Origin of the sequence: Sanguibacter sp. 25GB23B1 (genome assembly GCF_040012415.1) — a bacterium.
Taxonomy (GTDB): domain Bacteria; phylum Actinomycetota; class Actinomycetes; order Actinomycetales; family Cellulomonadaceae; genus Sanguibacter.
In genome coordinates, this window is record NZ_JBDYKL010000038.1 from 1 (window position 1) to 48,753 (window position 48,753).

The 48,753-nt window shown below is 70.9% G+C and carries 39 protein-coding genes and 1 pseudogene; 27 read left to right on the forward strand and 13 right to left on the reverse strand.

Annotated elements, in window-relative coordinates:
* Positions 1-197 (forward strand): universal stress protein (locus ABKW26_RS17165; protein WP_348595232.1); only part of this gene is annotated, 197 nt, incomplete at its 5' end.
* 241 nt (positions 198-438) lie between these two features.
* Positions 439-1,959 (forward strand): RNA polymerase sigma factor, encoded by a 1,521-nt coding sequence (locus ABKW26_RS17170; protein WP_348595234.1) that lies wholly within the window; start codon positions 439-441, stop codon positions 1,957-1,959.
* 122 nt (positions 1,960-2,081) lie between these two features.
* Here ABKW26_RS17170 and ABKW26_RS17175 read toward each other — a convergent pair whose 3' ends face one another.
* The gene (locus ABKW26_RS17175; RefSeq protein WP_348595236.1) at positions 2,082-2,297 is read right to left on the reverse strand and encodes a hypothetical protein; all 216 of its coding nucleotides are present in this window, start codon (positions 2,295-2,297) and stop codon (positions 2,082-2,084) included.
* Positions 2,298-2,436: 139 nt separating this feature from the next.
* On the opposite strand from ABKW26_RS17175, the gene ABKW26_RS17180 reads away from it, so the two are divergent.
* From ABKW26_RS17180 to ABKW26_RS17210, 7 genes are all read left to right on the forward strand, one after another.
* Entirely contained in the window at positions 2,437-4,566 is a 2,130-nt protein-coding gene (locus ABKW26_RS17180) for a DNA topoisomerase IV subunit B (protein ID WP_348595237.1), read from the forward strand.
* A 156-nt stretch (positions 4,567-4,722) separates the two neighbouring features.
* On the forward strand, positions 4,723-5,772 hold the full coding sequence (locus ABKW26_RS17185; protein WP_348595238.1) for a GNAT family N-acetyltransferase: 1,050 nt from the start codon (positions 4,723-4,725) through the stop codon (positions 5,770-5,772).
* 125 nt (positions 5,773-5,897) lie between these two features.
* Entirely contained in the window at positions 5,898-6,893 is a 996-nt protein-coding gene (locus tag ABKW26_RS17190) for a hypothetical protein (RefSeq protein ID WP_348595240.1), read from the forward strand.
* An 8-nt stretch (positions 6,894-6,901) separates the two neighbouring features.
* A complete protein-coding gene (locus ABKW26_RS17195; protein ID WP_348595241.1) occupies positions 6,902-7,633 on the forward strand; it encodes a hypothetical protein in 732 nt (243 codons plus the stop codon).
* On the forward strand, positions 7,630-8,682 hold the full coding sequence (locus tag ABKW26_RS17200) for an energy-coupling factor transporter transmembrane component T (protein WP_348595242.1): 1,053 nt from the start codon (positions 7,630-7,632) through the stop codon (positions 8,680-8,682). Before ABKW26_RS17195 ends, ABKW26_RS17200 begins: the two co-directional genes overlap by 4 nt.
* On the forward strand, positions 8,679-10,316 hold the full coding sequence (locus ABKW26_RS17205; RefSeq protein ID WP_348595243.1) for an ATP-binding cassette domain-containing protein: 1,638 nt from the start codon (positions 8,679-8,681) through the stop codon (positions 10,314-10,316). Before ABKW26_RS17200 ends, ABKW26_RS17205 begins: the two co-directional genes overlap by 4 nt.
* Positions 10,313-11,131, forward strand: coding sequence for an ECF transporter S component (locus ABKW26_RS17210; RefSeq protein WP_348595245.1), 819 nt, complete (start codon positions 10,313-10,315; stop codon positions 11,129-11,131). Before ABKW26_RS17205 ends, ABKW26_RS17210 begins: the two co-directional genes overlap by 4 nt.
* Here the strand turns inward: ABKW26_RS17210 and metH are convergent.
* Both metH and ABKW26_RS17220 read right to left on the reverse strand, forming a co-directional pair.
* A complete protein-coding gene (gene metH, locus ABKW26_RS17215; RefSeq protein ID WP_348595246.1) occupies positions 11,128-14,658 on the reverse strand; it encodes a methionine synthase in 3,531 nt (1,176 codons plus the stop codon). The two genes, ABKW26_RS17210 and metH, sit on opposite strands and share 4 nt — an antisense overlap.
* Positions 14,659-14,760: 102 nt before the next feature.
* Positions 14,761-17,232: a DNA topoisomerase (ATP-hydrolyzing) gene (locus tag ABKW26_RS17220; protein ID WP_348595247.1), complete on the reverse strand. Its 2,472-nt coding sequence runs from the start codon at positions 17,230-17,232 to the stop codon at positions 14,761-14,763.
* Between the two features lie 189 nt (positions 17,233-17,421).
* Between ABKW26_RS17220 and ABKW26_RS17225 the strand changes: the two genes are divergently transcribed.
* Genes ABKW26_RS17225 through ABKW26_RS17235 form a run of 3 tightly spaced genes read left to right on the forward strand, consistent with a single transcriptional unit; the run spans position 17,422 to position 22,070 of the window.
* Positions 17,422-20,190, forward strand: coding sequence for a GNAT family N-acetyltransferase (locus ABKW26_RS17225; RefSeq protein ID WP_348595248.1), 2,769 nt, complete (start codon positions 17,422-17,424; stop codon positions 20,188-20,190).
* Positions 20,191-20,247: 57 nt separating this feature from the next.
* Positions 20,248-20,886 carry a DUF5998 family protein gene (locus ABKW26_RS17230; protein ID WP_348595250.1) on the forward strand — a complete coding sequence of 213 codons (639 nt, stop codon included), beginning with the start codon at positions 20,248-20,250 and terminating at the stop codon, positions 20,884-20,886.
* A complete protein-coding gene (locus tag ABKW26_RS17235; protein ID WP_348595252.1) occupies positions 20,883-22,070 on the forward strand; it encodes a nucleotide pyrophosphatase/phosphodiesterase family protein in 1,188 nt (395 codons plus the stop codon). Before ABKW26_RS17230 ends, ABKW26_RS17235 begins: the two co-directional genes overlap by 4 nt.
* An 18-nt stretch (positions 22,071-22,088) precedes the next feature.
* On the opposite strand, the gene sepH is transcribed toward ABKW26_RS17235, so the two are convergent.
* Positions 22,089-23,384 (reverse strand): septation protein SepH, encoded by a 1,296-nt coding sequence (gene sepH, locus ABKW26_RS17240; RefSeq protein WP_348595253.1) that lies wholly within the window; start codon positions 23,382-23,384, stop codon positions 22,089-22,091.
* A gap of 144 nt (positions 23,385-23,528) precedes the next feature.
* On the opposite strand from sepH, the gene ABKW26_RS17245 reads away from it, so the two are divergent.
* The gene (locus tag ABKW26_RS17245) at positions 23,529-24,383 is read left to right on the forward strand and encodes an inositol monophosphatase family protein (RefSeq protein WP_348595255.1); all 855 of its coding nucleotides are present in this window, start codon (positions 23,529-23,531) and stop codon (positions 24,381-24,383) included.
* Between the two features lie 235 nt (positions 24,384-24,618).
* On the forward strand, positions 24,619-24,918 hold the full coding sequence (locus ABKW26_RS17250; RefSeq protein WP_348595256.1) for a DUF4193 domain-containing protein: 300 nt from the start codon (positions 24,619-24,621) through the stop codon (positions 24,916-24,918).
* Between the two features lie 42 nt (positions 24,919-24,960).
* On the opposite strand, the gene ABKW26_RS17255 is transcribed toward ABKW26_RS17250, so the two are convergent.
* Positions 24,961-25,458 (reverse strand): DUF3093 domain-containing protein, encoded by a 498-nt coding sequence (locus ABKW26_RS17255; RefSeq protein WP_348595257.1) that lies wholly within the window; start codon positions 25,456-25,458, stop codon positions 24,961-24,963.
* 9 nt (positions 25,459-25,467) lie between these two features.
* Here ABKW26_RS17255 and dut point away from each other — a divergent pair, with 9 nt between their 5' ends.
* From dut to ABKW26_RS17275, 4 genes and pseudogenes are all read left to right on the forward strand, one after another.
* On the forward strand, positions 25,468-25,977 hold the full coding sequence (dut, locus tag ABKW26_RS17260) for a dUTP diphosphatase (RefSeq protein WP_348595282.1): 510 nt from the start codon (positions 25,468-25,470) through the stop codon (positions 25,975-25,977).
* 107 nt (positions 25,978-26,084) lie between these two features.
* The gene (locus tag ABKW26_RS17265) at positions 26,085-26,777 is read left to right on the forward strand and encodes a DUF3710 domain-containing protein (RefSeq protein ID WP_348595259.1); all 693 of its coding nucleotides are present in this window, start codon (positions 26,085-26,087) and stop codon (positions 26,775-26,777) included.
* On the forward strand, positions 26,777-27,145 hold the full coding sequence (locus ABKW26_RS17270; protein ID WP_348595261.1) for an OB-fold nucleic acid binding domain-containing protein: 369 nt from the start codon (positions 26,777-26,779) through the stop codon (positions 27,143-27,145). The genes ABKW26_RS17265 and ABKW26_RS17270 overlap by 1 nt, the downstream gene beginning before the upstream one ends.
* 158 nt (positions 27,146-27,303) lie before the next feature.
* Positions 27,304-27,849: pseudogene (locus ABKW26_RS17275) on the forward strand (DUF3159 domain-containing protein); the annotation flags it as partial.
* Here the strand turns inward: ABKW26_RS17275 and ABKW26_RS17280 are convergent.
* A complete protein-coding gene (locus tag ABKW26_RS17280; RefSeq protein ID WP_348595262.1) occupies positions 27,806-28,555 on the reverse strand; it encodes a TrkA family potassium uptake protein in 750 nt (249 codons plus the stop codon). The pseudogene ABKW26_RS17275 and the gene ABKW26_RS17280 overlap by 44 nt on opposite strands.
* On the reverse strand, positions 28,555-29,205 hold the full coding sequence (locus tag ABKW26_RS17285) for a TrkA family potassium uptake protein (protein ID WP_348595284.1): 651 nt from the start codon (positions 29,203-29,205) through the stop codon (positions 28,555-28,557). The genes ABKW26_RS17280 and ABKW26_RS17285 overlap by 1 nt, the downstream gene beginning before the upstream one ends.
* Before the next feature lie 139 nt (positions 29,206-29,344).
* Between ABKW26_RS17285 and ABKW26_RS17290 the strand changes: the two genes are divergently transcribed.
* The 3 genes from ABKW26_RS17290 to ABKW26_RS17300 all read left to right on the forward strand — a co-directional run bounded on the left by ABKW26_RS17290 (position 29,345) and on the right by ABKW26_RS17300 (position 34,243).
* Positions 29,345-31,354: an APC family permease gene (locus tag ABKW26_RS17290; RefSeq protein WP_348595263.1), complete on the forward strand. Its 2,010-nt coding sequence runs from the start codon at positions 29,345-29,347 to the stop codon at positions 31,352-31,354.
* 70 nt (positions 31,355-31,424) lie between these two features.
* Positions 31,425-32,717 (forward strand): TRAM domain-containing protein, encoded by a 1,293-nt coding sequence (locus ABKW26_RS17295; protein WP_348595285.1) that lies wholly within the window; start codon positions 31,425-31,427, stop codon positions 32,715-32,717.
* Positions 32,718-32,926: 209 nt separating this feature from the next.
* Positions 32,927-34,243 (forward strand): pectate lyase, encoded by a 1,317-nt coding sequence (locus tag ABKW26_RS17300; RefSeq protein ID WP_348595264.1) that lies wholly within the window; start codon positions 32,927-32,929, stop codon positions 34,241-34,243.
* Here ABKW26_RS17300 and ABKW26_RS17305 read toward each other — a convergent pair.
* Positions 34,234-34,374 carry a hypothetical protein gene (locus ABKW26_RS17305; protein WP_348595265.1) on the reverse strand — a complete coding sequence of 47 codons (141 nt, stop codon included), beginning with the start codon at positions 34,372-34,374 and terminating at the stop codon, positions 34,234-34,236. The genes ABKW26_RS17300 and ABKW26_RS17305 overlap by 10 nt on opposite strands.
* A gap of 203 nt (positions 34,375-34,577) precedes the next feature.
* Here ABKW26_RS17305 and acnA point away from each other — a divergent pair, with 203 nt between their 5' ends.
* Both acnA and ABKW26_RS17315 read left to right on the forward strand, forming a co-directional pair.
* Positions 34,578-37,400, forward strand: a complete 2,823-nt coding sequence (gene acnA, locus ABKW26_RS17310) for an aconitate hydratase AcnA (protein ID WP_348595266.1) — start codon at positions 34,578-34,580, stop codon at positions 37,398-37,400.
* A 155-nt stretch (positions 37,401-37,555) separates the two neighbouring features.
* Positions 37,556-37,981 carry a DUF1801 domain-containing protein gene (locus ABKW26_RS17315; protein ID WP_348595267.1) on the forward strand — a complete coding sequence of 142 codons (426 nt, stop codon included), beginning with the start codon at positions 37,556-37,558 and terminating at the stop codon, positions 37,979-37,981.
* A 31-nt stretch (positions 37,982-38,012) separates the two neighbouring features.
* Here ABKW26_RS17315 and ABKW26_RS17320 read toward each other — a convergent pair whose 3' ends face one another.
* From ABKW26_RS17320 to ABKW26_RS17335, 4 genes are read right to left on the reverse strand one after another with little or no spacing between them, the layout of a single operon-like run.
* A complete protein-coding gene (locus tag ABKW26_RS17320; protein WP_348595268.1) occupies positions 38,013-38,954 on the reverse strand; it encodes an aminoglycoside phosphotransferase family protein in 942 nt (313 codons plus the stop codon).
* Positions 38,947-39,717 carry a gamma-glutamyl-gamma-aminobutyrate hydrolase family protein gene (locus tag ABKW26_RS17325; RefSeq protein WP_348595269.1) on the reverse strand — a complete coding sequence of 257 codons (771 nt, stop codon included), beginning with the start codon at positions 39,715-39,717 and terminating at the stop codon, positions 38,947-38,949. Before ABKW26_RS17325 ends, ABKW26_RS17320 begins: the two co-directional genes overlap by 8 nt.
* Positions 39,718-39,776: 59 nt before the next feature.
* Entirely contained in the window at positions 39,777-40,487 is a 711-nt protein-coding gene (locus ABKW26_RS17330) for a CoA pyrophosphatase (protein WP_348595270.1), read from the reverse strand.
* Positions 40,484-41,938: a GuaB1 family IMP dehydrogenase-related protein gene (locus ABKW26_RS17335; RefSeq protein WP_348595272.1), complete on the reverse strand. Its 1,455-nt coding sequence runs from the start codon at positions 41,936-41,938 to the stop codon at positions 40,484-40,486. Before ABKW26_RS17335 ends, ABKW26_RS17330 begins: the two co-directional genes overlap by 4 nt.
* A 154-nt stretch (positions 41,939-42,092) precedes the next feature.
* On the opposite strand from ABKW26_RS17335, the gene ABKW26_RS17340 reads away from it, so the two are divergent.
* The 3 genes from ABKW26_RS17340 to ABKW26_RS17350 all read left to right on the forward strand — a co-directional run bounded on the left by ABKW26_RS17340 (position 42,093) and on the right by ABKW26_RS17350 (position 45,592).
* The gene (locus ABKW26_RS17340; RefSeq protein ID WP_348595274.1) at positions 42,093-42,887 is read left to right on the forward strand and encodes an NAD(P)H-binding protein; all 795 of its coding nucleotides are present in this window, start codon (positions 42,093-42,095) and stop codon (positions 42,885-42,887) included.
* A gap of 195 nt (positions 42,888-43,082) precedes the next feature.
* The gene (gene dxs, locus ABKW26_RS17345; protein ID WP_348595276.1) at positions 43,083-45,023 is read left to right on the forward strand and encodes a 1-deoxy-D-xylulose-5-phosphate synthase; all 1,941 of its coding nucleotides are present in this window, start codon (positions 43,083-43,085) and stop codon (positions 45,021-45,023) included.
* The gene (locus tag ABKW26_RS17350) at positions 45,020-45,592 is read left to right on the forward strand and encodes an adenylyl-sulfate kinase (RefSeq protein WP_348595277.1); all 573 of its coding nucleotides are present in this window, start codon (positions 45,020-45,022) and stop codon (positions 45,590-45,592) included. The genes dxs and ABKW26_RS17350 overlap by 4 nt, the downstream gene beginning before the upstream one ends.
* A gap of 4 nt (positions 45,593-45,596) precedes the next feature.
* Here the strand turns inward: ABKW26_RS17350 and ABKW26_RS17355 are convergent, their stop codons facing one another.
* A complete protein-coding gene (locus ABKW26_RS17355) occupies positions 45,597-46,202 on the reverse strand; it encodes a pyridoxamine 5'-phosphate oxidase family protein (protein WP_348595279.1) in 606 nt (201 codons plus the stop codon).
* Positions 46,203-46,408: 206 nt separating this feature from the next.
* Here ABKW26_RS17355 and pflB point away from each other — a divergent pair, with 206 nt between their 5' ends.
* A complete protein-coding gene (gene pflB / locus ABKW26_RS17360) occupies positions 46,409-48,691 on the forward strand; it encodes a formate C-acetyltransferase (protein WP_348595281.1) in 2,283 nt (760 codons plus the stop codon).
* Positions 48,692-48,753 lie beyond the last annotated feature (62 nt).

Sequence of the window (48,753 nt, forward strand, 5' to 3'; positions counted from 1 at the left end):
TGCTCGACGAGCGTCACGACGTCTCCGAGGACCTCATCGCCGTCGCCGAGGAGGTCTCTGCGGACGTCATCGTCATCGGGCTGCGACGTCGCAGCCCGGTGGGGAAGCTCATCCTCGGGTCGAACGCCCAGCGGATCCTCCTCGAGAGCCCGTGCCCCGTGCTCGCGGTCAAGCCCGAGCGCCAGCTCCAGGGCTGACCCGGAATCTTTTCGGTCCGTCGGACGTTCTCTCTCCAGAGCCCCGGCAGCCGCCGGAGTCCTCGGTGCCGGACGTGACCACGACCGGAGATCACCCGAGAAGTCGGTAGGGAACCCGGCCAGATCGCCCCTCGAGGGCGTGACTCGCCGTGTCGGCAAGTACAATATGGGTTTACGGCAGCTCTGGAACACCATCGGAGCCAGCCGGACACCGCCTACCTGAGATGCCGAAAGGTCGTTTGTGGCGCCCATCTCTGCGAATCCCGCTCTTCCGCGCGAATTCGAGCACCCAGCATTGCAAGATCTCATCCGACGTGGGGCGACCCACGGCCGTGTGGATGCCGAGAGCTTCCGCGCTGCCTGCGAGCACGCGGAGGTTGCCGACGCCAAGCGTCTCAAGGTCGTCTTCCGCGCCCTCGTGTCCGCCGGCGTCGACGTCGACCTCCCGACCATGAAGGTCGCTGCGGCCGCGACGACTCGCAGCACCACCGCGACCGCTCGCGCCGTCAAGCCGAGGACGACCGCGGCAGCGAAGAAGGCTGCAGCGGCCGAGGCTGCTGCAGCCGCACCGGCCGACGTCGTCACCTCGGGGGAGGGCGTCGAGTCCGAGACCCCCAAGCGGGCTCCGCGCAAGGCGGCCGCGGCGAAGGCCGCACCCGTCAAGCGCCCCCGGCGCAAGGCGTCCGACGACGAGGGCCACGTGTCCGACGGTGTCGAGGTCGCCGAGCTCGAGGAGGTCGACCCCGCGGCCGTCGCCAAGAAGGCGGCCGAGGAGGGCGACGAGTCTCGCGGCTACGTGTACTCCGACGCGGACGACGACGACGCTCCCGCGCAGCAGGTCATCACGGCCGGCGCGACGGCGGACCCCGTCAAGGACTACCTCAAGCAGATCGGCAAGGTCGCGCTCCTCAACGCGGAGCAGGAAGTCGACCTCGCCAAGCGCATCGAGGCCGGTCTCTTCGCGGACGAGCGGCTCGCGTCGGACACGAAGTTCGAGCCGAAGGCGCGCCGGGAGCTCGAGTGGATCGCGGGCGACGGTCGTCGTGCCAAGAACCACCTGCTCGAGGCCAACCTGCGACTCGTCGTCTCGCTCGCCAAGCGCTACACCGGCCGCGGGATGCTCTTCCTCGACCTCATCCAGGAGGGGAACCTGGGCCTCATCCGTGCCGTCGAGAAGTTCGACTACACGAAGGGCTACAAGTTCTCGACCTACGCCACGTGGTGGATCCGTCAGGCGATCACCCGTGCCATGGCCGACCAGGCACGCACGATCCGAATCCCCGTCCACATGGTCGAGGTCATCAACAAGCTCGCTCGTGTGCAGCGTCAGATGCTCCAGGACCTCGGGCGCGAGCCCACCCCGGAAGAGCTCGCCAAAGAGCTCGACATGACGCCCGAGAAGGTCGTCGAGGTCCAGAAGTACGGACGCGAGCCGATCTCCCTCCACACGCCCCTGGGCGAGGACGGCGACAGCGAGTTCGGTGACCTCATCGAGGACTCCGAGGCGGTCGTCCCCGCAGACGCGGTGAGCTTCACGCTCCTCCAGGAGCAGCTCCACCAGGTGCTCGACACGCTCTCTGAGCGCGAGGCGGGTGTCGTGTCCATGCGCTTCGGCCTCACGGACGGGCAGCCCAAGACGCTCGACGAGATCGGCAAGGTCTACGGCGTGACGCGTGAGCGCATCCGGCAGATCGAGAGCAAGACGATGTCGAAGCTGCGCCACCCCAGCCGGTCACAGGTCCTGCGCGACTACCTGGACTGACCAGGACCGCCTGGGCTCGACAGAGCCGGAACGACGAAGGAGCCCGCCCCCTCGAGGGGGCGGGCTCCTTCGTGCGTGCTGTCGGGACCGCGTCGAGGTGGAAGCGGTCGATCCAGGAAGCGTCAGCTGCGTGCGCCGGCGCCGTGCTCCTCGAGAAGGCGGTCCGTCTCGTCCTGGATGTGGGTGGCGATGCTCGCGAAGGCGTCGGAGTGAGCGCGCGCGTGGTGCGCGCAGAACAGCAGCTCGCCCGCCGGGAGGAGGACGCGAACATAGGCCTGAGCGCCGCAGCGGTCGCAGCGGTCGGCCACGGTCAGAGCTTCAGTCGTCGTTGTAGTCACTCTGCAATGAAACCACCTGGGTCCACGTTTGCGCGTACCGAGAGCGGGTGGTTCGCTCCGCGCGTATTCGGTCCGTCCTCCGCTGCGGCACGGCACGGCAGCAGAGCAGCGTCGGTGGGAGGCACTAGGCTCGGTCACCGTGACGACTGCATCCGCTGAATCCAGCTACACCGCGCGGCACCTCTCTGTCCTCGAGGGGCTCGAGGCCGTGCGCAAGCGCCCCGGCATGTACATCGGGTCGACCGACTCCCGCGGCCTCATGCACTGCATGTGGGAGATCATCGACAACTCGGTCGACGAGGCTCTCGGTGGGCACTGCACCCAGATCGGCATCGTCCTGCACGCGGACACCTCCGTGTCCGTGAGCGACGACGGCCGCGGGATCCCTGTGGACGTCGAGCCGAAGACGGGACTGAGCGGTGTCGAGGTCGTCTACACGAAGCTGCACGCCGGCGGGAAGTTCGGGGGCGGCTCCTACACGGCGTCCGGAGGGCTCCACGGCGTGGGTGCATCCGTGGTCAACGCTCTGTCCTCGCGACTCGACGTCGAGGTCGATCGCGGGAGCAAGATCCACCGGATGACGTTCCGGCGCGGAGAACCGGGTCTCTTCGACGACTCTGCGTCCGGACCTGGCCCGGACTCGCCCTTCACGCCGTTCACCGACACCTCGGAGCTCGTCGTGGTCGGGAAGGCCAAGCGAGGTCAGACGGGGACACGCGTGCGGTACTGGGCGGACCGTCAGGTCTTCCCGAAGAGCGCCGTGTTCTCCTACGACGAGCTCGTCACCCGCGTGCGCCAGACGACCTTCCTCGTCCCGGGCCTGAAGATCACCGTGCGTGACGAGCGGGGCCTGCCCGGCACCCCGGGGGAGTCCGGGCCGCACGAGGAGACGTTCGTGCACCACGGTGGGACCGTCGACTTCGTCGAGTTCCTCGCGCCCGACGCGCCCGTCACGGCGACCTGGCACCTCACGGGCGCCGGGACGTTCAAGGAGACTGTGCCCGTCCTGGACGACCGCGGTCACCTCACCCCGCAGGAGGTCACGCGCGACTGCGAGGTCGACGTCGCGATGCGTTGGGGGACCGGCTACGACACCGAGGTCCGGACCTTCGTCAACATCATCTCGACCCCCAAGGGTGGGGCGCACCTCGCCGGATTCGAGGCAGGGCTGCTCAAGGTCATGCGCAAGGCTGTCGAGACGAACGCACGCAAGCTCAAGGTCTCGACGAAGGACGGCGCGGAACGGATCGAGAAGGACGACGTCCTCGCGGGCCTCACGGCCGTCCTCACCGTGCGCCTCGCTGAGCCGCAGTTCGAGGGGCAGACGAAAGAGGTCCTCGGCACGGCCCCGGTGCGGGCCATCGTCTCTCGTGTGGTGGAGCAGCAGATCACCGCGATGTTCTCGTCGCCCAAGCGCGACGACAAGACGCAGGCCTCGCTCCTGCTCGACAAGATCGTCGCCGAGATGCGTGCGCGGCTCTCCGCGCGCAAGCAGAAGGAGATCTCGCGACGCAAGAACGCGCTCGAGACCTCGTCGCTCCCGACGAAGCTCGCCGACTGCCGGAGCGACGACGTGGGCCGCAGCGAGCTCTTCATCGTCGAGGGTGACAGTGCGCTCGGCACCGCCAAGCTCGCGCGTTCGTCCGACTTCCAGGCGCTGCTCCCGATCCGGGGGAAGATCCTCAACGTCCAGAAGGCCTCGGTGAGCGACATGCTGCGCAACGCCGAGTGCGCCGCGATCATCCAGGTGCTCGGCGCGGGCTCTGGCCGGTCGTTCGACCTGGAGGCCGCGCGCTACGGCAAGGTCGTCCTCATGACGGATGCCGACGTCGACGGTGCGCACATCCGCACGCTGCTGCTCACGCTGTTCTTCCGCTATATGCGTCCGCTCGTCGACGCCGGCCGCGTGTACGCAGCGGTCCCGCCGCTGCACAGGGTCGAGGTGATCGGTGCGGGGTCCCGCAAGAACGAGTACATCTACACCTACTCCGAGGCCGAGCTTGCTGCGACCCTCAAGAAGCTCGACAAGTCGGGAAAGCGCTACAAGGACGACATCCAGCGGTACAAGGGCCTGGGGGAGATGGACGCCGACCAGCTCGCGGAGACGACCATGGACCCGCGCCACCGGACGCTCCGACGGGTGACGGCCGACCACGCCGAGGCCGCCGAGAACGTCTTCGAGCTCCTCATGGGCTCGGACGTCGCACCGCGCAAGGACTTCATCATCGCGGGCGCGAACGCCCTCGACCGGTCGCGCATCGACGCCTGAGGAGGCCCGGGTGACGGGCGCCGTCGCGGGTGGGGGCCCCGGAGGTGCCCGTCGGTGGCCTGGCTCTCGGGTGTCCGATGCGTAACATCAGTGTTAAAAGCGGTGGTTGACCCCAGTGGTGTCCCTAGTCTGGGTCCATGAGCGAGAGCTGGATCCATGAGTGAGACGACGAGACGTGCGAGCATCGCCGAGCGGGCAGGTGCGCCGACGGTCGTGTCCCTGCCCTCTGCGGACCTCGGTCTTCGGTGGCGCCCGATGGGCCCCGCCGACGGTGCGCGGCTCGCAGCCCTCATGGCGACGATCGAGGACGCGGACGGGACACCGTACCGGACGGCCCCCAGCGAGGTCGACGACATCTTCGTCGGCGAGTGGAAGGACAACGCCCGGGACACGGTCGTCGGCATCGACGAGCACGGAGTCTTCCGGGCTTACGGCACGGTCGAGGCGCCGCCCGGGGACGAGTCCGTGGTCCGCGTGTTCATCGCGGGTGGCGTGCACCCGGAGGTGCGTGGTGCCGGCGTGGGCCGCGAGGTGCTCGCCTGGATGACCGCACGAGCCCGTCAGAAGCTCGCCGAGTCGGGCAAGGACGTGCCCGGTCGGATCGCTGCGTTCCTCGACGACACCGCGCCGGACCAGTGGCACCTGTTCGAGGCCGCCGGCTACACGGCCGTCCGGTTCTACTCCAACCTGCGCCGCGACCTGGCTGCGCCCACGCACGACGTCGCGCTCGAGCCGGAGCTGCGGGTCGTGCCGTGGGACGAGAGCCTCGACGACGCCGCGCGCCGGGCGCACAACGACGCGTTCCGTGATCACTGGGGGAGCGAGCCCGCGACGCGGGAGTCGTGGGTCCAGGGCCGGAGCATGTTCGCGCCCGGGTGGAGCTTCGTCGTGGTCGACACGACGAAGGCGTCCACCGATACGCCCTACGTCGCTGGATATCTCCTCTCCAGCCGTTACGAGCAGGACTGGCCCGTCACGGGGCACACGAGCGGGTACATCGAGACCCTGGGCGTCCGGCGCGGGTACCGAGGTCGCAAGATCGCCGTCGCGCTCATCGCCGCCGCCATGGACGCCTACAGGGAGAGCGGCATGGAGCTCGCCGAGCTCGACGTCGACGCCGACAACCCGTCGGGGGCCTCCAGCCTCTACTCCAGCCTCGGCTTCGTGAAGTCGAGCGGGTCGCGGATGTACTCCCTCGAGCTCTGACGGAGCCGCACCTGCGGGGTGCGGGGCGTGAGACGGCGAAGGCCCGGGGACGCCCCCGGACCTAGACTCTCAGGGTCTCCAGCGCTGTGCTGAGGCTCTCCCCACCACACCGAGGATGTCGTCGATTGCGTGCTCTCCCTCTCACCAGCCTCGTGGCGTTCGCTGCGTTCGCCCTGAGCGCCTGCTCCCCTGCGGACTCACCCGAGCCGTCGCCGACCGCGACCGCCGCCCCCGGGGCGACCGTCGTCGCGAGCGCCTGGCTCATGGAGCAGGCCGGGGTCGACGGCCTCTTCGTCACGGAGTTCGACGGCCAGAGCTACCCGGATCCCGGCCTGACCGCCGACGTGACGCTCGCGCTCACGGCTGCGGGGGACCCCGCCGCCGCAGCCACGGTCGCGGAGGCCCTCGCCGACCCTGAGGTCGTCACGTCCTACGTGGGGGACGGAGCGACCAGCCTGTACGTGGGATCGGTCGCGAAGCTCGCCGCGACGCTCACCGTCGCGGGGCTGGACCCGGCTGAGGCGACCGGCCGCGACCTCCTCGCTGAGCTGACCTCTCGCGAGGCACCCACAGGCCGTTTCACCGACCTCGGCGAGGCCGACTACTCCCAGACGGTCTCCCAGTCCTGGGCGGTGCTCGCGCTGAGCCAGGCCGGCGAGGCGCCGTCGACGGCCGTCGACTTCCTCGCAGCCCAGCAGTGCGCCGGCGAAGGCTACCCGGCAGCGCTCGCGGACGAACCCACGGGCACGTGCGACGCCGACGCCGACGCGACGGGCTTCGCCGTCTCTGCGCTCGTCGCGGCCGGCGTGCCGGTCGAGGACCCACGCGTCGCCGGCGCGGTCGACTGGTTGACCGAGACGGCACAGAGCGACGCCGACGGACAGTACTGGCTCTCGGCCGAACCGGCAGAGCCGAGCGTCAACAGCACCGCGGTCGCCGCGATCGGTCTGCACGACGCAGCGCAGGACGACGCGCAGGCGCTCGCGTGGCTCGAGGCGCAGATGGTGGACTCGGGCGACGATGCTGGGGCCCTGACGATCGCCGGGGTCCCGGACGCGCGGGCGACGTCGCAGGCTCTCGTCGCACTCGCGGGGACGGGCTTGGCCGGGCTGCTCGGCTAGGAGTCGCCGTGCTCGCTCCTCTCGTCGCCACCGTCCTCGCTGCAGGGCTCGTCGCCGGTGCCCCGGCGGTGCGGGCCGAGGGCGCTCGCCCGTCGTCGCCGTGCGAGGGGGTCCTCGTCGTCGTCGACACGGCAGCCCTGCCCCCCGCCGCGGACGGGTCCGCTGGCGTCGGGTCGATCGGGTGTGCACCGAGCGACCCGACGACGCCGGGGAGCGCAGACGGGCTCGAGGCGCTGCGTGACGCCGGCGTCCGCGTCGACGGGACGGCACAGTGGGGGGCCGCGTTCGTCTGCAGGGTCGACGGGCGCCCCGGGCCGTCCGAGGAGATCGTCCTGCCCGACGGCGGGGTCGTCCGAGAGACATGCGACCGGACACCGTCCGCACAGGCGTACTGGACGCTCTGGACGGCCGCACCCGGCGGTGCATGGACCTACGCGCAGACTGGCGCGGCGAACCTGGAGCTCGAACCGGGTGCCGCGCTGGGCCTCGTCTTCTCGCTGGGCACGGACAGCCCAGAACCACCGTCGGTCTCCGCCGAGGACGCACGAGACGGGATCGTGGGCGACGGCTGGACCTGGCGCACCGGGTCGCCCGAGGACGCGTCCGAGGCGACCGCCGGCACGAGCGCCGACGACCGGCGCACGGGGGCCTCGGACGACACGGTCCTGGCTGTCGTCGCCGTGACGCTCGTCGTGGTCATGGGCCTCGCGAGCGTCGCACTCGCGCGGAGACGCCGATGACTCCCGCCGGGTCCACCCTCCCGGTCCACCCCGGGGCGTGGTGGGTGTGGGCGCTCGCGACGGCGACGGCCGCAACCCTGACGTCGAACATCCTCGTGCTCGCTCTCCTCGTCGCCACGACGTGCCTCGTCGTGGCGACCTGCGCATCGCCCGGGGACCTGCGCAGGTTCAGCCTCTACCTCTGGGTGTCCGCCGCCGTGGTCGTGGTGCGTGTCGTGTTCCGCTGCGTCTTTCCCGACAGCGGTGGCACACCGCTCCTCACCCTCCCGACGGTGACCATCGGCCCGCTCGAGCTCTTCGGCACGCTCACGACCCACGCGCTCTCGAGCGCCGTGAGCGGTGGACTCCAGCTCGCCGCCGTCATCCTCGCGGTCGGCGCCGCTCACACGCTCGCCGACGTGCTCCAGCTCCTCAAGCACGCCCCACCCTCGCTCGCCGGGCTCTCGACGTCCCTCGTCATCGCCGTCTCGGTCTTTCCCGAGCTGGCCCGCAGCGCCCAGGACGTCCGCAGCGCCGCACGGCTGCGCGGAGGACGGTCGGGGCTCCGGGGCGTCGTCGTGCCCGTGCTCGAGTCCACGATGGAGCGTTCCGTCGCGCTCGCGGCCGCGATGGAGGCGCGCGGCCTGGGTGCGAGCCTGCCAGCGCCGAGGGGCCTGAGCCCCACCGGTCGGATGATGTCGGCAGGCCAGCCGGTCTGCGTGCTCGGTGCGGTCCTGTGCGTGGCGCTCGCGGCCTACGGGCTGCTCGACGACGCGTGGCCGGTGTGGCTCGCGCCGTCGCTCGCGGGCTGCGCCGTCGGAGCAGGCGTGGGTGCGGCACTCCTCGACCGGACCGCTCGGCGCACCGTCTACCGGCCGGACCGCTGGGGGGCGGGCTCGACGGTCACGGCCGCGAGCGGGCTCGCCGCTGCGCTCGTCGTGACCGTGCTCGTCGCACCGTCGGTCAGGACGCCTGCGCTCGGCGGCGGACCGGCCTTGAGCGTTCCTGCGCTCCTCGGCCCGCTCCTTCTCGCGGTCCCCGTGCTCGTGGCGTCGAGGAGGGCTCGATGATCGAGCTGCGATCGTTCGGCTTCGCCTACGACGGCGCCCCGGTGCTCTTCGCGGACGTCGACCTCGTCGTCGGCGCCGGCGAGCTGGCCCTCGTCGTCGGTCCGACCGGTACGGGGAAGTCGACGCTCTTGCGGTCGATGAACGGGCTCGTGCCACGCTTCACCGGTGGTCGGGTCACGGGGGAGGTGCTCGTCGACGGTCGGTCCACGCGCGACGTCGAACCGCGAGACCTCGCCGGGACCGTCGGCTACGTCGGCCAGAACCCCGCGCTCGGTTTCGTCACGGCGCACGTGGAGTCCGAGCTCGCGTTCGGCATGGAGCAGCACGGTGTGGACCCGAGGACGATGCGGCGGCGGATCGAGGAGACTCTCGACCTCGTCGGGATCGCCGATCTGCGCCACCGGCGGCTCGAGACGCTCTCGCTCGGCCAGCAGCAGCGCGTCGCCATCGGCGCGGTGCTCACCGGTGCACCACGTGCGCTCCTCCTCGACGAACCCACCTCGGCGCTCGACCCGGTCGGCGCAGAGGAGGTGCTCGCGACGGTCGGACGCCTCGTGCACGACCTCGGGCTGACGGTCGTCCTGGCTGAGCACCGGCTCGAGCGTGTCGTCCCGCTCGCGGACACGGTCGTGCTCCTCGACGGGGCAGGGGGAGTGTCGACGGGCTCTCCGCAGGAGATCTTGCCCGGCACGTCGGTCGCCCCACCGATCGTCCGGCTGGCCGTGGCTGCCGGTTGGTCACCGGTGCCGCTCACCGTCCGCGACGCCCGCAGGTTCGCCCGCGACCTCGTCCCGACGCTCGTCCGGCCCCCGGAACCTGCTCCACGTACGGCTCGCCGTGGCAGCCCCGTGCTCGTCGCCCACCAGGTGAGCGTGCGCTATGGCACGGACCCGGCGGTGGACCGCGTCGACCTCGCACTGGAGGCGGGCGAGATCACCGCGCTGATGGGCCGCAACGGCTCCGGCAAGTCGTCGCTGCTGTGGAGCCTGCAGGGCAGCGGCCGGCGCGACGGGGGAACGGTCGAGGTGCACGGTGTCGACCCGTACGCGGTGTCCCCGTCTCGCGCGCGGTCGCTCGTCGGGCTCGTCCCGCAGGACGTCACGGCGATGCTCTACCTCGAGACGGTCGCCGAGGAGTGCGCCGCGTCCGACTCCGACGCGCACCGCGCGCCAGGGACGACCAGGGCGATTCTCGACTCGATCGTGGGCGGCGGCACCGGAGCGACCGGAGCGACCGGAGCGACCGGGGTGGACCCGGGAGTGCACCCGCGGGACCTCTCCGAGGGGCAGCGTCTCGCGCTCGTCCTCGCGATCGTGCTGGCCACCGAGCCGCCCGTCCTCCTCCTCGACGAGCCGACGCGGGGTCTCGACCACGACGCCAAGGTCCGGCTGGTGGCGGCGCTGCGCTCGATGGCCGAGCGCGGGGTGGCGGTCGTCGTCGCGACCCATGACGTGGAGCTCGCGGCCGACGTCGCCGACCGCGTCGTCCTCATGACCCAGGGCGAGGTCGTCGCCGACGGCGACGCGCGCCCGATGCTCACGGGGTCGCCCGGCTTCGCCCCGCAGATCGCGAAGATCCTCTCCCCGGGTCCCTGGATGCGCATGGACGACGTCGTCGTCACGGATCGCTCATGACGGACCAGCCGGTGGCCTCGCTCCTCGGACGGGAGGTCGCCCCCGGTCGGCGGGCAGCGTCGGTCGTCCTGCTCGCCGTCGCGAGCGTCCTTGGCCTGGCGATGTTCTGCTGGCCCCTCCTCGCGAGCGTCCTGCCCCGCGCGGGCGGGCAGAGCGCGCCGTGGCTCGTGCTCGTGCTGCTGCCGGTGCTCCTCGTGCTCGTGCTCGCGCAGCTGGGCTCCGACGGGCTCGACGCCAGGAGCCTCGCGATGCTCGGCGTGCTCTGTGCGGTCAATGCCGCGCTGAGGCTCGTGAGCGCGGGGACCGGTGGCGTCGAGCTCGTGTTCTTCCTGCTCGTGCTCGCCGGGTACGTGTTCGGCCCGACCTTCGGCTTCCTGCTCGGGGCGATGTCGCTCTTCGCGTCGGCGCTGCTCACGGCCGGCGTCGGCCCGTGGCTGCCCTTCCAGATGTTCGCCGCCGCGTGGATCGGCCTCGGCGCCGGCCTCCTCGGGCGGTTCCTCGCCGGCCGTGTGCGGCCCCGAGGGCGCGGTGAGATCGCCGCGCTCGCCGGCTACGCGGTCGTCGTCGCCTACGTCTTCGGCGCGCTCATGAACCTGTGGTTCTGGCCGTTCGCGCTCGGCGGGGACACGAGGATCTCCTACGTGCCCGGGGGAGGTCTCGCCGAGAACGTCCGCCGGTTCGTCGCGTTCACGGTCGTCACGTCGCTCCCCTGGGACACCGTGCGTGCGGTGACGAACGCCGTCGCCGTCGTCGTCCTCGGGCGGCCGGTCCTCGGGACCTTCCGCCGTGCTCGGCGACGCGGGACCTTCGGCTAGACCGAGAAGTACTTCGCCTGCGGGTGGTGGAACACGAAGGCGTCGGTGGACTGCTCGGGGTGGAGCTGGAGCTCGTCGGACAGCTCGACGCCCACGCGCTCCGGGCGCAGGAGCTCGACGACCTTGCGGCGGTCCTCCATGTCGGGGCACGCCGGGTAGCCGAGGGAGTAGCGGGCGCCGCGGTAGGCGACCTTGAACATCCCTTCGAGGTCTGCCGGGTCCTCGGCGGCGAAGCCGAGCTCCTCGCGCATGCGGGAGTGCCACATCTCGGCGAGCGACTCGGTGAGCTGCACGGAGAGGCCGTGGAGCTCCATGTACTCCCGATACTTGTCGGCCGCGAAGAGCTTCGCGGTGTGGTCGTTGACCGTGGCGCCCACGGTGACGAGCTGGAAGCCGACGACGTCGACCTCGCCCGAGTCCTTCGGCCGGACGAAGTCCGCGAGGCACAGGTGGCGGTCGCGGCGCTGACGAGGGAAGGTGAAGCGCAGCCGCTCCGTGCCGGGCGTGCCGCCCGAGCCGCCGTCCGGCCCCTCGTGGTGGAGGACGATCACGTCGTTGCCCTCGGAGACCGCGGGGAAGTAGCCGTAGACGACCGCCGGCTCGAACATCTCGTCGGTCTTGATGCGGTCGAGCCACTCCCGCAGGCGGGGGCGGCCCTCGGTCTCGACGAGCTGCTCGTAGGACGCGCCGTCGTCGGCGCGGGACGGCTTGAGACCCCACTGCCCCATGAAGGTCGCGCGCTCGTCGAGGAACGCGGCGTAGTCGGCGAGAGCGATCCCCTTGACGATGCGGGTCCCCCAGAAGGGTGGTGTCGGCACGGGGTTGTCGGCAACGACGTCCGAGCGGGAGGGGAGATCCTCGTCCGGGGTCTGCGTCACGGAGACGAGGGCGTGGCGACGCTTCTTCAGCGGGGGCAGGCCGACCGCGTCGCGGGCCTCGCCGCGAGCGATCCGGACGAGCGGTTCCATGAGGCGCAGGCCCTCGAAGGCGTCCTTGGCGTAGCGGACCTCGCCGTCGTAGAGCCCGGCGAGGTCGTCCTCGACGTACGTGCGCGTGAGCGCGGCGCCTCCCAGGAGCACGGGGTACTTCCCCGCGAGGCCGCGGGCGGAGAGCTCGAGGAGGTTCTCCTTCATGACGACGGTCGACTTCACGAGGAGGCCGCTCATGCCGATGACGTCAGCACCGTGCTCCTCGGCCGCGTCGATCATCGCTGCGATCGTCTGCTTGATGCCGATGTTCACCACGGTGAACCCGTTGTTCGTGAGGATGATGTCGACGAGGTTCTTCCCGATGTCGTGGACGTCTCCTCGGACGGTCGCGAGGACGATGGTGCCCTTGCCGGCCTCGTCGGACTTCTCCATGTGCGGCTCGAGGTGCGCGACGGCGGTCTTCATCGCCTCAGCTGACTGGAGCACGAAAGGCAGCTGCATCTCGCCCTTGCCGAAGAGCTCACCGACGACCTTCATGCCCGCGAGGAGGTGGTCGTTGATGATGTCGAGGGCCCGCATGCCCTCGGTGAGCGCGAGATCGAGGTCGTCGTGGAGCCCCTTGAGCTCGCCGTCGACGATCCGGCGCTCGAGCCGTTCGCCGAGGGGGAGCGCCGCGAGCTCGGCGGCGCGCACGTCCTTGAGCGCGGCACTGTCGACTCCGGCGAAGAGGTCGAGCAGGCGCGCGAGCGGGTCGTGGGTCATGGCACCGTCGGCGTCGAACTCGCGCTTGTCCCACACGAGGTCGAGCGCCGCCTGACGCTGCTCGTCGGGGATCTTCGCGAGCGGCAGGATCTTCGCGGCGTGCACGATCGCGGAGTCGAGCCCGGCTTGGACGGCCTCGTGGAGGAAGACCGAGTTGAGGACCACGCGGGCCGCCGGGTTGAGCCCGAACGAGACGTTGGAGACTCCGAGGGTCGTGTGCACACCGGGGTAACGAGCCTTGAGCTCGCGGATCGCGGTGATCGTCTCGATCGCGTCGCGGCGCGTCTCCTCCTGGCCGGTCGCGATGGGGAACGTCAACGTGTCGACGATGATGTCCTCGACGGACATCCCCCACGTGCCGACGAGGTCGTCGATGAGGCGTGACGCGATGGCGACCTTGCCCTCGGCCGTGCGCGCCTGGCCGTCCTCGTCGATGGTCAGTGCGATGACGGCGGCACCGTGCTCCTTGACGAGCGGCATGATGCGGCCGTAGCGCGACGTCGGGCCGTCCCCGTCCTCGAAGTTCACCGAGTTCACGACGGCGCGGCCGCCGATGAGCTCGAGGCCGGCCTGGATGACGGGTGGCTCGGTCGAGTCGATGACGAGCGGCAAGGTCGACGCGCTCGCGAGCCGGGAGACGACCGACCGGATGTCGGCAACCCCGTCGCGGCCGACGTAGTCGATGCAGACGTCGAGCAGGTGCGCACCGTCACGCGTCTGGGCCCGGGCGATCTGGACGCACTCCTCCCAGTTCTCCGCGAGCATCGCCTCCCGGAAGGCCTTCGACCCGTTGGCGTTGGTGCGCTCGCCGATCGCGAGGAACGACGCGTCCTGGTCGAAGTCGACGTGCGTGTAGAGGCTCGCGACTCCGTGCTCGGGCACCGGCGCCCGCTCGACGACCGGGCGCGCGCCGACGCGCTCCACGACCGCGCGCAGGTGCTCAGGGGTGGTGCCGCAGCACCCGCCGACGAGCCCGAGCCCGAACTCGCGGGCGAACTGCTCGTGCGCGACCCCGAGCTCGACCGGGGTGAGGGGGTAGTGGGCGCCGTTCGCGCCGAGGACGGGGAGACCAGCGTTGGGCATGCACGTCACCGGCACGCTCGAGTGCTTGGCAAGGTGGCGCAGGTGCTCGCTCATCTCCGCCGGACCGGTCGCACAGTTGAGACCGATGGCGTCGATCCCCAGCGCTGCGAGGGTGGTGAGAGCGGCGCCGATCTCCGACCCCATGAGCATCGTCCCGGTCGTCTCGACGGTCACCTGGACGAAGATCGGGACCTCGACGCCGGCCTCGACCATCGCCTCCTTGGCCCCGTTGATCGCAGCCTTGGCCTGGAGCAGGTCCTGGCACGTCTCGATGAGCAGCGCGTCTGCACCACCGCGGACGAGACCGGTCGCCTGCAGCGCGAACGTCCCCTTGAGGTGCGCGTACGTCGTGTGCCCGAGGCTCGGCAGCTTGGTGCCCGGGCCCATGGACCCGAGGACCCAGCGCGGCCGGTCCGGCGTCGAGTGCTTGTCGGCGCTGCGGCGCGCGATGCGGGCACCGGCCTCGGCGAGCTCCACGATCCGGTCGTCGATCCCGTAGTCGCCGAGGTTCGACCAGTTCGCACCGAAAGTGTTCGTCTCGACGCAGTCGACCCCGACGGCGAAGTAGGCGTCGTGCACGGCCTCGACGACGTCAGGGCGCGTGACGTTGAGGATCTCGTTGCAGCCCTCGAGGTCGGCGAAGTCCGCGAGCGTGAGGTCGTGCGCCTGCAGCATCGTGCCCATCGCACCGTCGGCGACGACGACCCGGGTGGCGATGGCGGACTTCAGCGCGGCGGCGCGGGGGGTGAGCATGCCGCCAGTCTAGGTTCCGGCCGTCTAGGGGCGGCCGGGTGACCGCCCCTCGGGCACCGGGGTGCGAGCGGCCCGAGGGGTGGCGCCGGAGCGGTGGGAGGCTCAGCCGACAGCGTGCACCGGAGCGGGGAGCGCCACGCCGGACGCATCACGTCGCGGGTCGGCCTCCGGCAGGTCGATCGGCTGACCGGCGGAGCCGGTGGCGTGCGGGGGAGCGACCCCGACCCAGGCGAGGACGAGGGTGTCCTCTCCACGCAGGAACCGCTGCGAACGTACGCCACCCGTCGCGCGCCCCTTGGCCGGGTACATGTCGAAGGGCGTGATCTTCACGCTGCCCGTCTCCGTGCCCGGGAGCGCGTCCGAGGCACCCGCGACCGTCACGACCGCGCTCGCGGGACCGTCGGCGGCGATGCCGCCGAAGTGGACCACCCGCTGACCGGGAGCGAGCCGGATCCCCGCCATGCCGGCCGCGGTCCGACCCTGCGGGCGCACCGCGCTCGCGGCGAAGCGCAGCAGGGAGGAGTCCGAGCTGACGAACACGAGCTCGTCGGCGTCCGTGACCGGGGTCGCGCCGACCACCTCGTCACCGTCCTTGAGGGAGATGACCTCCCAGGCGTCGCGGTTGGGCACGTCGCCCTGAGCGAGACGCTTGACGGTCCCGTTCGCCGTGCCGAGCGCGAGCGTCGGTGCGTCGTCGTCGAGGGAGACGAGCGTGATCATGCGCTCGCCCGGGTCGAGGGTGCACACCTCGGCGACCGGCACGCCTCCCGACAGGCTCGGTGCGCCTTGCGTCGGGGGCAGCGACGGGAGGTCGAGGACGGACACCTTGACGATGCGACCGCGGGAGGTGAGGGCACCGATCTCGGCGCGGGCCGTGGTTGCCACGGCTGCGGCGAGCACGTCGTGCGCATGGCGGTGGTCGTCCCGCAACGGTGCCTCGGCGCCGCTCGAGCGGGCGAGGAGACCGGTCGCGGAGAGCATCGCCCAGCAGGGCGAGTCCTCGACCTCGAGCGGCACGGCGGAGCCGCGCACGCTCACCGTCCCGATCGCCCCGCTGACGCCCGCACCGGCGGAGTCGAGCAGGATGGTGCGACGCGGGGTGCCGTAGACCTTCGCGACGTCGGCCATCTCCTGGCTCGCGACGCCGCGCAGCCGTGACTCGTCGGCGAGGATCGCCTGGAGCTCGGCGATCTCCTCCGCGAGGGAGGACTGCTCCTTCTCGAGCTCGAGCCGCGAGAACTTCGTCAGACGGCGCAGCTGGAGCTCGAGGATGTAGTCGGCCTGGAGCTCGGAGAGGTCGAAGACCTCGCGCAGTCGCGCGCGGGCGGTCGCCGTGTCGTCCGAGGAGCGGATGACCTGGATGACCTCGTCGATGTCGACGATCGCGAGGAGCAGTCCCTCGACGAGGTGCAGTCGAGCGAGCTTCTTGTCGAGCCGGAACCGGCAGCGCCTCCGGACGACGTCGATGCGGTGGGCTACCCAGACGGTGAGCATCTCCCGCAGGCCCAGCGTTCGCGGCTGGCCGTCGACGAGGGCGACGTTGTTCATGCCGAAGGAGTCCTCCATCGGCGTGTAGCGGTAGAGCTGCTCGAGGACGGCCTCGGGGTTGAAGCCGGTCTTGATCTCGATGACGAGGCGCAGGCCGTGGGAACGGTCGGTGAGGTCGGTGACCGCCGTGATGCCGGAGAGCTTCTTCGCCTGGACGCCCTCCTTGATCTTCTCGATGACCTTCTCCGGGCCGACGAGGTACGGCAGCTCGGTGACGACGATGCCCTTGCGCTTCGGCGTGACGTACTCGATGCGTGTCGTCGCGCGCGTCTTGAAGGAGCCCCGGCCGGTCCGGTAGGCGTCGCGGATGCCCTCGAGGCCGATGATCTTCCCGCCCGTGGGCAGGTCCGGTCCCGGGACGAAGCGCATGAGGTCCTCGAGCGTCGCGTCCGGGCGCGCGACGAGGTGGCGTGCGGCGGCGATGACCTCGATGAGGTTGTGCGGGGCGAGGTTGGTCGCCATGCCGACCGCGATGCCGGACGCTCCGTTGACGAGGAGGTTGGGGATCGCCGAGGGGAGCACCTCGGGCTGGGTGAGCTTGTTGTCGTAGTTCGGTACGAAGTCGACGACGTCCTCGTCGAGGCCGGTCGTCATGAGCATCGCCGGCGCGGCAAGACGCGCCTCCGTGTAGCGGGGGGCAGCCGGCCCGTCGTCGAGCGAGCCGAAGTTCCCGTGGCCGTCGATCATCGGCAGGCGCAGCGAGAAGGACTGCGCGAGGCGCACGAGGGCGTCGTAGATCGCCGTGTCGCCGTGCGGGTGGAGCTTCCCCATGACCTCACCGACGACGCGGGAGGACTTCACGTGCGCCCGGTCGGGCCGCAGGCCCATGTCCGCCATCTGGTAGAGGATGCGGCGCTGGACCGGCTTGAGGCCGTCGCGGGCGTCGGGAAGGGCACGGGCGTAGATGACCGAGTAGGCGTACTCGAGGAACGAGCCCTCCATCTCCGTCGCGACGTCGATGTCGATGATGTTCTCGACGACGTCCGCCGGGTCGATCACCTGATCGCCGGTCGGCTTGCGTGCCATGGGTACGACTCCTGAGGATTGCGGGGGAGCGGTCAACGGTCCATTGTTGCCTCTCCACCGGGCGTGGGGTGGTGGGCGCGCCACAGTGTGACACGAGCCTGCTGACACGGGCCCACCAGGGAGCACCCGGAGGCGGACGCCCACACGTCGTCCACCACGTCCGGCGCCCGAGGCCATAGCCTGGGGGGTGTGAGCACGGAAGAGGACGTCAACGTGGACCCTGGTCCGGACGGGGAGGACCCCGCGGCCCCGCCGTACCCGGTGGAGTGGGAGGCGGACGTCGTCCTGCGCGACGGCAGCACGGCCCACGTGCGCCCCATCCGTCCTGAGGACCGCGACGCGTTGCAGCGCTTCCACAGGGGACAGTCCGAACGCTCGACCTACATGCGGTTCTTCGCGGCGATGGAGCAGCTCTCGCCGCGGGACCTCACCCGCTTCACCGTCCTCGACCACCGCGACCGGGTCGCGCTCGTCGGGGTGACGTCCACACCGGCCGGGCAGGAGGAGATCATCGGCGTCGCGCGCTTCGACCGGATCGGACCGGGCGAGGCGGAGGTCGCGTTCAACGTCAGCGACGCGTACCAGGGCCGAGGTGTCGGCTCGGTGCTGCTCGAGCACGTCGCCGCCGCGGCTCGCGAGGTCGGTGTCCAGCGGTTCACGGCCGAGGTCCTCCCGCAGAACGGGAAGATGCTCGCCGTGTTCCGCGAGGCGGGCTACGACATGACCCAGCACGTCGACGACGGCATCGTCACCGTGAGCGTGCACCTCGACCCCACGGACAGGTCGCGCCAGGTGATGGCCGACCGCGAGCACCGCGCCGAGGCGCGGAGCATGCACGGCCTGTTCTCCCCACGCTCGGTCGTCCTCGTCGCGTCCGTGCGCGGCTCTGCCGACGCGCACGAGACCCGCCTCGCGGTCCGCGCGCTCACCGGCGGTCTCGGAGTCACCGGGGGAGTCCCGCTCCACGTCGTCGGGCTCTCGGCCGTCGCGGTGCGTGACGCGCTCGACACCCACGGCACCCTCGACACCTTCGACCGCTTCGACACCCTCGACGAGGTCTCCGGGCCGATCGACCTCGCGGTGCTCACCGTGCGGGCGGAGGACTCGGTCGCGGCCGTCCGTGAGCTCTCCCGGCTCGGGGTGCGCGGCGTCGTCGTCCTCGGCTCCGGCTACGCCGAGACCGGCGACGACGGCCTGGCGCTGCAGCGCGAGCTCGTGCGGACCGCGCACGCCGCAGGGATGCGGATCGTCGGACCCGCGTCGTACGGGCTCTTCGCCGCCCGCACGGGCGCCACCTTCAACGCCTCGCTCGCTGACCGGCGTCCTCTCGCCGGTGTCGTCGGGCTCTTCTGCCAGTCCGCACCCATCGCCGTGACGATCCTCGCCACCGTCCGACGCCGCGGCCTCGGCCTCTCGTCCTTCCTCTCGGCAGGCAACCGCGCGGACGTGTCCGGCAACGACCTCATGCAGTTCTGGCACGACGACGAGTCCACGTCGGTCGTCGGTCTCTACCTCGAGTCGATCGGCAACCCCCGCAAGTTCTCGCGCATCGCTCGCCGGCTCGGCCTCGTCAAGCCCGTCGTCGTCGTGACCGCAGGACGCTCGGGCCACATCGTGCCGCCTGGGCACGCCGTGCGCACCACCCGGGCGCCGCGCCGCACCCTCGAGGAGATGTTCCGTCAGTCCGGGGTGATCCGCGCCGAGAACACCCACCAGATGATCGACATCGTCCAGCTCCTCGCCCACCAGCCGCTGCCCGCCGGTCGCCGGGTCGGGATCATCGCGAGCTCCGCGCCGCTCGCAGCGATCGTGGCCGAGGCGGCCGGTGCAGCGGGCATGATCGTCACGGGCGCCGCAGGCTTCGTCGCCGAGGATGCCGCCGACGACGAGATCGTCCGCGCGGTCGACGACGTCTACGCGGAGGGTGCCTGCGACGTCGTCGTCGCCGTCCACGTCCCTGTGCTCGGTGACCAGGACGGACGCTTCTCGCGCGCGGTGGCCCAGGCCGCCGCGAGGACGAGCCGACCGACCGTGGTCAGCGTCCTCGGGCTCCACGGGTTCGTCCCCGAGCTGAGCGTCGACGGCCCGGACGGGACGGTCGTCCACGTGCCCGCCTACTCCACGCCCGAGGATGCTGTCCTCGCGCTCGGCGCCGTCGTCACCTACGCCGCGTGGCGCTCGCAGGACCACGGGCGCGGGCTCGAGTACCCCGACATCGACGTGACGGGCGCGCGTGCGCTCGTCGAGCAGCACGGCGAGGGCGATCTCCCGACGGCGGCCGCACGCGACCTCTTGCGCTGCTACGGCATCGAGACCTGGCGAGCCGTCCCGGTCGCTGACGCCGACGCCGCCGTCGAGGCGGCGCACGAGCTGGGTTGGCCGGTCGCCCTCAAGAGCACGGCCGAGTCGTTGCGCCACCGTGCGGACCTCGGCGGGGTGCGGCTCGACATCGCCGACGAGCAGGAGCTGCGGACCGCGTTCGAGCAGATGCGCCTGTCGCTCGCAGAGCACCTTCCCGCGGCCGTGCGGGCGTCGGCCACACCGCTCGAGGTGCAGCGGATGGCGCCCGCCGGGGTGGCGTGCGTGGTGCGCTCGACCGAGGACGTCCTCTACGGCCCCGTCGTGTCCTTCGGTCTCTCCGGTGACGCCATCGACCTGCTCGGCGACGTCAGCTACGGAGTGCCGCCGCTGACGACCACCGATGTCGCGCAGATGGTCCGCTCCGTGCGCGCGGCCCCGCGTCTCTTCGGCTACAAGGGTCTGCCGGAGGCAGACGCCGCAGCCATCGAGGACCTCATCGGCAGGGTCTCGGAGATGGCGGACGACCTCCCCGAGGTTCGCTCGCTCGAGCTCTACCCGGTCGTCGTCGCCGAGCACGGCGCGGCCGTGCTCTCCGCACGGGTCACGCTCGGCGCGGCCAACCGCAAGGACGGTCTGCGTCGGACGCTCCCCGACTGAACCGGGTCGCGGCTGCCGGCGACAGGTGCGCGGTGCGCACCTGACTAGGATGGTGGGGTGCCCTCGCCCATCGTTGATCACCGTGCAGACCTTCGCCGCCAGCTGGACCGAGCCGGGTACTACCCCGAGCTCGTCGCCGACGTCATCGACGTGGCCCTCGCCGACGAGCCCGTCGAGGCGCACCTCGTCCACGTCGAGACGACCTTCGCGACGTCGGAGGTACGACGGCACGTGACGGTCCTCGTGCTCACAGCCTCTCGCCTGGTGCTCGCCCACGTCGACGACCACGCGGGGGAGGACGACACGGACGCAGACCCCGCCCACCCGCACGCGCACGCCCACGCGGGGTCGAGCGCCGCCGCCACGACCGAGGCCGTGCCGCTGTCCCAGGTGAAGTCCGTGGTCCTCACGCACATGGTCAACGCGCCGGAGAAGCACGCGGCCGGTGACCCCCCGGCCGAGCTGACGCTCGCCATCGGCTGGGGCGCCGTCTCGCGCATCGACCTGGAGCCTGCCCAGTGCGGAGACCCCCAGTGCGAGGGTGACCACGGGCTCACCGGCTCGATGGCCAACGACGACGTCCTCGTCCGGATCAGCGCCCAGGCCGAGGGCCAGGACGCCGTCCGTGCCGCAGTCTCTTTCGCACGCGCCTTGTCCGCGGCGACAGGGTACGGCGCGCGCGGCGGATCTCGGTGAGCTCGCCCGGCACGACCACCGGCGTGACCGACGAGCTCGCCCGGCACGGGTTCCTCGCCCCCGACTACACGGGACGGAGCCTCGCGGCGGTGCTTCCGGCCGCGGCTGGAGCGCTCGGCACACCTGACGAGAGCGGCGGTTTCGAGCGCTCACGCCGTCTGCTCGGGCTGGACACGGCCGAGCGCGTCTGCGTCGTCCTCGTCGACGGTCTCGGATACGAGAACCTGCGGGAACGCAGCGGCCACGCCCCGTTCCTGCGGTCGCTCCTGCGCGACGGGACCGACCTCACCTGCGGCTTCCCCTCGACGACGGCGGCCTCCATCGGGATCCTCGGGACCGGGACGTGCCCCGGACGCACCGGGATGCTCGGGTACACCGTCCGTGAGCCCAGCACCGGTGGCCTCGCCAACCTCGTCTCGTGGGAGGGGGCGGCGGAGCCCACCACGCTGCAGCGCGAGGAGACCGTCTTCGAGCGGATGAGCGCCGCAGGACGATCCGTGACGTCGGTGGGCCCGTCCCGCTTCGCGCAGTCCGGCATGACCCAGGCTGCCCTCCGAGGCGGCTTCCACCGCGGCGCCGAGTCGCTCGCCGACCGCGTGGACGTCACCGCCTACGAGCTCATGGCCCCGGGGCTCGTCTACCTGTACTGGGGGGACGTGGACAAGGTCGGGCACCATCACGGCTCGGAGTCACGGGCGTGGGGCGAGGAGCTGGAACGCACGGACCGCGAGCTCGCCCGGCTGGTCCGGCTCCTGCCGCGCGGCACGCAGGTCGTCGTCACCGCCGACCACGGGATGGTCGACGTGGACCTCACGCATCGGTGGGACGTCGCCGCGACGCAGGGCCTCGCGGAGGGTGTCAAGCTCGTGGCGGGAGAACCGCGGGCCGTCCACGTGTACGCGCGCAAGCGCGAGGGCGTCGCAGGGGTCGTGTCTCGCTGGCGTGACGTCCTCGGCGACGGAGCGCTCGTCGCCACGAAGGACGAGATCATCGAGGCAGGGCTCCTCGGGCCTGTGAGCGACCACGTCTACCCGTACATCGGCGACGTCGTGGTTGCGGTGACCGGTCGCGGCACGATCGTCGACTCGCGCACCCAGACCGCGCGGTCGCTCGATCTCGTCGGGGTGCACGGCTCGCTCACGCCGCGTGAGATGCGGGTGCCGCTCCTCACGGTCGGCGTGTGAGCGCCTGACCGGCCCGTGCTACTCGGGTTTCGCCCCGAAGACGATCTCGTCCCAGCTCGGCACCTTCGACCGGGCGCGGCGCGGTGCACGCCCCTTGACGGCCGCGCGGTCCTCGGGATCCGCGTGCTCGGACGACGCCTCGACGGCGTCCGAGGACCCCGGACCCGACGGTCGGGAACCTGATCCCCCAGAGACGGTGGGTGCCGAACCTGTCGACGGGGCGCTCGACGACCCGGCGGCGCGGCGCGGCGCGGGACGTGCGCCTTCGTCGAGCGCGACGGGTGGAGCATCGTGGTCCGTGCCGTGTGCGTCGTCGCGCTCGTCGGCACCGCCGGGCGCAGGCGAGGCCGAGGAGGGGACGGGGTAGACGCGGGCGGAGCGCAGGGAACCTGTGTCGAGCGGGTGCGCTCCGGGTGCGTCGCCCACGGGGCGTGGTCCGGGTCTGTCGAGGTCGAACGCGGCGGGCGGACCGAAACCCTCGAAGCCGTCGTCGTCATCGTCGTGGAGGTCGACCTGCTGGCGTACGCCGCGTCGGCCGCGCAGGTCGTCGAGCAACGACGAGGTCTCGTCGAGAGCGGTCTCCGCCAGCTCGTCTGGGGTCGGGCCGGTGGGCGAGGCACCCGGGTGCCTCGCGTCCACGGCGTCGAGGACGGGCCGGATGGACCCGTCCGCCTCGACGTCGAAGACCGTGCTGCGCACCGCAGCGAGGTGACGGCGGGGGATCGGCTCGTCGGCGATCTCCGTCTCGGAGAGCCACCGTGCCTCGTCCTCCAGTGCGTGGAGCGCGTGGGCGGAGTGGTCGAAGGTCCACCGGGCGAGCCGGTCCTGGCCACCCACCTCGAAGCCGACGGAGACGATCCAGCCGTGCCCGTCAGGGCGCGCGGCGTCCCATGCCAGATCGCTCGTGTCGACACCCCTCGCCGCCAGCCGGTCCGTCACGAGGTCACCGAGCGTGGGCGAGCTGCTGTCACGACCTACGCGGGTGGCGGCCGCCTGCTGGGCGATGAACTCGCGCTCTGCGAGGACAGGCCCCTCGTACCGGCGGACCTGCTCGACCGTGATCCCGGCGCTCGTCGCGATCTCTTCCGCCGTCATCCCGGCCCGGACCCTCGACTGGATCTCACGCGGGGGCAGGAAACCTGCCGACGTCGACCTCAGGTGCTCCAGCTGCGGACGGTCGCGGCGCACCGCGGCGCGCAGCGCGTCGGTGATCGGCAACCGGTACTGCGCGCCCCCGGGGCTCGCGAGCAGGAGATGCTCCCCGTCGTCGTGCAGGCCGACGAGCCGTAGCTCACCTGCGCTCAACTCAACCATTCGTCCTCCCATGGCACTGCCTCGACGACCAGCGTGCCACCTTTGTCGCCAACAGTGGCGGACGTGGGTCGGTGCGCCGTCGCATCCATGAGGCACCGGCTCGTCCCGACCGGCCGGCGGGCGTGCGTCGGGCAGGATGGAGGCATGAACTCTGCGCAGACAGTGCCGACCGACCTTCCCGACGCACAGCTCCTCGCGGCGCTGCGCTCCCTCGCCGAGCGCGTGGCCCGCGCCGCCGGCGATCTCGTCCGCGAGGGGCGACCCGACCGGGTGGAGGTCGCGTCCACCAAGTCGTCGCCGGTCGACGTGGTCACCCAGATGGACGCCGACTCCGAGGCGCTGCTGCGTCGCCTCATCCTCGCCGAGCGTCCGGACGACGCCATCCTCGGGGAAGAGGAGGGGCACGTCGCCGGTGCCAGCGGTCTCACGTGGGTGATCGACCCGATCGACGGTACGGTCAACTACCTCTACGGCATCCCCGCGTACGCGATCTCGGTGGCCGTGGTCGCGGGGACGCCCGACCCTGAGCACTGGGTACCGCTCGCCGGCTGCGTCCTCCACGTGGTCGACGGCCGGACGTGGACGGCCTCACGGGGCGGGGGAGCGACCCTCGACGGTCGCTCGCTGCGCGTCAACGACGCGAAGCCGCTCGCGCAGTGCCTCGTCGGGACCGGTTTCGGGTATGCCAGCGAGCGGCGTGCGGCCCAGGCGCTCGTCCTCACGCACGTGCTGCCCCAGGTCCGTGACATCCGTCGCATCGGATCCGCCGCGATCGACCTGTGCATGGTCGCCGACGGCAGCCTCGACCTCGTCTACGAGCGGGGCCTCAACCCGTGGGACATGGCTGCCGGCGGACTTGTCGTCACGGAGGCCGGCGGCGCGCTGACGGGGCTCCGTGGGCGCCCCGCGACCCCGGACATGACGGTCGCCGGAGCGCCCTCCTCGGCGGCCGAGCTCGCGGCTGTGCTCGCAGGTCTGGATGCCGACAGCGGCGCGTGACGGTGGACCTCCGCACGACGCTCGTGGGGACCTGACCACCGTGTTTATCACCCGGTGACAGATGTCACCCGGAGCCGGGTGTGCGGGGGGCCGATAAATGGTGCACAATCCCATCGCGACGTGGGAACAATCGGCGTCGTTCGAGCATTGACTGCGTACACGTCGCAACCGACGTCACACCACCGGGCCTCCAGCCGGTGGACCACTACATCTGCAACGGAGTGTGAGCCCCCACATGGCAACCGACTACGACGCCCCGCGCAAGACCGAGGAGGACCTCAGCGAGGACTCCCTCGAAGAGCTCAAGGCGCGTCGGTCCGACAAGAGTTCCGGGGTCGTGGACGAGGACGAGACCGAGGCTGCAGAGGGGTTCGAGCTTCCGGGCGCGGACCTGTCGGGCGAAGAGCTCTCGGTCCGCGTGCTCCCGCGCCAGGCTGACGAGTTCACCTGCGCGAGCTGCTTCCTCGTCCACCACCGCAGCCAGCTGGCCAGCGAGAAGAACGGCCGCCAGATCTGCTCGGAGTGCGCAGCCTGACCTGGCACCACGACGCGCCCTCGCGGCTGCGTCCGCGCGCGATCAGTCGCGCGCGGAGAGCGCAGCCGCCAGGTCGACGGCCCGCCTGCTGGACACGATCCAGTACGGCGTGCCGTCCGCAGGGTCCACCACCTCGACCCTGACGGCACCACCGGTCCACGTGCGCAGGCACGCGAAGGCCTGCGGGTCCCACGTCGGCCCCATCTGCTCCCGGACACCGTCCCGGTCGAGCACCCTGACCTCTCCGAGGAACCGCAGCGGGATGTGCGCCGCACCGGCGTGCAGCTCCCCGCCCACGATCTCGACCACCGGCGACGTGACCCACGCGAGGACCGCGCCGAGCACGAGCAGCGCTGCACCGACGAGCACGCCCACGGTCGGCGTGACGACGCTCAGGGCGACCCCGAAGACCCCTGCGAAGGCCAGCACCCCGACCCACCCCCCGATGCCCGGGACAAGACGTTCCCGGAAGGCAGTCCGCGCGCCCCGGTCGTCGTGCGGTCCGGAGGCAGGGGCGGGCGGGGAGAGGTCGTCGGTCATGTGTCCATGATGCCAGGCACCCGCGGGCGGCTAGAGTCTCCTAGCGTGACCCAGCACCCTCCCGAAGTCCTCATCACCCGGCTCGACCCCGAGGTCCCGCTCCCCGCGTACGCCCACCCGGGAGACGCCGGCGCAGACCTCGTGACGACGGTCGACGTCGAGCTCGCACCCTTCGAGCGGCGGACCGTCCCCACAGGTGTCGCGATCGCCCTGCCGGACGGCTTTGCGGCCTTCGTCCACCCCCGCTCGGGCCTCGCCGCCCGCCACGGACTGACGATCGTCAATGCGCCCGGCACCGTGGACGCGGGCTACCGCGGCGAGATCAGCGTGACCCTGTACAACTCCGACCCCCGCGAGACGGTCGTGCTCTCACGGGGCGACCGGATCGCCCAGCTCATCATCCAGGAGGTCGCGCGAGCCCGGTTCGTCGAGGCCGAGCGGCTTCCCGGCTCCGCACGGGGCGAGGGCGGGTTCGGGTCGAGCGGCGGATGGTCCGGTTCGCCCGGAGCGCAGAAGTAGGTCACGCCCACAGATCGGCCTAGTGTTGTCATGAGACGAACACGAAGCGTCTACTGTGGTCCCGCTCGGCGGACCACGCCCGGCGCACACTTGAAGGAGACAAACCGGTGGCTCTGTTTCGACGCAGTCCCAAGGCAGCGGCTGCAGACGCGCCCGATGCGTCCACGGACGCCGTCGAGGCTCCCCGAGCCGATCATGAGGGCCCCTGGGACGTCTCGGAGGTGCCCGAGCGCGGCGCGCGGATCGACCTCGGCTCGCTCTGGGTGCCCGGCGTCCAGGGCATGGAGGTGCGCATGGAGGTCGACCAGAAGACCCAGCGCGTGACGGGTGTCGGCATCGCTCTCAACGGATCCGCCCTCCAGATCCAGGCGTTCGCCGCGCCCCGCCGCGAGGGCATCTGGGACGAGATCCGTGGGGAGATCGCCGAGTCGGTCGTCAAGCAGGGCGGATCGGTGGACGACGTCCCGGGGACCTTCGGTCGCGAGCTGCTCGCACGGCTCCCCGCTCGCACCGCAGACGGCCGCACCGGGCATCGCCCGGCACGCTTCATCGGTCACGACGGGCCGCGGTGGTTCCTGCGTGGTGTCGTCAGCGGCAAGGCAGCGATCGACGTCGATGCCGCGAAGGAGCTCGAGGCGGTGTTCGGTGGCACGGTGGTCCTGCGCGGAGACGACGCACGGCCACCGCGCGACCTCCTCGCGCTCACCCTCCCGGGCGGGGCCGCGCCGACCGAGGAGAACGCCGTCGAGCCGACGCTCGACCCGTTGACCCGCGGACCGGAGATCACGGAGATCCACTGATGAGCATCAAGACCGCCATGCACAGCATCCTCGCGTCCCAGGAGGAGATCGCCGCCGACGAAGAGCGCACCGACTCTTCCGCCCAGGCAGGCTGCACCGCCGTCGCGAAGGCCGGCAACCGGGAACGCGTCGTCATCTCAGGTGTCGTCCGCTCCGTCATCCTCCGCCCGCGTCAGGGAGTCCCTGCGCTCGAGGCCGAGCTCTACGACGGCTCTGCGAGCGTCGACCTCGTCTGGCTCGGCCGCCGTCAGATCGCCGGGATCGAGCCGGGCCGACGCGTGCGCGTCGAAGGCCTCGTCTGCCAGATGGGCGGGCGACCGATGATCTACAACCCGCGGTACGAGCTCCGCGCTCGGCCGGGAGAGTGAGCCACCCGATGGAGCCGTCCGAGGTGACCGAGGACGTCTCGACCGCCGAGATCCGTCCCGCTGCAGAGCCCGCTCCCGCGAAAGGCCTGCGTGCCCTCACCGAGGACGAGTTCTCGGTCCTCGGTTCCGTCGGCGGCGTCCGGGGCGTCGTCGAGGCGATGGCCCCGGGCCTCGTCTTCGTCGTGGTCTACGTCGCCACGCGGGAGCTCGGACCGGCTCTCGTCTCGTCGATGTCGGTCGCCGTCCTCGCCGTGGTCGCCAGGCTCCTCCAGCGCACCCCGCTCACGCAGGCGCTCGGCGGGCTTCTCGGGGTGGCAGTGGGGGTCTTCTGGGCGTGGAGGTCGGGCGACGCGAGCGACTACTTCGTCGTGGGCCTCTGGACGAACGTCGCCTATCTCGCGGTGCTGCTCCTGACGACCCTCCTGCGCTGGCCGGTCGTCGGCCTGGTCGTCGAGGGGCTCCGCGCCGGGTTCGGCAGCCCGCCGGCGGCGACACGTCGGGGTACCGCCGACGAGGCGACCGAGGACGAGACCACGGCCGCACCCGTGTGGTCGACGGCGTGGCGCCGCGACCCGGGCCTCATGCGCCGCTACATGCTCGCGACGTGGTTGTGGGTGGGACTGTTCGCCGTCCGTCTCGCGGTCCAGGTCCCGCTCTACGTCACTGACCAGGTGGGGTGGCTGGGGACGGCTCGTCTGGTGATGGGGATTCCGCTGTGGGGTCTGGTCCTGTGGGCGACGTGGGTCCTGGTGCGCCGACCAGCATCGCCTGCAGCTCCGGTTCGGACGCATCCGGCCCTGTGACGATGAGCAGCTCGTCGCCGACCTCGAGGGTGTCGTCGGCGCTCGGTGCGATCGGCAGCGTGCCGCGGACGATCGCGGCGAGGACGGTGTCCGTCGGCCAGACGATCTGACCGACGCGCCGCCCTGTGAGGGGGGAGTAGTCGGGAAGGGTGATCTCGAGGATCCCCGCGCCGGACTGGTGGAAGGTGAAGATCTTCACGAGGTCGCCGATCGAGACGGCCTCCTCGACCATCGCCGTCATGATCCGGGGCGTCGAAACAGCGACGTCGACGCCCCACGACTCGTCGAACATCCACTCGTTCTTCGGGTTGTTCACGCGGGCGACCGTGCGCGGGACGCCGAACTCCGTCTTGGCCAGGAGCGAGATGACGAGGTTCGCCTTGTCGTCACCGGTGGCGGCCACGATGACATCGCACTCGTCGACCTTCGCCTCCGTGAGCGTCGGGAGCTCGCACGCGTCGGCGAGCAGCCACTCGGCGTCAGGGACCTGGGCGATGCGCATGGCCGTCGGCTGACGGTCGACGAGGGTGACGTCGTGGTCGTTCGCGAGCAGCTCGCGGGCGATCGACCGGCCGACGGAGCCGGCTCCGGCGATGACGACGCGCATCAGCTCTCCACCTTCGGTGCGTGGGTGAGGACCCGTTCCATGGTCGCCGCCTCGTCGGTGTGCACGAGAACGTGCAGGATGTCGTTCTCCTGGAGGATCGTGTCCGGTCCGACGATGACGCCGTCGCCGTAGCGTGTGACGAAGGCGCTCTTCACACCGCTCGCCTCGTCGATCGTGCGGATCGAGCGGCCGAACCACCCTGCGTGGACGTCGACCTGGCAGAGCCGGATCTGCCCCGAGGGGTCGCGGTACTCGTCGGTCGCACCCATCGGCAGCATGCGGCGCAGGACCTGGTCCGCGGTCCACCGCACCGTGGCGACCGTCGAGATGCCGAGACGTTGGTAGATCTCGGCCCGACGAGGGTCGTAGATCCGGGCGACGACGTTCTCCACACCGAACGTCTCACGGACGACCCGGGCGGCGACGATGTTCGAGTTGTCGCCGTCGGAGACCGCGGCGAACGCGTACGTGTCCTCGATCCCGGCGTGCCCGAGGGTGTCGCGGTCGAAGCCGAGACCGGTGACCTTCTTCCCGCCGAAGTCGGGTGGGAGACGACGGAACGCGTCGGCGTTCTGGTCGATGATCGCCACCGAGTGGCCGTAGTTCTCGAGCGACTGGGCGAGCGTCGCTCCGACCCGCCCGCATCCCATGATGACGAAGTGCACAGTCGGGAACGCTATACCAGGTTCGTCGTCAGGTATATCCGACAGGTCCCTGGGCGCGGCACGTCGAGAAGTCCCCCGGCGGTAGCGGGTCAGAAGTGCGCAAGTAGGCCTAGCATTGCTCAACGTGCCGGAAATCGTCGATGCCACCAAGCGACTGCTGCTCGGACGTCCGGTCCGCAGCGATCGCCTGGGACACACCCTCCTGCCGAAGCGGATCGCACTGCCGGTCTTCGCCTCGGATGCCCTGTCGTCCGTGGCGTACGCCCCGGACGAGATCCTCCTGACCCTTGCGGTCGCGGGGTTCACCGCGACCGCCATCTCACCGTGGGTCGGGCTCGTGGTCGTCGTCGTGCTCCTCACGGTGGTCGCGTCCTACCGGCAGAACGTCCACGCGTACCCGTCGGGCGGCGGTGACTACGAGGTCGCGACGAAGAACCTTGGCCCGAGCGCGGGCGTCGGCGTCGCGAGCGCGCTCATGGTCGACTACGTGCTGACGGTCGCGGTGTCGATCTCCTCCGGTGCCCAGTACGCGGCGAGCGCCTTCCCGGCGCTGCGCGGCCACGAGGCCTTCTTCGCCATCGGCCTCGTCATGATGCTCGCGCTCGCCAACCTGCGCGGCGTCAAGGAGTCAGGACGGCTCTTCGCCATCCCCGTGTACCTCTTCATGTTCGCGATCGGGATCATGGCGGTGGTCGGCTTCTTCCGGTACTTCGCGGGGAACCTGCCGATGTCGGAGAGCGCAGGCTTCGACCTGGTCGCCCAACCAGGTTTTGACGAAGGCCTCACGGGGATCGCCGGTGCTTTCCTCATCGCCCGCGCGTTCGCCTCCGGATGTGCCGCGCTGACGGGCGTCGAGGCGATCAGCAACGGTGTGCCGGCCTTCCAGAAGCCGAAGTCGCGCAACGCAGCGACGACCCTCGCGATGCTCGGCCTCATCTCGGCGGCCATGATCCTCACCATCCTGTTCCTCGCGCGCGTCACGCAGGTGCACTACGCCGAGTTCCCGCACGAGCAGCTGACGGATGGCGGTGTCGCGCTCCCGGTGGACTACGTGCAGCACCCGGTGATCGGCCAGCTCGCCGACGCGATCTTCCGCGGCTTCCCGCCGGCGTTCTACGCGGTGTCGGTCGTGACGGGCATCATCCTCATCCTCGCGGCGAACACGGCCTTCAACGGCTTCCCGGTGCTGGGGTCGATCCTCGCCAAGGACGGCTACCTGCCTCGCCAGCTGCACACGCGCGGAGACCGCCTCGCGTTCTCGAACGGCATCCTCACGCTGGCCGCCGGTGCGATCATCCTCATCTGGGCTTTCGACGCGCAGGTGACTCGGCTCATCCAGCTGTACATCGTGGGCGTGTTCGTGTCGTTCACCCTGTCGCAGCTCGGCATGGTGCGGCACTGGACGGAGCGCCTGCGGACGGAGACGGACCCGGCCGTGCGTCGCAAGATGGTGCGCTCGCGCGTCGTCAACGGCTTCGGCCTCGCGATGACCGGGACGGTCCTCGTCATCGTCCTCGTGACGAAGTTCACCCACGGTGCGTGGATCGCGATCCTCGCGATGGCCGTGGTCTTCGCACTCATGAAGGCCATCCGGAAGCACTACGACACGGTGTCGCGGGAGCTCGAGCTCAGCGACGACCCGGGCGCGGACCGGGCCCTGCCCAGCCGCGTCCACGCCATCGTCCTCGTCTCCAAGCTCCACAAGCCGACGCTCCGTGCGGTCGCGTACGCCCGTGCGTCCCGACCGAGCACGATCGAGGCCGTGACGGTCGGCGTCGACCCGGAGGACGTGGCCAGCCTCACCGCGCGCTGGGAGAAGCTCGACCTGCCGGTCCCGCTGCGGATCCTCGACTCGCCCTTCCGGGAGATCACGCGGCCGATCCTCGGCTACGTCCGCTCGATCCGGCGCGAGAGCCCGCGCGACCTCGTCGTCGTGTACATCCCCGAGTACGTGGTGGGCCACTGGTGGGAGCAGCTCCTGCACAACCAGAGCGCCCTGCGCCTCAAGGGAAGGCTGCTCTTCACGCCCGGTGTCGTCGTGGCGTCGGTGCCGTGGCAGCTGGCGTCCACAGCCGGGCAGACCGGTCTGGAAGGGACGGCCTACGTCGCGAAGCAGCTCCCGCGCGGCTACTGAGCGGCCGCCGTGCGACGGTGGTCGCCATCGCTCGGGGGATACTTGAGCCGTGCCTATCAACTCTGACGCTCTGACCACCGACCCTGCCGACCCTAGCGAGCCTGTCGTCCCCGCGGCCCTCGTGGAGCTCGAGATCGGGTCGATCGCTCATGGTGGGCACTGCGTCGCTCGCCACGAGGGGCGTGTGGTCTTCGTCCGCCACACCCTCCCGGGCGAACGGGTCCGTGCGCGTCTGACGGACTCCGGCGAGACGTCGAAGTTCTGGCGCGCGGACGCGGTCGAGATCCTCGAAGCGTCTCCTGACCGTGTCCGGTCGGCCTGGCCTCAGGCGGGTGCCGACGGTGTCGGGGGGGGAGAGCTCGCGCACGTCGCGCTCGAGGCGCAGCGCCGCTGGAAGGCAGGCGTGGTCGAGGAGCAGCTCCAGCGGATCGCACGACTCGACCGCGAGGTCGTCGTCGAGGCAGCTCCCGGTGACGACGAGCGCGGCGGCCTCGGCTGGAGAACGCGCATCGACCTCGTCGCGGACGAGAACGGCCGTGCGGGCATGCGCAAGTTCCGCTCGCACGACATCGTCCCGCTCCACACGATGCCTCTCGCGACGCCCGAGGTCCTCGCGGCCGCGACGGCGGAGAAGGTCTTCACACGCCGGTGGCACGCGGGGGCGCGGATCGAGATCATCGCGCCCGCGAACGGCACGGACGCGATCGTGCTCGTCGACGACGCCGTGGTGCGCGGTGGTCATGTCGACAACCGGCCGAACGTCCGCCGTTCCGTGACCGAGACCGCCACGGTCGACGGCACCGAGCACAGCTACCGCGTCGCGGCCGACGGGTTCTGGCAGGTGCACCGCGAGGCGCCCTCGCTCCTCGCCCAGGTCGTGCTCGACGCGGCTCGCGGCGAGTCGGGCGATCTCACGGACGCCACCGTCCTCGACCTCTACTCCGGCGCGGGGCTCTTCACGGTGCCGCTCGCGCACGCCGTCGGAGTAGTAGGGCGCGTCGTAGCGATCGAGGGGGACGAGCGGGCGGCGAAGGACGCGAGGCGCAACGTCCATGACCTCGAGCAGGTGGAGATCCACCACGGTGCGGTCGAGCGCGTCCTGCGGACCGCAGGGCACGGCGCGATCGGTGGAGCCGACGTCGTCGTCCTCGACCCGCCGCGCACCGGTGCCGGGAAGCGGACGATCGCCGAGATCGTCGCGCTGTCACCGGCGCGCATCGTCTACGTGGCGTGCGACCCCGCTGCGCTCGCGCGGGACATCGCGTATCTCGCGGACGCGGGCTACGGCCTGGAGAGCCTACGGGCCTTCGACCTGTTCCCGACGACGCACCACGTCGAGTGTGTGGCGGTCCTCACGCGCTGACGGGCCGGATCGGCGGGCTGCGTACATCGTGGCAGGTCATGGTCATCTGCGAGGTATGACGCATGTTGACCTAATGTCACGATTTGATTACTGTGCATCGATGTACGACGGAAGCGCTCCCGGGCGTCCTGGTTCGGCCGGACCAGATCGCCCCCTCGCGAGCCGACGCTCGTGAGGGGATCGACCCTCCTCGGATCGAAGGACACACAGTGAATCGAACACCAGCGGGCCGCGCACCGGCACGCTCTCGCACGCGAGCCCTGCTCGCAGGCCTCCTTGCACTCTTCGTCGCGCTGACCGGCTCGGTGGTCCTCACCGCTCCGGCCTCGGCAGCGACGATCGACTCGTCGGCCTGGTACCAGCTCGTCAGCTGGCGCAGCAAGAAGCCGATCGAGGTCGCCGGCGGGTCGACGGCCGACGGAGCGTTCATCCAGCAGGCGACGAGCACGGCGGCAACCAGCCAGCAGTTCCAGCTCGTCTCCGTCGGCAACGGGCTCTACGAGCTCAAGGCGCGTCACTCCGGCAAGGTCGTGACGATCGCCAACGCGAGCGGGGCCCGGGCCACGCAGCTGACCGACGCGTCCTCGACGACGCAGCAGTTCACGATCGCGAAGGGCTCCTCCGGGCGCGTGAAGTTCGTCAACCGGTCGAGCGGGCTCGCGCTGAGCGTCGAGGGGAGCTCGAAGGACGACGGCGCGCGCCTGGTCCAGAGCGCAGACACGAACGCGAACAACCAGCAGTTCACACTCGTGAAGGTCGGGAGCGGGGCCGTGCCTGCGACGCCGCCGACGACCACGCCGGAGCCCACGACACCGCCGACGACCACGAACCCCGCGACACCGGGGACGTGGCCGACTGCCACGGGTGACGAGAAGGTCACCTCGACCCGCAAGGTTCCCGTGCTCTTCGACGGTGGCCTCAAGCGCTTCTCCGGCATCAGCTCGGGCGACCAGGACGAGTCCCAGCCGGCGATGTTCGAGCTCGCGGACGGTGCCGTGCTCAAGAACGTCATCCTCGGGACGGGGGCTGGCGACGGGGTCCACTGCCTCGGTACCTGCACCCTCCAGAACGTCTGGTGGGAGGACGTCGGTGAGGACGCCGCGACCTTCAAGGGCACCAAGGCCTCGCAGACGTTCACGATCGACGGTGGTGGCGCCCGGAAGGCGTCGGACAAGGTGTTCCAGCACAACGGACCCGGGACGTTCGTCATCAAGAACTTCGTCGCGGAGGACATCGGCAAGCTCTACCGCTCCTGCGGGAACTGCGCGTCGCAGTTCGCACGCCACGTCGTCCTCGAGAACGTGACGATCACGGCTCCGGCGAAGTCGCTCGTGGGGATCAACACGAACTACGGCGACACCGCGAAGATCTCCGGCCTGACGATCGTCGGTGACTCCTCCAGGAAGATCGTCGTGTGCGAGTGGTACGAGGGGATCCTCAAGAGCCAGGGCGGCGACCCCGACAAGATCGGCAGCGGTCCCGGCGCGCAGTGCACCTACACGCCTTCGGCGGTCAGCTACCGCTGACGCGCGGCGACCGCTCCGGTCGCGGCGAGCGTGACGACGGACGGCCCGGCACCGAGAGTGCCGGGCCGTCCGTCGTCGGCTGCTGGGGCTGCGGGTGCGGAGCGGCGGCCCGTGGGTGAGGCTACCCTCACAAAGTATCTTGACGTCAAGATACATGCGCTATGATGCTCTGAGAAGGCGTGACCAGCGCGCACACCGTGCGACTGGCCGCGATGACCGCCCGGCGTAGGCTTGGCGGCAGTCCTTGCACGAGAGTGCCGACCGGGGCCGCGCACGCGTCAGCGCACGTGTCCCGAGGTCGCGCACCCGACTCATCACCACAGAAGGAGCGTTCGTGAGCAGCGTCGACACGTTCGGGTCGAAGGGAACTCTCGAGGTCGCAGACGCCTCGTACGAGATCTACCGACTCTCAGCAGTACCAGGCGCCGAGCGCCTCCCGTTCAGCCTCAAGATCCTCGCCGAGAACCTCCTGCGCACGGAGGACGGCGCCAACATCACGGCGGACCACGTCCGCGCCGTCGCAGGCTGGGACCCCACCGCCGAGCCCGACACCGAGATCCAGTTCACGCCCGGCCGCGTGATCATGCAGGACTTCACCGGCGTGCCGTGCATCGTCGACCTCGCCACGATGCGCGAAGCCGTCGCCGAGCTCGGGGGAGACCCCGCGCGGATCAACCCGCTCGCGCCCGCCGAGATGGTCATCGACCACTCCGTGCAGATCGACGTCGCCGGCCGTGCGGACGCCTTCCAGCGCAACGTCGACCTCGAGTACGTCCGCAACCGCGAGCGCTACCAGTTCCTGCGCTGGGGCCAGACGGCGTTCGACGACTTCAAGGTCGTCCCGCCCGGCACCGGCATCGTCCACCAGGTCAACATCGAGTACCTCGCCCGCGTCATCATGACGCGCGAGGTGGGCGGCGTCCTGCGCGCCTACCCCGACACGTGCGTCGGCACCGACTCGCACACGACGATGGTCAACGGCCTGGGCGTGCTCGGTTGGGGCGTCGGCGGCATCGAGGCCGAGGCGGCCATGCTCGGCCAGCCCGTCTCGATGCTCATCCCGCGCGTCGTCGGCTTCAAGCTCACGGGAGAGATCCCCGCGGCCGTCACGGCGACGGACGTGGTGCTCACCATCACCCAGCAGCTGCGCCAGCACGGCGTCGTCGGCAAGTTCGTCGAGTTCTACGGGGACGGCGTCGCAGCGGTCCCGCTCGCCAACCGCGCCACGATCGGCAACATGAGCCCCGAGTTCGGCTCGACGGCGGCGATCTTCCCGATCGACGGCGTGACGATGGACTACCTGCGCCTCACCGGCCGCAGCGAGGAGCAGCTTGCGCTCGTCGAGGCGTACACGAAGGAGCAGGGCCTCTGGCACGACCCGACCGTCGAGGGCTACACCGAGCCGATCTTCTCCGAGTACCTCGAGCTCGACCTCTCCACGGTCGTCCCGTCGATCGCCGGCCCGAAGCGCCCGCAGGACCGCATCGAGCTGACCGAGGCGAAGAAGTCGTTCGCCACGACGATCCTCGACTACGTCGGTGCCGAGGCTGCGGCCGAGTTCACCGGCCTCGACGAGTCGGTCGCCGAGACCTTCCCGGCATCGGACCCCATCGCGGCCGGCGAGCACGCCGACACGAACGAGGCTCCGGCGCACGTGGCCGGCGGCAACAGCGCGACCCGCCCGCACAAGCGCGTCCCGGTCACGCTCGCCGACGGCACGGTCACCGAGGTCGACCACGGCGCTGTCGTCATCGCGTCGATCACCTCGTGCACCAACACGTCGAACCCGTCGGTCATGCTCGCCGCAGGGCTCCTGGCGAAGAAGGCTGTCGAGAAGGGCCTCGTCGCGAAGCCCTGGGTCAAGACGTCGATGGCGCCGGGCTCCAAGGTCGTCACGAACTACTACGAGAAGGCCGAGCTCTGGCCCTACCTCGAGAAGCTCGGCTTCCACCTCGTGGGCTACGGCTGCGCGACGTGCATCGGCAACTCCGGCCCGCTGCCGGAGGAGATCTCGGCGGTCGTCAACGAGCACGACCTCTCGGTCGTCTCGGTCCTCTCGGGGAACCGCAACTTCGAGGGGCGCATCAACCCCGACGTGAAGATGAACTACCTCGCGTCCCCGCCCCTGGTCATCGCTTACGCGCTGGCCGGGACGATGGACTTCGACTTCGAGAACGAGCCGCTCGGCCAGACCGCGGACGGCGCCGACGTGTTCCTCGCCGACATCTGGCCCTCGGCTGCCGAGGTCCAGGAGACGATCGACACGTCGATCAACCGCGGCATGTTCACGGCCGACTACGCGGACGTCTTCGCCGGCGACGAGCAGTGGCGCGCGCTGACCACGCCCGAGGGCAAGACGTTCACGTGGGACCCGCAGTCCACCTACGTCCGCAAGCCCCCGTACTTCGACGGCATGAGCATGACACCGTCGCCGGTGACGGACATCTCGGGCGCGCGTGTGCTGGCCAGGCTCGGTGACTCGGTCACGACCGACCACATCAGCCCCGCTGGAGCGATCAAGCCCGGCACCCCCGCTGCGGACTACCTCGCCGAGAACGGCGTGGAGCGCAAGGACTACAACTCCTACGGCTCGCGCCGTGGGAACCACGAGGTGATGATCCGCGGGACGTTCGCGAACATCCGCCTGCGCAACCAGCTCCTCACGGACGTCGAGGGCGGGTACACGTTCAACTTCGTCACGGGCGAGCAGTCGTTCATCTACGACGCGGCGCAGGACTACGCGGCTCAGGGCACCCCGCTCGTCATCCTCGGTGGCAAGGAGTACGGCTCCGGCTCGTCGCGTGACTGGGCGGCCAAGGGCACCGCGCTCCTCGGCGTCCGCGCCGTCATCACCGAGAGCTTCGAGCGGATCCACCGCTCGAACCTCATCGGCATGGGTGTCCTCCCGCTGCAGTTCCCGGCGGGAGAGTCGGCCGGGTCGCTCGGCCTCGACGGCACGGAGACCTTCGACATCGCGGGCGTCACGGCGCTCAACGAGGGCACCACGCCGGCGACGCTCGCGGTCACCGCGACGCGCGCCGACGGCACGGTCGTCGCGTTCGACGCCGTCGTACGCATCGACACCCCGGGCGAGGCGGACTACTACCGCAACGGCGGGATCCTCCAGTACGTGCTGCGGTCGCTCGTCAACAGCTGACCTGCACCACGGCACCGGCGCTCGGGCTCCGGTGGGAGCACGGCCTCGACGGGCGTCCACCTCGGTGGGCGCCCGTCGTCGTGCGCGGGCGGCCGCGCGCAGCGGTCCGTGGCCCACCGCTGGATGACGACGGCATCGAGGGGTGACAATGGGGGATGGCCCACGCCCAGAAGACACTCCCGACCCCCGCGGACGTCGACGCGTTCATCTCGTCCATCGAGAACGACGTGCGCCGTGAGGACGCAAGGACGCTCAAGGCCATGATGGAGCGCATCACCGGTCAGCCGGCGACGATGTGGGGCCCGTCGATCGTGGGGTTCGGGGCGTACCACTACGTCTATCCCACGGGGAACGAGGGCGACGCGGCCGCGGCCGGCTTCTCGCCGCGCAAGGCCGCGACGACGGTCTACCTCGCGGAGGGTTTCGCCGAGCACACCGAGCCGCTCGCGCGACTGGGCCCGCACACGACGAGCGTCTCCTGCCTCTACATCAAGCGGCTCTCCGCGGTCGATCTCGGCGTCCTCGAGGAGCTCATCACCGAGTCGTACCGCACAGTGACGGAGCGGTGGTCGGCCGAGTAGCGGCGCGACCACCCGCCCGCGACGCGGGAGGTCAGGGCCGCCCAGGCATGCCCTCGTCGAGCACCGGGTCGTCGAGAACCTGATCGAGGACCGTGCGGCCGAGGCGGCGGAAGGACGGATCGTCGTCGCTCTGGGCGAGCAGCGCCGACGCCATGAGCAGGGCCCACGCGCGAGCCCGCCGCCAGGTCGCGGCGTCGGTGCCGCAGGCGTCGGTGACCGACGTGACGAAGGTCCGCCGGCCTCCGGGACCGAAGGTCAGCCACGCGGTGGCGAGGTCCGTCGCCGGGTCGCCTGCCGTGACGTCACCGAAGTCGATGACTGCGCGCACGGCCGGACCGGGCGCGACAGCGCGCTCAGGTGCCTCGAGCACGATGTTGTACGGGTGGAGGTCGCCGTGGATCCACCTCCGCGGACCGGCCCAGGCCGGTGTTGCGCTCAGCTCGGTCCACAGCGCACGCGCCTCCGCCGCCCGCGGGAAGGTCGGGTCGTCGAGGCGTGCCAGGACGTCCGCGGACCGGACTGCGAGGTCGACACCGCGGAACGGGTTGTGCGGTGCGTCGTGCGGTGCCGGGTGGTGCAGCTGGGAGAGGAATCGCGCGAGCCCGGCGGCCGCGGGATCCCGGTCGTCGAGAGCGACCGTCGCGGCCGGTCGTCCCGAGAACCACGGGACGACGCTCCAGTGCCACGGGAACAACCCGGAGGGCACCCCGCTGTAGACAGGGACCGGTAGCGGCAGGTCGATGCGTGCAGCGAGCAGCGGCAGGCAGTGCTGCTCGTTGTGCACGAGTGCCGAGGACGCAGCGCGGCGCGGCAGCCGCACGGCGAGCGAGTCCCCGAGCCGCCAGGTGGCGTTGTCCCACCCCTCGGCGGCGAGCCGGAGCGGCAACCACGCGAGGTCGGGCTGCTGGTCGGCGAGCAGCGTCCGGACGAGGTCGGCGTCGATCCGGACCTCGGCGGACGGCTTGTCAGCCACGCCAGGACTCGACGGCCTCCGCGAACGCGGAGAAGCAGACGAGCGCGCGAGGGACCAGGCTCGGGAAGCGCGTCGCCGCGTCCTCGGCGAGCCGGTCCGCCTCGCTCGCAGCGAGGTCTGCGGCCATGTCCGGCTCGGCCAACCAGCTGCGGAGCATCGGACGGTCGAGCTCGAGGTGGAACTGGAGGCCGACGGCGCTCCCGGCGCGGAACGCCTGGACGGGGGTCGCGTCGCTCGACGCCAAGATGCTCGCCCCGGGCGGCGCGTCGACGGCATCCGCGTGCCAGTGCACGACGGACGGGTCCGGCGTGGCGTCGACGGAGAGCGGGTAGAGGTACGGGTCGCGGATGCCGGCGCCGGTGAGGGCGACCGGGCCGAAGCCGACCTCGCGGCCGGCCCCCGGGTGCAGCTCGCCACCGAGGGCGACTGCGAGCAGCTGCATGCCGAGGCAGATGCCGAGGACGGGGACGCCGGCGTCTGTCGCTGCCGCGAGCAGCCGGCGTTCGGCGGCAAGCCCGGGATGCTGCGCGTCGTCGAGCGCGCCCATGCCACCACCCATGACGACGAGGCCACCGAGGGACCCGATGTCGGGCAGCCGGGGATCGGGCTCGTCGAGCACGGTGACCGAGCGCCACGGGATGCCTCGAGCATCGAGCGCCCGTCCCACGAGCCCGGGTCCCTCCCACGCAGCGTGCTGGACGACGAGCACGTCCCTCGTGCGGTCGCCGGGTCGAGGGGTCGACGGGGTGGGTGAGCTGTCCATAGCACCAGGCTAGGTGGTCGGTGTCCCCGGTTCAGACGCGGGTCTCGCGTGCGCCGGGCTCAGACCGGGATGTCCAGCACGCGTGGCTCCCAGGGGAGCGCCCACCCGAGACCGTCGAGCACCCGGTCGAGGACGATCCCGGTGAAGCCCCAGACCACGCGGCCACCGACGACGAACCCGGGGGTGTCGAGAGCGGCCGTGCCTCGCGTGACGCGCGCGAGGCGGCGGTTCGTCGGGTCGATCAGCTCGCTCACGGGGACACGGAACACCGCGGCACACTCGCCGTGATCGACCACCCCGACGGGGGACGGGCGCACCCACCAACCGAGGACCGGGGTCACGACGTGGTTGCTCACCGGGAGCGGGAGGCCGGTGAGCGTCCCCACGACGTCCACCCCGTCGGAGTCGAGGCCGGTCTCCTCGGTCGCCTCTCGGAGGGCCGCGCCGACCGGGCCCGCGTCGCCGGGGTCGAGACGCCCGCCCGGGAACGCGATCTGACCCGGGTGGTGGCCGAGAGACGCGGCGCGTTCGACGAGCAGCACGTCGACGTCTGCCGGACCGTGCCCTGGTCGTCCGTCGAGCCTGCCGAAGAGGACGAGGACCGCTGCGGGTCGCACGGCACCCGAGGAGGGTCCTGGCCCGGGCGACGACCCCGAGCCAGGGCGAGTCGCAGGCAGAGCTCCCCGACCGGGCCCCCAGTCGACCCCGGCCCGGACGAGCGCGTCGAGACCCTCGCGGACGGTGACGGGGGCCTCGGGCGTCGCGGTCACCAGCCGGTCGGCAGCGGTCGGCCCTCGTCGTACCCGGCGGCAGACTGGATGCCGACGACGGCGGTGGCGGCGAACTCCTCGAGGCTCCGCGCGCCCGCGTAGGTGCAGGCGCTGCGCAGGCCGGACGTGATCTGGTCGATGAGGTCCTCGACGCCCGGCCGCTCCGGGTCGAGGTACATCCTCGAGGACGAGATGCCCTCCTCGTAGAGTGCCTTGCGGGCTCGGTCGAACGGGCTGCCGCCGGCGTTGCGTGCAGCGACGGCGCGTGCCGACGCCATGCCGAAGCTCTCCTTGTACAGGCGGCCGCTGCCGTCGTCGTGGAGGTCGCCCGGGCTCTCATGCGTGCCGGCGAACCACGAGCCGACCATGACCTGGGACGCACCGGCGGCGAGCGCGAGGGCGACGTCGCGCGGGTGGCGGACGCCGCCGTCGGCCCAGACGTGGGCGCCGAGCTCGCGGGCGCGGGTCGCGCACTCGAGCACGGCGGAGAACTGCGGGCGACCGACCGCCGTCATCATGCGCGTGGTGCACATGGCGCCCGGTCCGACCCCGACCTTGACGATGTCCGCACCGGCCTCCACGAGGTCCTCGACGCCCTGCGCGGTGACGACGTTGCCGGCGACGACGGGGACGCCGGGGGAGACGGACCGGACCGCAGCCAGGGCGGAGAGCATCTTCGTCTGGTGACCGTGCGCGGTGTCGACGACGAGGACGTCGACACCGGCGGCGACGAGCTCGGCGGTCTTGGCAGCAACGTCGCCGTTGATCCCGACGGCGGCGGCGACGCGCAGCCGGCCGCTGTCGTCGAGCGCGGGCGTGTAGATGCTCGAGCGCAGCGCGCCGGTGCGCGTGAGCACGCCGAGCAGGCGCCCGTCGCGCACGACGGGCGCCAGGCGCCGACGCGAGGAGTGGAGCTGGTCGAACGCCGCCTGGAGGCCCGGTGCCCCGGAGGCGAGGACCGAGACGTCGATGAGGGTCGGGTCGGGAGTCATCACCTGGTGGACCTGGGTGAAGCGGTCGACGCCGAGACAGTCGGCGGCTGAGACGATCCCGACCGGTCGGTGGTCCCGGTCGACGACGACCGCCGCGCCGTGCGATCGCTTGCCGATGAGCGTCAGGGCGGTGTGCACCGTGTCGGTCGGGCCGACGGTCACGGGGCTCTCCACAACGGTGTCCCGGCCCTTGACGCTCGCGACGACGTCCGCGACGACGTCCGTCGGGATGTCCTGGGGGATGACCGCCATCCCACCGCGGCGGGCGACCGTCTCGGCCATCCGTCGACCAGAGACTGCGGTCATGTTCGCCACGACGAGGGGGATCGTCGTCCCGGTGCCGTCCGCGCTCGAGAGGTCGACGTCGAAGCGTGACGTGACGTCGGAGCGGGAGGGGACGAGGAAGACGTCCCCGTAGGTGAGGTCGGCTGCGGGCAGGTGTCCGTCGAGGAAGCGCATGGGGCCAGTCTACGAAGCCGTCCGGCATGGGCTCACCAGAGCGAGACGGTGACGTATGCGCCGGAGCGGTCCGCGCATTCCCGGGGCACCGCCCGACGGGTTGGATCGTCGTGACGGCGGACGAGCCGCCGTCGCACGGCAGAGAGGGATTCCCATGCTGGTCGTCGGAGGAACAGGCAAGACAGGTCGTCGGGTCGTCGAGAGGCTGCGCGCGGGAGGGGTCGAGGTCCGGGTGGGCTCGCGCTCGGGCGTCCCGGCGTTCGACTGGGAGGACCGGGGCACCTGGGGTCCCGCGCTCGACGGGATGACGGCGGTGTACGTGACGTACTACCCGGACCTCGCGTTTCCGGGAGTCGCGGACCGCGTCGCGGACTTCGCGGCGGTCGCCGTCTCGGCAGGGGTCGAGAAGCTCGTCCTCCTCTCCGGTCGCGGGGAAGAGGGCGCGCTCGCGAGCGAACGGGCGATCGAGCAGTCGGGCGCGCGGTGGACCGTGGTCCGGTGCAGCTGGTTCAACCAGAACTTCGACGAGGGCTTCTTCGTCGACGCGGTCCGGGCAGGAGTGATCGCGATCCCTGCCGGTGACGCGGTCGAGCCCTTCGTCGACGCGGACGACATCGCGGACGTCGTCGTGGCGTCCCTCCTCGAGGACGGGCACGACGGTGAGGTGTACGAGCTCACCGGCCCTCGCCTGCTGAGCTTCCAGGACGTCGCCGAGGAGCTGACCACTGCGGTCGGGCGCCCCGTGGTCTACCGGCCGGTCAGCGCGGAGTCCTACGGCGTCACGCTCGACGAGGCGGGGCTGCCACGGGACTTCCTCGACCTGTTCACGCTCGTCCTCGACGGTCGTAACGCCAGCCTGACGGACGGTGTCTCGCGCGCGCTGGGCCGCAAGCCCCGCGACTTCGCGGACTACGCGACCGCCGCGGCAGCCACGGGCGTGTGGGGGTGAGCACTGCGCCTCAGGCGTGTGGATGATGTGCGCGAGGGGGCCGGGTCCTGCGCGTCTTGGCCGCAGGAGCCCCCTCGCGTCGTCGTCCCACCTGTCCGACTTATAGAGTGGACAGCCGTGCTCTCCGCACGACCTCGTGCGCGCGCGACCGTCTCGACGACGAGTCCGGGCGCCGCCGCTACAAGGAGGAATGCCATGGGACTCCTGGAGAAGATCCAGTCGCCCGACGACCTGCGCCGGCTCACCCCGACGGAGTCCGTCGAGGTGGCCGCCGAGATCCGTGAGTTCCTCGTCCAGTCCGTGTCACGCACGGGCGGGCACCTCGGTCCGAACCTCGGCGTGGTCGAGCTGACGATCGGCATGCACCGCGTGTTCACGTCCCCGAAGGACACGTTCATCTTCGACACGGGCCACCAGTCCTACGTGCACAAGCTGCTCACGGGCCGACAGTCCTTCGCAGACCTGCGTACGCGCGACGGTCTGTCCGGGTACCCCAGCCGGTCGGAGTCCGAGCACGACGTCGTCGAGAACTCCCACGCCTCCACGGCCCTCAGCTGGGCCGACGGCATCGCCAAGGCGAACGTCGTCCGCGGCCTCACCGACCGTCACGTCGTCGCCGTCATCGGCGACGGCGCGCTCACCGGCGGGATGGCCTGGGAGGCGCTCAACAACATCGCCGCAGGACACGATCGTCGGCTCATCATGATCGTCAACGACAACGGTCGCTCCTACGCGCCGACGATCGGCGGGATGGCCCACCACCTCGACACGCTGCGCACCACGCGCGGCTACGAGACGTTCCTCGACTGGGGCAAGCGGACGTTGCGCCGCTCGGGCCTCCCGGGTCGTTTCGCCTACGACGCGCTGCACGGCCTGAAGAAGGGCATCAAGGACGTCGTCGCTCCGCAAGGCATGTTCGAGGATCTCGGCATCAAGTACGTGGGGCCGGTCGACGGTCACGACATCGAGGCCGTCGAGCGCTCGCTCGTCCGAGCCCGTGCGTTCGGCGGACCGGTGCTCGTCCACGTCATCACCGAGAAGGGGCGTGGCTACTCCCCGGCGGAGCAGGACGTCGCCGACCGTTTCCACGCGGTCGGGAGGATCCACCCCGAGACCGGCCTGCCGCTCGCGCCCTCGCGCTTCGGTTGGACCAAGGTCTTCGCCGACGAGATCGTCACCATCGGCCGCGCCCGCCCGGACGTCGTCGCCATCACCGCGGCCATGCTCGCCCCCGTCGGCCTCGCGCCGTTCGAGAAGGAGTTCCCCGCGCGCACGTTCGACGTCGGGATCGCCGAGCAGCACGCCGCCACCTCCGCTGCCGGGATGGCGTTCGCCGGACTGCACCCTGTCGTCGCGCTCTACGCAACCTTTCTCAACCGCGCGTTCGACCAGGTCCTCATGGACGTCGCGCTGCACAAGGCCGGCGTGACCTTCGTCCTCGACCGCGCGGGTATCACCGGCGACGACGGCGCGAGCCACAACGGCATGTGGGACATGGCCATGCTGCGGATCGTGCCCGGCCTGCACCTCGCCGCTCCCCGGGACGAAGAGACGCTGCGCGCCGCCCTGCGCACCGCCGTCGACATCGACGACGCCCCGAGCGTGGTGCGCTACCCCAAGGGGCCGGTCGGCGACGCGATCCCCGCGATCGACGTCCTCGACGGGGTCGACGTGGTGCGCCGGACGCAGGCGGGGACGACCGCCGCGGGTGCTCCGGTCGTGCTGCCCGCCCCGGACGGGATCACCCCTCCTGCCCGTCAGGTCCTCCTCGTCGGCATCGGCTCGATGGCGAGCACCGCCCTCGAGGTCTGCGACATCCTCGCCGCGCACGGCGTCACCGCGACGGTCGCCTCACCCACGTGGGTGCTTCCCCTGCCTCCCGTGCTCACGAAGCTCGCCGGTGAGCACGACCTCGTCGTGACCCTCGAGGACGGGTTGGCCGAGGGCGGGATCGGCGCGCTCCTCGGTGAGCGTGTCCTCGCCGCCGGGGTACGCACACCTGTGCTCACCGTGGGCCTGCCGACCGCGTTCCTCGACCATGCGTCACGCGACCAGGTCGTCGCCGCGAACAGGCTCACGGCAGCCGACGTCGCCCGCGACGTCATCGACCGGTTGTCGCAGGCGCACGAGGCGTGACCGACCCGGCGGGGCCGACCCAGCTCCTCGTGGTCGGGGGAGCGAGCGGGACGGGCAAGACGTCGGTGGCCCTCGAGGTGAGCGCGCTGCTGCGCCGCGAGCGGGTCGCGCACGCCTACGTCGACGGGGACAACCTCGACGCGAGCTACCCGGCGCCCGGCGACGTGGACCGTGAGTGGTTCACTCCGGCGAACCTCCGGAAGGTCTGGGACACCTACCGTGCGGCAGGTCAGCGGCGTCTCGTGTACGTGAACACGGTGAGCGTTCTCGAGACCGAGGTGCTGGCGGCGGCGGTCGGCGGAGACGTCGAGGTCGTGGCCGTGCTGCTGGCGGCGGACCCGAGCAGCGTGCACGAGCGGCTGCGCGGGCGTGAGCGGGGGAGCGAGCTCGCTGTCCACGTCGAGCGCAGCGACGTGCGTCGAGCCGAGCTCGAGGCGAAGGCCCCGGGCTGGGTGCACCGGGTCGACACGACCGGCCGGACGGTCGGACAGGTCGCCGCCGACGTGCTCGCGACGTCGGGGTGGGCTGCGGCACGGGACGGTGTGACCGACCCGGACACCTGGGTCTGACCGCTCAGCCGACGGGCGGCACGAGGTCTCCAGCGCCTGCCCTGACCGGTTCGACGGCACCGGATGCTCCAGGGAGACCAGGCAGCCCGTCGATGCTCCGCGCGTTCTTCAGCGCCTGGTAGGCGGCCAGCCCGTCGTCGCCCTTCTTCGTGGCCCATGTCTCGAGCACGTCGCGCTCCCCGACGAGGTCCATGATCGGCACGCCCCAGCCGCAGGCGTCGCTCACGCGGGTGACGTCGACGACGACGACGGCACGCGCACCCGTGTGCGCCGGGTGCAGCGCAGCGACCTCGTCGAACTCCGGGGTGCCGGGTGCCACGACGCGCCCGCGACCGTGGAGGCGGACGATCCGCGGCCGCGCGTCGAACGAGCAGAACATGAGGCACACACGTCCGTTCTCCTGCAGGTGGGCGATCGTCTCGATGCCGCTGCCGGTGACGTCGACCCACCCGACGCGCAGGGGACCAAGGACCGAGAACGAGTCGAGACCGCGTGGGCTGACGTTCACGTGCCCGCCGGGGGAGGTGGGTGCGGTCGCGACGAAGAACATGTGCTGCGCACCGATCCACCGGGCCAGGTCCGGGTCGATGCTGTCGAAGACTGCGGTCATGGTGCCAGCGTAGGATGCGGTCATCCGCAAGTGACCTACGTCTCACGGACAGGGATTCGTCGCACCCATGATTGTCGGAGCGCCGCTGTGACGCACGACGCACCGGCCGGATCGACTGAGGGCCTTAGGTCCCAAGTCGTCCCATCAATACGCTCGTAGTGTGAAACCAAGATCACCTCTGATCAGGCAGGACCTAGGAGACGGCGATGACCACCACAGCAGACGGCACCTCGACCACCCCGACGAGTGCCGAGACTCCCCAGCCCTGGCGCGGGTTCACCGAAGGCCCTTGGACCGCGGCTGTCGACGTCCGCGACTTCATCCAGCGCAACTACCGCCCGTACGAGGGCGACACGACGTTCCTCGAAGGACCGACGGCCAAGACCTTGGCCGTGTGGGACACCCTCGAGAAGGACTACCTCTCCGTCGAGCGTGCCAAGCGCGTGTTCGACGTCGACACCCACACCCCCGCAGACATCGACGCCTTCCCGGCCGGCTACATCAGCGCTGACGACGACGTCATCGTCGGGCTCCAGACGGACGTCCCGCTCAAGCGCGCGATGATGCCCAACGGTGGCTGGCGCATGGTCGAGACCGCGATCAAGGAAGCCGGCCTCGAGCCGGACGCCCAGGTCAAGGAGATCTTCACCAAGTACCGCAAGACGCACAACGAAGGCGTCTTCGACATCTACACCCCCCGCATCCGGGCGGCCCGCTCCTCGCACATCATCACGGGCCTGCCCGACTCCTACGGCCGTGGCCGGATCATCGGCGACTACCGTCGCGTCGCCCTCTACGGCGTCGACTTCCTCATCGCAGAGAAGATGAAGGACAAGGACTCCGTCGCCGACCAGTCGTTCTCCGAGAGCTGGGCACGGTACCGCGAGGAGCACTCCGAGCAGATCCGCGCGCTGAAGAAGCTCAAGAACCTCGGTGAGCAGTACGGCTTCGACCTCGGACGCCCGGCCGCGACCGCCAAGGAGGCCGTCCAGTGGACGTACTTCGGCTACCTCGCCGCCGTGAAGTCCCAGGACGGCGCGGCGATGAGCTTCGGCCGGCTGTCCGCCTTCTTCGACATCTACGTCGAGCGTGACTTCGCCGAGGGCACCATCACGGAGGCGGAGGCGCAGGAGTACATCGACGCGCTCGTCCTCAAGCTCCGCATCGTGCGGTTCCTGCGCACCATCGACTACGACCAGATCTTCTCCGGCGACCCGTACTGGGCCACCTGGTCCGACGCGGGCTTCGGCGACGACGGTCGCACCCTCGTGACGAAGACGTCGTTCCGTCTCCTGCAGACGCTGCGCAACCTCGGCCCGGCGCCAGAGCCCAACATCACGATCTTCTGGGACGACAAGCTGCCCCAGGGGTACAAAGACTTCTGCGCCGCGATCAGCATCGAGACGTCTGCTGTCCAGTACGAGTCCGACTCCCAGATCCGCTCGCACTGGGGCGACGACGCGGCGATCGCCTGCTGCGTGTCCCCGATGCGCGTGGGCAAGCAGATGCAGTTCTTCGGCGCTCGCGTCAACGCGGCGAAGAGCCTGCTCTACGCCGTCAACGGTGGCCGCGACGAGATGACGGGCAAGCAGGTCGTCACCGGCTACGAGCCGATCACGAGCGACGCCCCGCTCGACTTCGACGAGGTCTGGGCGAAGTACGACGCGATGCTCGACTGGGTCGTCGGCACGTACGTCGAGGCGCTGAACATCATCCACTACAGCCACGACAAGTACGCGTACGAGTCCATCGAGATGGCTCTGCACGACGACGAGATCGTCCGCACCCTCGGCTGCGGGATCGCCGGCCTCTCGATCGTCGCGGACAGCCTCGCGGCCATCAAGTACGCGAAGGTCACCCCGGTGCGCGACGACAGCGGTCTCGTCGTCGACTACGTCACCGAGGGCGAGTTCCCCGTCTACGGCAACGACGACGACCGTGCCGACGAGATCGCCCAGCTCGTGGTCAAGACGGTCATGGACAAGATCCGCGCCCTGCCGACGTACCGCGACGCGGTGCCGACCCAGTCGGTCCTGACGATCACGTCCAACGTCGTCTACGGCAAGGCGACCGGGTCCTTCCCGTCCGGCCACCGCAAGGGCGAGCCGTTCTCGCCCGGTGCCAACCCGGAGAACGGGATGGACACCCACGGCATGGTCGCCTCGATGCTGTCCGTCGGCAAGCTCGACTACAACGACGCGCTCGACGGCATCTCGCTGACGAACACGATCACCCCGAGCGGGCTCGGCCGCACCAAGGACGAGCAGGTGAACAACCTCGTCGGGATCCTCGACGCCGGGATGGGCCAGGGACTGTTCCACGCGAACATCAACGTCCTCAACCGCGAGACCCTCGAGGACGCCATCGAGCACCCCGAGAACTACCCCAACCTCACGGTGCGGGTCTCGGGCTACGCGGTGAACTTCGTCAAGCTGACGCGTGACCAGCAGCTCGACATCCTCACCCGCACGTTCCACCAGTCGGCGTGAGCCCCCGCCCTCGGTAGAGGGCTCGGGTCGGTGGCCGCCCCAGCGGCAGTCTCTTATACACA

What these genes read in the sequence shown, in the direction of transcription:
- ABKW26_RS17185 (WP_348595238.1), top strand. Translation starts at nt 4,723, where the DNA reads ATGAGTGAGACGACGAGACGTGCGAGCATCGCCGAGCGGGCAGGTGCG.
- ABKW26_RS17200 (WP_348595242.1), top strand. Translation starts at nt 7,630, where the DNA reads ATGACTCCCGCCGGGTCCACCCTCCCGGTCCACCCCGGGGCGTGGTGG.
- ABKW26_RS17205 (WP_348595243.1), top strand. Translation starts at nt 8,679, where the DNA reads ATGATCGAGCTGCGATCGTTCGGCTTCGCCTACGACGGCGCCCCGGTG.
- ABKW26_RS17210 (WP_348595245.1), top strand. Translation starts at nt 10,313, where the DNA reads ATGACGGACCAGCCGGTGGCCTCGCTCCTCGGACGGGAGGTCGCCCCC.
- metH (WP_348595246.1), bottom strand. Translation starts at nt 14,658, where the DNA reads ATGCTCACCCCCCGCGCCGCCGCGCTGAAGTCCGCCATCGCCACCCGG.
- ABKW26_RS17220 (WP_348595247.1), bottom strand. Translation starts at nt 17,232, where the DNA reads ATGGCACGCAAGCCGACCGGCGATCAGGTGATCGACCCGGCGGACGTC.
- sepH (WP_348595253.1), bottom strand. Translation starts at nt 23,384, where the DNA reads ATGGTTGAGTTGAGCGCAGGTGAGCTACGGCTCGTCGGCCTGCACGAC.
- ABKW26_RS17245 (WP_348595255.1), top strand. Translation starts at nt 23,529, where the DNA reads ATGAACTCTGCGCAGACAGTGCCGACCGACCTTCCCGACGCACAGCTC.
- ABKW26_RS17250 (WP_348595256.1), top strand. Translation starts at nt 24,619, where the DNA reads ATGGCAACCGACTACGACGCCCCGCGCAAGACCGAGGAGGACCTCAGC.
- ABKW26_RS17255 (WP_348595257.1), bottom strand. Translation starts at nt 25,458, where the DNA reads ATGACCGACGACCTCTCCCCGCCCGCCCCTGCCTCCGGACCGCACGAC.
- dut (WP_348595282.1), top strand. Translation starts at nt 25,468, where the DNA reads ATGCCAGGCACCCGCGGGCGGCTAGAGTCTCCTAGCGTGACCCAGCAC.
- ABKW26_RS17270 (WP_348595261.1), top strand. Translation starts at nt 26,777, where the DNA reads ATGAGCATCAAGACCGCCATGCACAGCATCCTCGCGTCCCAGGAGGAG.
- ABKW26_RS17280 (WP_348595262.1), bottom strand. Translation starts at nt 28,555, where the DNA reads ATGCGCGTCGTCATCGCCGGAGCCGGCTCCGTCGGCCGGTCGATCGCC.
- ABKW26_RS17285 (WP_348595284.1), bottom strand. Translation starts at nt 29,205, where the DNA reads ATGGGATGCGGGCGGGTCGGAGCGACGCTCGCCCAGTCGCTCGAGAAC.
- ABKW26_RS17315 (WP_348595267.1), top strand. Translation starts at nt 37,556, where the DNA reads ATGGCCCACGCCCAGAAGACACTCCCGACCCCCGCGGACGTCGACGCG.
- ABKW26_RS17325 (WP_348595269.1), bottom strand. Translation starts at nt 39,717, where the DNA reads ATGGACAGCTCACCCACCCCGTCGACCCCTCGACCCGGCGACCGCACG.
- ABKW26_RS17335 (WP_348595272.1), bottom strand. Translation starts at nt 41,938, where the DNA reads ATGCGCTTCCTCGACGGACACCTGCCCGCAGCCGACCTCACCTACGGG.
- ABKW26_RS17340 (WP_348595274.1), top strand. Translation starts at nt 42,093, where the DNA reads ATGCTGGTCGTCGGAGGAACAGGCAAGACAGGTCGTCGGGTCGTCGAG.
- dxs (WP_348595276.1), top strand. Translation starts at nt 43,083, where the DNA reads ATGGGACTCCTGGAGAAGATCCAGTCGCCCGACGACCTGCGCCGGCTC.
- ABKW26_RS17355 (WP_348595279.1), bottom strand. Translation starts at nt 46,202, where the DNA reads ATGACCGCAGTCTTCGACAGCATCGACCCGGACCTGGCCCGGTGGATC.
- pflB (WP_348595281.1), top strand. Translation starts at nt 46,409, where the DNA reads ATGACCACCACAGCAGACGGCACCTCGACCACCCCGACGAGTGCCGAG.